Annotated in this window: 53 protein-coding genes and 1 pseudogene (1 of these 54 only partly in view); 29 read left to right on the forward strand and 25 right to left on the reverse strand. The window is 73.2% G+C overall.

The window, feature by feature from the left end; all coding sequences use genetic code 11:
• Nucleotides 1-663 precede the first annotated feature (663 nt).
• The 4 genes and pseudogenes from HLB15_RS01510 to HLB15_RS01525 all read left to right on the forward strand — a co-directional run.
• Nucleotides 664-957: pseudogene (locus HLB15_RS01510) on the forward strand (transposase); the annotation flags it as partial.
• 193 nt (nt 958-1,150) lie between these two features.
• Nucleotides 1,151-1,732, forward strand: coding sequence for a hypothetical protein (locus HLB15_RS01515; protein ID WP_171103000.1), 582 nt, complete (start codon nt 1,151-1,153; stop codon nt 1,730-1,732).
• Nucleotides 1,713-2,810: a fatty acid desaturase family protein gene (locus HLB15_RS01520; protein WP_373291132.1), complete on the forward strand. Its 1,098-nt coding sequence runs from the start codon at nt 1,713-1,715 to the stop codon at nt 2,808-2,810. The genes HLB15_RS01515 and HLB15_RS01520 overlap by 20 nt, the downstream gene beginning before the upstream one ends.
• A 103-nt stretch (nt 2,811-2,913) precedes the next feature.
• Entirely contained in the window at nt 2,914-3,294 is a 381-nt protein-coding gene (locus tag HLB15_RS01525) for a LapA family protein (RefSeq protein ID WP_171103002.1), read from the forward strand.
• 30 nt (nt 3,295-3,324) lie between these two features.
• Here HLB15_RS01525 and HLB15_RS01530 read toward each other — a convergent pair whose 3' ends face one another.
• From HLB15_RS01530 to HLB15_RS01560, 7 genes are all read right to left on the reverse strand, one after another.
• Entirely contained in the window at nt 3,325-4,485 is a 1,161-nt protein-coding gene (locus HLB15_RS01530; protein ID WP_311979549.1) for a diacylglycerol/lipid kinase family protein, read from the reverse strand.
• Between the two features lie 438 nt (nt 4,486-4,923).
• Nucleotides 4,924-5,298: a DUF6112 family protein gene (locus HLB15_RS01535; protein ID WP_373291130.1), complete on the reverse strand. Its 375-nt coding sequence runs from the start codon at nt 5,296-5,298 to the stop codon at nt 4,924-4,926.
• 132 nt (nt 5,299-5,430) lie between these two features.
• Nucleotides 5,431-5,739, reverse strand: coding sequence for a DUF6112 family protein (locus HLB15_RS01540; protein ID WP_229785718.1), 309 nt, complete (start codon nt 5,737-5,739; stop codon nt 5,431-5,433).
• A complete protein-coding gene (locus HLB15_RS01545) occupies nt 5,736-6,650 on the reverse strand; it encodes a M23 family metallopeptidase (RefSeq protein ID WP_229785717.1) in 915 nt (304 codons plus the stop codon). The genes HLB15_RS01540 and HLB15_RS01545 overlap by 4 nt, the downstream gene beginning before the upstream one ends.
• A gap of 176 nt (nt 6,651-6,826) precedes the next feature.
• On the reverse strand, nt 6,827-7,114 hold the full coding sequence (locus tag HLB15_RS01550; protein ID WP_171103006.1) for a hypothetical protein: 288 nt from the start codon (nt 7,112-7,114) through the stop codon (nt 6,827-6,829).
• A gap of 19 nt (nt 7,115-7,133) precedes the next feature.
• On the reverse strand, nt 7,134-8,039 hold the full coding sequence (locus HLB15_RS01555) for an IS5 family transposase (RefSeq protein ID WP_171103008.1): 906 nt from the start codon (nt 8,037-8,039) through the stop codon (nt 7,134-7,136).
• A 403-nt stretch (nt 8,040-8,442) separates the two neighbouring features.
• Nucleotides 8,443-9,462: an aldo/keto reductase gene (locus tag HLB15_RS01560; RefSeq protein WP_171103010.1), complete on the reverse strand. Its 1,020-nt coding sequence runs from the start codon at nt 9,460-9,462 to the stop codon at nt 8,443-8,445.
• Nucleotides 9,463-9,613: 151 nt separating this feature from the next.
• Here HLB15_RS01560 and HLB15_RS01565 point away from each other — a divergent pair, with 151 nt between their 5' ends.
• Together HLB15_RS01565 and HLB15_RS01570 are read left to right on the forward strand one after the other, a co-directional pair.
• Nucleotides 9,614-10,453, forward strand: coding sequence for a helix-turn-helix domain-containing protein (locus HLB15_RS01565; RefSeq protein ID WP_171103012.1), 840 nt, complete (start codon nt 9,614-9,616; stop codon nt 10,451-10,453).
• A gap of 77 nt (nt 10,454-10,530) precedes the next feature.
• Nucleotides 10,531-10,965: an ester cyclase gene (locus tag HLB15_RS01570; RefSeq protein WP_171103014.1), complete on the forward strand. Its 435-nt coding sequence runs from the start codon at nt 10,531-10,533 to the stop codon at nt 10,963-10,965.
• On the opposite strand, the gene HLB15_RS01575 is transcribed toward HLB15_RS01570, so the two are convergent.
• Together HLB15_RS01575 and HLB15_RS01580 are read right to left on the reverse strand one after the other, a co-directional pair.
• On the reverse strand, nt 10,919-11,719 hold the full coding sequence (locus HLB15_RS01575; protein WP_171103016.1) for a hypothetical protein: 801 nt from the start codon (nt 11,717-11,719) through the stop codon (nt 10,919-10,921). The two genes, HLB15_RS01570 and HLB15_RS01575, sit on opposite strands and share 47 nt — an antisense overlap.
• Nucleotides 11,720-11,753: 34 nt before the next feature.
• Nucleotides 11,754-12,128 carry a nuclear transport factor 2 family protein gene (locus HLB15_RS01580; protein ID WP_212759375.1) on the reverse strand — a complete coding sequence of 125 codons (375 nt, stop codon included), beginning with the start codon at nt 12,126-12,128 and terminating at the stop codon, nt 11,754-11,756.
• Between the two features lie 119 nt (nt 12,129-12,247).
• On the opposite strand from HLB15_RS01580, the gene treY reads away from it, so the two are divergent.
• From treY to HLB15_RS01600, 4 genes are read left to right on the forward strand one after another with little or no spacing between them, the layout of a single operon-like run.
• Entirely contained in the window at nt 12,248-14,740 is a 2,493-nt protein-coding gene (gene treY, locus HLB15_RS01585; RefSeq protein WP_171103018.1) for a malto-oligosyltrehalose synthase, read from the forward strand.
• Nucleotides 14,737-16,533, forward strand: a complete 1,797-nt coding sequence (gene treZ / locus HLB15_RS01590) for a malto-oligosyltrehalose trehalohydrolase (RefSeq protein WP_171103021.1) — start codon at nt 14,737-14,739, stop codon at nt 16,531-16,533. Before treY ends, treZ begins: the two co-directional genes overlap by 4 nt.
• A 49-nt stretch (nt 16,534-16,582) precedes the next feature.
• Nucleotides 16,583-17,551 carry a phosphotransferase family protein gene (locus HLB15_RS01595; protein ID WP_171103023.1) on the forward strand — a complete coding sequence of 323 codons (969 nt, stop codon included), beginning with the start codon at nt 16,583-16,585 and terminating at the stop codon, nt 17,549-17,551.
• Entirely contained in the window at nt 17,548-17,955 is a 408-nt protein-coding gene (locus tag HLB15_RS01600) for a GNAT family N-acetyltransferase (RefSeq protein ID WP_171103025.1), read from the forward strand. The genes HLB15_RS01595 and HLB15_RS01600 overlap by 4 nt, the downstream gene beginning before the upstream one ends.
• A 164-nt stretch (nt 17,956-18,119) precedes the next feature.
• On the opposite strand, the gene HLB15_RS01605 is transcribed toward HLB15_RS01600, so the two are convergent.
• Nucleotides 18,120-19,142, reverse strand: a complete 1,023-nt coding sequence (locus HLB15_RS01605) for an LLM class flavin-dependent oxidoreductase (RefSeq protein WP_171103027.1) — start codon at nt 19,140-19,142, stop codon at nt 18,120-18,122.
• A gap of 111 nt (nt 19,143-19,253) precedes the next feature.
• Here HLB15_RS01605 and HLB15_RS01610 point away from each other — a divergent pair, with 111 nt between their 5' ends.
• Complete coding sequence (locus tag HLB15_RS01610) at nt 19,254-19,610, forward strand: ArsR/SmtB family transcription factor (RefSeq protein WP_229785716.1); 357 nt, start codon at nt 19,254-19,256, stop codon at nt 19,608-19,610.
• Nucleotides 19,594-20,094, forward strand: a complete 501-nt coding sequence (locus tag HLB15_RS01615) for a flavin reductase family protein (RefSeq protein ID WP_171103030.1) — start codon at nt 19,594-19,596, stop codon at nt 20,092-20,094. Before HLB15_RS01610 ends, HLB15_RS01615 begins: the two co-directional genes overlap by 17 nt.
• Here HLB15_RS01615 and HLB15_RS01620 read toward each other — a convergent pair.
• The gene (locus tag HLB15_RS01620) at nt 20,066-21,001 is read right to left on the reverse strand and encodes an aminoglycoside phosphotransferase family protein (protein ID WP_171103032.1); all 936 of its coding nucleotides are present in this window, start codon (nt 20,999-21,001) and stop codon (nt 20,066-20,068) included. The two genes, HLB15_RS01615 and HLB15_RS01620, sit on opposite strands and share 29 nt — an antisense overlap.
• A 4-nt stretch (nt 21,002-21,005) precedes the next feature.
• A complete protein-coding gene (locus HLB15_RS01625) occupies nt 21,006-22,199 on the reverse strand; it encodes an MFS transporter (RefSeq protein ID WP_171103034.1) in 1,194 nt (397 codons plus the stop codon).
• A gap of 128 nt (nt 22,200-22,327) precedes the next feature.
• Between HLB15_RS01625 and HLB15_RS01630 the strand changes: the two genes are divergently transcribed.
• The 7 genes from HLB15_RS01630 to HLB15_RS01660 all read left to right on the forward strand — a co-directional run bounded on the left by HLB15_RS01630 (nt 22,328) and on the right by HLB15_RS01660 (nt 29,528).
• Entirely contained in the window at nt 22,328-22,966 is a 639-nt protein-coding gene (locus tag HLB15_RS01630; protein ID WP_171103036.1) for a helix-turn-helix domain-containing protein, read from the forward strand.
• Nucleotides 22,967-22,976: 10 nt separating this feature from the next.
• On the forward strand, nt 22,977-23,531 hold the full coding sequence (locus HLB15_RS01635; protein WP_171103038.1) for a DUF1697 domain-containing protein: 555 nt from the start codon (nt 22,977-22,979) through the stop codon (nt 23,529-23,531).
• A 121-nt stretch (nt 23,532-23,652) separates the two neighbouring features.
• On the forward strand, nt 23,653-24,483 hold the full coding sequence (locus tag HLB15_RS01640) for a DeoR/GlpR family DNA-binding transcription regulator (RefSeq protein ID WP_229785714.1): 831 nt from the start codon (nt 23,653-23,655) through the stop codon (nt 24,481-24,483).
• A gap of 371 nt (nt 24,484-24,854) precedes the next feature.
• Nucleotides 24,855-26,225, forward strand: a complete 1,371-nt coding sequence (locus tag HLB15_RS01645; RefSeq protein WP_229785713.1) for an ABC transporter substrate-binding protein — start codon at nt 24,855-24,857, stop codon at nt 26,223-26,225.
• Between the two features lie 62 nt (nt 26,226-26,287).
• Nucleotides 26,288-27,229: a carbohydrate ABC transporter permease gene (locus HLB15_RS01650; protein WP_171103041.1), complete on the forward strand. Its 942-nt coding sequence runs from the start codon at nt 26,288-26,290 to the stop codon at nt 27,227-27,229.
• The gene (locus HLB15_RS01655) at nt 27,226-28,044 is read left to right on the forward strand and encodes a carbohydrate ABC transporter permease (protein ID WP_171103043.1); all 819 of its coding nucleotides are present in this window, start codon (nt 27,226-27,228) and stop codon (nt 28,042-28,044) included. The genes HLB15_RS01650 and HLB15_RS01655 overlap by 4 nt, the downstream gene beginning before the upstream one ends.
• Entirely contained in the window at nt 28,041-29,528 is a 1,488-nt protein-coding gene (locus HLB15_RS01660) for a mannitol dehydrogenase family protein (RefSeq protein WP_171103045.1), read from the forward strand. Before HLB15_RS01655 ends, HLB15_RS01660 begins: the two co-directional genes overlap by 4 nt.
• A 3-nt stretch (nt 29,529-29,531) precedes the next feature.
• Here the strand turns inward: HLB15_RS01660 and HLB15_RS01665 are convergent, their stop codons facing one another.
• From HLB15_RS01665 to HLB15_RS01675, 3 genes are read right to left on the reverse strand one after another with little or no spacing between them, the layout of a single operon-like run.
• Entirely contained in the window at nt 29,532-30,179 is a 648-nt protein-coding gene (locus HLB15_RS01665; RefSeq protein ID WP_171103047.1) for a response regulator, read from the reverse strand.
• A complete protein-coding gene (locus tag HLB15_RS01670) occupies nt 30,176-31,393 on the reverse strand; it encodes a sensor histidine kinase (protein ID WP_229785712.1) in 1,218 nt (405 codons plus the stop codon). Before HLB15_RS01670 ends, HLB15_RS01665 begins: the two co-directional genes overlap by 4 nt.
• The gene (locus tag HLB15_RS01675; protein WP_171103049.1) at nt 31,390-32,226 is read right to left on the reverse strand and encodes a CPBP family intramembrane glutamic endopeptidase; all 837 of its coding nucleotides are present in this window, start codon (nt 32,224-32,226) and stop codon (nt 31,390-31,392) included. Before HLB15_RS01675 ends, HLB15_RS01670 begins: the two co-directional genes overlap by 4 nt.
• Nucleotides 32,227-32,357: 131 nt before the next feature.
• Between HLB15_RS01675 and HLB15_RS01680 the strand changes: the two genes are divergently transcribed.
• Nucleotides 32,358-32,948: a uracil-DNA glycosylase family protein gene (locus tag HLB15_RS01680; RefSeq protein ID WP_171103051.1), complete on the forward strand. Its 591-nt coding sequence runs from the start codon at nt 32,358-32,360 to the stop codon at nt 32,946-32,948.
• 3 nt (nt 32,949-32,951) lie between these two features.
• Here the strand turns inward: HLB15_RS01680 and HLB15_RS01685 are convergent, their stop codons facing one another.
• Nucleotides 32,952-33,587, reverse strand: coding sequence for a VOC family protein (locus HLB15_RS01685; protein WP_171103053.1), 636 nt, complete (start codon nt 33,585-33,587; stop codon nt 32,952-32,954).
• 133 nt (nt 33,588-33,720) lie between these two features.
• Between HLB15_RS01685 and HLB15_RS01690 the strand changes: the two genes are divergently transcribed.
• The 4 genes from HLB15_RS01690 to HLB15_RS01705 are packed head-to-tail and all read left to right on the forward strand — an operon-like array spanning nt 33,721 to nt 39,224.
• On the forward strand, nt 33,721-35,004 hold the full coding sequence (locus tag HLB15_RS01690) for an ABC transporter substrate-binding protein (protein ID WP_308424954.1): 1,284 nt from the start codon (nt 33,721-33,723) through the stop codon (nt 35,002-35,004).
• The gene (locus tag HLB15_RS01695; RefSeq protein ID WP_171103055.1) at nt 35,001-35,936 is read left to right on the forward strand and encodes a carbohydrate ABC transporter permease; all 936 of its coding nucleotides are present in this window, start codon (nt 35,001-35,003) and stop codon (nt 35,934-35,936) included. The genes HLB15_RS01690 and HLB15_RS01695 overlap by 4 nt, the downstream gene beginning before the upstream one ends.
• The gene (locus HLB15_RS01700) at nt 35,933-36,793 is read left to right on the forward strand and encodes a carbohydrate ABC transporter permease (protein ID WP_373291129.1); all 861 of its coding nucleotides are present in this window, start codon (nt 35,933-35,935) and stop codon (nt 36,791-36,793) included. Before HLB15_RS01695 ends, HLB15_RS01700 begins: the two co-directional genes overlap by 4 nt.
• Before the next feature lie 43 nt (nt 36,794-36,836).
• Nucleotides 36,837-39,224 (forward strand): TIM-barrel domain-containing protein, encoded by a 2,388-nt coding sequence (locus HLB15_RS01705; protein ID WP_171103057.1) that lies wholly within the window; start codon nt 36,837-36,839, stop codon nt 39,222-39,224.
• A gap of 32 nt (nt 39,225-39,256) precedes the next feature.
• Here HLB15_RS01705 and HLB15_RS01710 read toward each other — a convergent pair whose 3' ends face one another.
• From HLB15_RS01710 to HLB15_RS01730, 5 genes are read right to left on the reverse strand one after another with little or no spacing between them, the layout of a single operon-like run.
• Nucleotides 39,257-40,276: a LacI family DNA-binding transcriptional regulator gene (locus HLB15_RS01710; RefSeq protein ID WP_171103060.1), complete on the reverse strand. Its 1,020-nt coding sequence runs from the start codon at nt 40,274-40,276 to the stop codon at nt 39,257-39,259.
• A 9-nt stretch (nt 40,277-40,285) separates the two neighbouring features.
• Nucleotides 40,286-42,316 carry a glycogen debranching N-terminal domain-containing protein gene (locus HLB15_RS01715; protein ID WP_171103062.1) on the reverse strand — a complete coding sequence of 677 codons (2,031 nt, stop codon included), beginning with the start codon at nt 42,314-42,316 and terminating at the stop codon, nt 40,286-40,288.
• Nucleotides 42,313-43,152 (reverse strand): carbohydrate ABC transporter permease, encoded by an 840-nt coding sequence (locus HLB15_RS01720; RefSeq protein WP_229785711.1) that lies wholly within the window; start codon nt 43,150-43,152, stop codon nt 42,313-42,315. Before HLB15_RS01720 ends, HLB15_RS01715 begins: the two co-directional genes overlap by 4 nt.
• The gene (locus tag HLB15_RS01725; RefSeq protein WP_171103066.1) at nt 43,149-44,210 is read right to left on the reverse strand and encodes a carbohydrate ABC transporter permease; all 1,062 of its coding nucleotides are present in this window, start codon (nt 44,208-44,210) and stop codon (nt 43,149-43,151) included. Before HLB15_RS01725 ends, HLB15_RS01720 begins: the two co-directional genes overlap by 4 nt.
• 2 nt (nt 44,211-44,212) lie before the next feature.
• On the reverse strand, nt 44,213-45,472 hold the full coding sequence (locus tag HLB15_RS01730; RefSeq protein ID WP_171103068.1) for a sugar ABC transporter substrate-binding protein: 1,260 nt from the start codon (nt 45,470-45,472) through the stop codon (nt 44,213-44,215).
• 159 nt (nt 45,473-45,631) lie between these two features.
• Between HLB15_RS01730 and HLB15_RS01735 the strand changes: the two genes are divergently transcribed.
• Nucleotides 45,632-46,663, forward strand: a complete 1,032-nt coding sequence (locus HLB15_RS01735) for a LacI family DNA-binding transcriptional regulator (protein ID WP_171103070.1) — start codon at nt 45,632-45,634, stop codon at nt 46,661-46,663.
• Between the two features lie 14 nt (nt 46,664-46,677).
• On the opposite strand, the gene gdhA is transcribed toward HLB15_RS01735, so the two are convergent.
• The 3 genes from gdhA to HLB15_RS01750 form a co-directional block, all read right to left on the reverse strand.
• Nucleotides 46,678-48,015: an NADP-specific glutamate dehydrogenase gene (gdhA, locus tag HLB15_RS01740; RefSeq protein ID WP_212759386.1), complete on the reverse strand. Its 1,338-nt coding sequence runs from the start codon at nt 48,013-48,015 to the stop codon at nt 46,678-46,680.
• Between the two features lie 146 nt (nt 48,016-48,161).
• Entirely contained in the window at nt 48,162-49,892 is a 1,731-nt protein-coding gene (locus HLB15_RS01745; protein WP_171103075.1) for an L-aspartate oxidase, read from the reverse strand.
• A 70-nt stretch (nt 49,893-49,962) separates the two neighbouring features.
• A complete protein-coding gene (locus HLB15_RS01750; RefSeq protein ID WP_229785710.1) occupies nt 49,963-50,637 on the reverse strand; it encodes a biliverdin-producing heme oxygenase in 675 nt (224 codons plus the stop codon).
• A 211-nt stretch (nt 50,638-50,848) separates the two neighbouring features.
• On the opposite strand from HLB15_RS01750, the gene HLB15_RS01755 reads away from it, so the two are divergent.
• From HLB15_RS01755 to aspS, 3 genes are all read left to right on the forward strand, one after another.
• The gene (locus HLB15_RS01755) at nt 50,849-51,712 is read left to right on the forward strand and encodes an alpha/beta fold hydrolase (RefSeq protein WP_171103080.1); all 864 of its coding nucleotides are present in this window, start codon (nt 50,849-50,851) and stop codon (nt 51,710-51,712) included.
• 139 nt (nt 51,713-51,851) lie between these two features.
• Complete coding sequence (locus tag HLB15_RS01760) at nt 51,852-52,397, forward strand: hypothetical protein (RefSeq protein WP_171103082.1); 546 nt, start codon at nt 51,852-51,854, stop codon at nt 52,395-52,397.
• A 584-nt stretch (nt 52,398-52,981) separates the two neighbouring features.
• Nucleotides 52,982-54,331 (forward strand): aspartate--tRNA(Asn) ligase, encoded by a 1,350-nt coding sequence (gene aspS / locus HLB15_RS01765; protein ID WP_171103084.1) that lies wholly within the window; start codon nt 52,982-52,984, stop codon nt 54,329-54,331.
• Nucleotides 54,332-54,412: 81 nt separating this feature from the next.
• On the opposite strand, the gene HLB15_RS01770 is transcribed toward aspS, so the two are convergent.
• The gene (locus HLB15_RS01770; protein WP_171103086.1) at nt 54,413-55,939 is read right to left on the reverse strand and encodes an HNH endonuclease signature motif containing protein; all 1,527 of its coding nucleotides are present in this window, start codon (nt 55,937-55,939) and stop codon (nt 54,413-54,415) included.
• 148 nt (nt 55,940-56,087) lie between these two features.
• Between HLB15_RS01770 and HLB15_RS01775 the strand changes: the two genes are divergently transcribed.
• Nucleotides 56,088-56,286: the 5' end (the start) of a bifunctional 3'-5' exonuclease/DNA polymerase gene (locus HLB15_RS01775; RefSeq protein ID WP_171103088.1), read on the forward strand. It continues 1,769 nt past the right edge of the window; 199 of the gene's 1,968 nt are visible here — the first part of the coding sequence; it begins with the start codon at nt 56,088-56,090; its stop codon lies beyond the right edge, outside the window.

A 56,286-nucleotide genomic window follows, 5' to 3' on the forward strand; every position in this document is an offset into this window, starting at 1 on the left:
CCAGAAGGATGTCGGATGAGACGGGCTTGGACACCATGGCGGTGGCGCGAGACGATGACATGAGCGCGGGTGTGTTCCTGCAGGTAGGCAGCGGCTGGCGTAGGAACCTCCGATCCAACCTGTCTCGCGACGCACCCGCGCATCCCGTCTCACCAGCAAAGACGCAGGTCAGGCCACCCCAACCGCGCTCCTGTAGACCAGACTTTGCCGCGGCCCTGGGGGCCTGACCAGGTGATCACGTCGCGGGCTGGCGGGATGCCTGGACCCGGTTCTCCAGGTCGGCGGCGCTTGAGGATCAGGACGTCGGTGGGGTCTTCGGCGTGGCTGTCGGGCCGCATGGTTGCGCTCGGGAGGCGCACTGCACCGACGAGGTCGGCCCTGTCGGCCACGGCTTGTCGCAGGGTCTGATCGGGATGGTCCAGGAGCACGGGCGAAGCGAGCGCGACAATGATCCCCCCCGGGTGCGGTCTGATCCAGTGCGCTGGTGATCAGGTCGCGGTGGTAGGTGCCCAGGCGGGTGCGCCGGCCGGGGTTGAGCAGGGCTGCGTCGTGGTAGGGCAGGTTGAGCAGTACAAGGTCGTACTGGTCCGGGTCGGTCTGGGTTCCGAGCTCGTGCCGGGGTGAACCGCCCCGGGTTTGGTGGAGGGTTCCTTCCTTGGGAGGATCCTGATCGTGTCAACGAGGCGTTACCCGGATGAGCTCAAGGCCCGTGCTGTGCGCATGGTCCTGGACCACCGGTCGGAGTACCCGACGCAGTACGCGGCTGTGAAGGCTGTGGCTGCGCGGCTGGATGTCGGGGTGGAGTCGCTGCGGACGTGGGTCAAGCAGGCCCAGGTCGATGCCGGGCAGGCGCCCGGGGTGACCAGCGAGGAGTCCGCGCGGATCAAGGAGCTGGAGCGGGAGAACCGTGAGCTACGCAGGGCGAACCAGATCTTGAAGTCCGCAGCGAGTTTCTTCGCGTCGGTTCCGGGTCGTCTCATGTCGTCGGGAGGCTGGTGAGATCCCGAGCTGGTTTTGGGCTTGGCGCCAGCGGTCCTGTCCGATAGGTGTGAGCCGTTCGACGGGAAGGAACTCGGGGTGCCGGTGGAGTTGGCCTGCGGGCTGCCATCTCGTCGACCCGGCCGACGCCTACCCGGAGTAGGGTGAAGGTATGGGTGACAGCGGCGTTGGCCCGCACGAGGTCGAGCGAGACGTCTCGTCGGCGCGGGGTGCTGCAGATTCAGCCGTCGACGAGGAGACCTCCCGGGCGCAGTGGGACGACGACGGCGGGTTCGAGCCGGAGCCCCTCGGCAGCGCCGAGAGCCCTGGCGCCGAGCCTGCCGCACGAGGTGGGCTGTTCCTGCGTGGGGTGCTGGACTCCGCTCTTCCGCACGAGCTCGGCACGGATGACGAGCCGGAGCGGTACCTGGTCACAGCCGTCTTCTCCCGGCGGGTGTCCGCCGAGGAACGCGCGCTGATCGAGGCTCCGGCCGCCCAGGCGATGCTCGCCGAGCGTGGCTACCCAGGGGTGTCTCTGAAGGTCGCGGACCGCCGCCTGGAGATCGCGGGGACGAACCTGGCGACACTGGCCGGTGGACTGGCCGCTGAGATCGCCAGGGTGCTGCGGGAGGCCGAGCAGCAGGTGCTCGCGGATCGTGAGCGGCGCGACGACGAGCGTCTTCGATGGAGCCAGGCGGAAGCTGCGCGCGCGGCCAGGGTGAAGGCCGAGGCGGATCGTGTCCGCTTCGAGTGAGCGGCCAGGCCCAGCGAGCACGACGGAGGTCCACCGGCCCGCCCGGGCGGTGACCAGGGACTACTCGGTCCTGGCGAAGGCGGTGCGCGAGTCGGGGCTCCTCCGACGCCGGTACGGGTACTACTGGACGCGTCTGATCGGTACTGTCGTCGCCTTCGGGCTGGTCTGGACCGCGGTCGTGCTCGTCGGCGACTCGTGGTGGCAGCTCCTGCTCGCCGCGGCACTGGCCGTCGTGCTGGCCCAGCTCGCGTTCCTCGGCCACGACAGCTCCCACCGCCAGATCTTCCGGTCCCGGGCGTGGAACGACTGGACCGGCCGCATCCTGGCGAACGTGTTCGTCGGGCTGAGCCACGTATGGTGGACCACGAAGCACGACGCCCACCACTCCGGCCCGAACCACGAGGACCACGATCCGGACATCTCGCCCGGAGTCATCGCGTTCACGCCGTCGATCCTGGCCGGCCGCCGCGGCTGGCGGCGCTGGTTCGCCCGCCGGCAGGGCTGGTTCTTCTTCCCGCTGCTGACGCTCGAAGGGCTGAACCTGCACGTGGCGAGCGTGCGTACCGTGCTCGGCCCAGGACACGTGGTGCACCGCCGGGTGGAGGTCCCCGTGCTGCTGACCCGCCTGACCCTGAACGTCGCCGTGCTCCTGATCCTGCTGCCGCCGGCGATCGCTGCCGCCTTCCTGGCCGTGCAGCTCGGCTTGTTCGGCGTGCTGCTAGGCGGCGCGTTCGCTCCCAACCACAAGGGGATGCCGATCGTCCCGGCGGACGCCGAGATCGACTTCTTGCGCCGTCAGGTGCTCATGTCGCGCAACATCAGGGGCAGCGCGCTGGTCGACTTCTTCATGGGCGGGCTCAACCGGCAGATCGAGCACCACCTCTTCCCGAGCATGCCCCGGCCCAACCTGCGGCGCGTCCAGCCGCTCGTCCGGGAGTTCTGCTCGACCCTCGGGGTGACGTACACCGAGGTCGGCTTCTTCCGCTCCTACCGGATCGTCGTGGGATATCTGAACGACGTTGAGCACCGCGCGCGCGACCCTTTCTCCTGCCCTCTGGCAGCCCAGCTCGGCCGCTGAGGCACTGCGCCCACGCCCGGCGACGAGGGGCGTAGAGTGGGAGGGATCCGGGCGAACATGCCCCACCCGAGGTGCGCGGGCCCGGAATCGCAGGGAGGCCGTCATGGCCACCGTTCCCGCCCCCAATCCCCCGCTGCCGTCCGCGGTCAACGGCAAGCCCAGCAGGCCGGGCCCCGACACGCACGGGTCGAGCCACGTCCGACGTACCAGCACGCGTCCCGTCAAGGCCCGCCGGAGTCGCGCTGGTGCCGCCTGGGTCGGCATCTGCGTCGCGGCGCTCCTTCTGGTCGCACTGATCATCTTCATGCTGCAGAACACCCAGCCGGTGCTGGTCTCGTTCCTGGGCATGGAAGGGTCGGTCCCGCTCGCCGTCGCCCTGCTGATCGCGGGAGTCGGGGTCGGCATCATCGCCCTCGTGATCGGCACCATCCGCATCACCCAGTTACGACGTCGCCAGCACGGCGGTAGCAGCCGAACGCCCTGACCGGGCCCACGCGCCCTGGGACTCGACGCCCTAGGGCGCCGGGCCGTCGCCCGGCGTCTCTCCACCCCTCCCGACGGACGGTTGCCCCGGTACGCGGACCGTCAGCGCCCTGGGACGGACCTGGATCCTGGCGGCGGTCACCTCACCGAAGCTGTCCCCGTCGAGCTCGACGTGCTGTCGCGACTCGAACCGCGCGGACAGGCTCCGGCCCTGCACGTACTCCATGGCACGCAGCCGTGGTGCGGACCTCAGCACCACACGGCCCGCCCGCGAGCGGTTGAGGACACCGCCGACCATGAGGCGCCACCCGACACGCACCCATTGCCAGAACCCCTTGGGACGCAGGAGGACGACGTCGAGCAGACCGTCGTCCACCTCCGCGTCAGGCAGCAGCAGGATGCCGGCGGTCAGGGTGCCGCAGTTGCCGACGATCACGGTGTGCGCACCCACGGACCGCTCCCGCGCACGGTCGACGCGGTAGTGCATCGGGAACCGCTCGTTGCCCACCACCGACCGGCTGATGGGGTCCGCGTAGGCGAGCCAGCCGATGCGCTGCTTCAGAGCGGCGTTGGTGCCTGTCGCCATGCGCGCGTCCAGACCGATGCCCGCCATCACGAGGAACACGTGCGTGGATGCGGGGCCGTTCTCGCGCTCGAGCTCGGCCAAGCCCACATCGATCGTGCGGTCCGAGCCGCTGAACGCCACGCGGACCGCCTCCTCCAAGCCGACCCGCAGCCCGAGCTCACGCGCCAGGAGGTTCCCGGTCCCTGCCGCCACGACCGCCACCGGTATCCCGCTCGAAACCAGCTCTTCGGCAACGGCGCGCACTGTGCCGTCGCCGCCGACCACGATGACGAGCGCCGGATCATGACCCAGCGCACTTCTCGCCGCCTGCCCGCCCGGGTCCTCGGGCGTCGTCTCGAACCACAGGTGCGGTCGCCACCCCTGGCGCCGTTCCTCGGCGACAAGTGCCGCGCGAAGGCGGGCCGCATCCACCCGGACCGGGTTCACGATCACCGCGGCCCGATTCCTCGACGAGGAACGTGCGCCGTGCGCCGTCAACCGGCCGGCGGTGTCGGCCGCGCTCCTTCGGCCCTCCACCATGGCATTCTCCCTTGGTCGCCCTTCTTCTACCGCCCTCGTGTCGAGGTTCTCACGTCGCACGACACAAGCTTGCGCAGGGAGCAGCACGTGCAACCCGTCGGGGCCAGCAGGCTGACTACTGACCGACCTGCTCCCCGATGCCGCCCGCGCGATTGGAAGCTCCGGCCTCCGACGACGCTTCGAAGGCACAAGCGGACCTCTGCGGACTGGGGCGCGGACCGCAGAGAGGTCAGTGCTGGGCATGCTGGCTCGGTGTCTCGCCGACCATATCTGCTCGTTTCCCTCAGCGTTTGACCGAGTGCACGCGATGTCGGGTAGCGGCTTTTCTGTCCGTCGGGCCGTCGCCGGAGTTGGCCTTGAAACCGACCGATCTGCCGGCACACACAGTCAGCCCTTCCGCCGAGAAGCCGCCAGTACGGTAGGAAAGCCGCGCGGAGAACCGACAATCCGGCCAACCGGCATCTGGCTGGCAACTACAACGGTCGGACCGGCATCTTCGATGGATCGCTACAGAGCAGATGTCCATCAGATCTGCTGCCCGAGGTCCCAGCCGAAGTTCACCAGGGCCACGGCCGCGCCGCAGAGCACGCCGGCGGCGGCGGCGACCAGGATCCCGGTCTTGCCCCGGCCGGCGAGGTGGGGGTTGGAGGAGTTGGCGCCAAACGCCCAGACGATCGCGGCGATGATCAGGGCGACCACGGCCAGGATCAGGCCGATGCTCATGATCGCCCCGACGATCTCCTTCAGCTGCGGGATCCCGGGCACGCCGTTGGTGTTCGGGCGGATGTCCGGGACCCCTGGATCGCTGTGGGCTATCCCGGTCGCGATCAGGGTGGCCTGCTCGGTGGCGTGGGTGACGGCCGTCGAGACGGCGTGGGCGGCGGTCTGGAGGTGCAGCATGGTGGTTCTCCCTCAGCGCGGTGACATCTGCGCTGGGCAGGTGCACCGCCCGCCCCGGGGCCACCATGGGTCGCTGCTGGCGGGCGTGACCGGCGGCCGGGTCCGGCTGGAGGTCTGGCTGGAAGGGTCTGGCTAGAAGGTGTGGCCGAGGTCGATCAGCCAGTTCGTCCAGGCCAAGGCACCGCCGCTGATGACCCCGCCGATGAGGGAGCCGAGGAGGCCGGTGCGGGCCTTGCTGGTGGCCTGCCAGTTCCCCGTCGCGGACGCGATGGGCCAGACGAACGCGCAGATCACGAACATCGCCACCGCGATCAGCACGGTGATCGTCAGCAGGGCGCCGATGATCGGGAGCAGGCGCGTCCCCGCGACCGCGCTGAAGTCGGGGCCGATCCCCACGGCCAGCACTGCAGGGACCCTCAGGGAGAGTGGAGAGATCGTCATGACGTCGCTCCCGTCGGGCAGGTCCCGGTGGCCGGCAGGACGGCTGAGCCGTCGAGGGCGGTGGGGGAGTGGGTCGCGAGCCAGGGTTCGGGGTCGACCGGGGCGGCGTCGAACCCGCCGGGGTGGATCTGCAGGTGCAGGTGCGGGCCGGTGGACTGCCCGGTGGACCCGACCTGCGCGACCTGGGACCCGGCTGTCACGACGTCTCCCTCGGCCACGGTCGTGGACCCGTCGCTCAGGTGCGCGTACGCGGAGGCCATCCGCTGCGGGCCGTCGGAGCCCGTGAGGGTGTGGTCGATGACGAGCAGGTTGCCCGCGCGGGGGTCCGGGCCCGCGTAGGAGACGACTCCGTCGGCCAGCGCGAGCATCGGGGTGCCGGCGGGGGCGGCGTAATCGACACCCGCGTGCAGGGTCCGCACCCCGGTCACGGGGTGGGTCCGCGTCCCGAACCTGGAGGCGCGTGTCCAGGTGCCGGCCGGCAGCGGGAACACCACACGCGACGACACCGGTGTGCCACTCCCACCGTCGGGTGTGCCCGGGCCGGGTGACGTGGTGAGCCGTTCGAGGATGGCGCGGGCGACGGGTTCGTGCTGGGCGTACCGGTCCGGGAACGCCGAGACCTCGACTGCTTGTGCGGCGGCGCCCTTGGGCAGTTGCTGCCAGTCGGGGATGTCGAGCAGGCCGCGGGGTGAGCCGTGGTTGGGGCCGGTGGGTCCGCCCAAGAACGCTGCTACCTGGTAGGTGGGGTCCATGAGCTGGGCGACGGTTCCCCACCCGGCCGCCGGGCGCATCTGGAACAGGCCGAGGCTGTCGTGGTCCTGACCGGTCCCGTCGTGCGGGTAGGTCGTGGAGTCGGGGTAAGCGCCCGGGTTGGCCAGCATCCGCAGGTGCGACTCGGTCAGCGCCGCCATCAGTGCGACCAGGACCCCGTCCCGCCCCACACCGGTGGTGCGTGACCCGGTTGTGATGATCGTGGCGGCGTGCCCGAGCTGGACCCGGTCCAGCCGGACGACGTCGCCACCGGTCGTGGTCGCCGTGAGCTCGGCGGGCAGCGACCCGACCGCACTAGGGCGTGTTTGAGATTGGGTCAGCGTTGGTGGGTCCAGGCTAGGACGTCGTCGGCGATGGTGGTCGGGGTCGCCGCGGTGGTCGTTGTGCGTTCTGCGGTCCGGGGGTCGTGCCAATCCAGTTCGTAGCCGCCGAATGTGCCGATGTTCTTGGAGACTGAGATGAACCACTCGGCGTCGTCAACGGGTGGATGGACGACGATGAAGGTGTTGTCGGCGTCGTTGAGCCCGTCGATCAGGTCGAGCAGGTCGTTGCGTGTCGGGTCCTGGAGCCGGATGCCGCTCTCGGTGTCGGCGTAGAACGTCACGACCCCAGGATGCCAGCACTCAGGCGGCCCTCACGAGCGCTTTGACCCAGTCGTCGATCACTGCGACCGTCACGCTCGCTTCGTAGCGGACCTGCAACTTGTCGAACCGGGTGGCGATTGCTCGCCAGCGCTTGAGGCGGTTGAACATGCACTCCACCGCGTGCCGCTTCTTGTAGTCCTCGTAGTCGACCTTCGGTGGGCGCCCACCAGCCGAGCCCTTCGCCTGCCGGTGGGCGGCGTGGTCCTTCTTGTCAGGGATCGTCGCGCGGATACCGCGCCGGCGCAGCAAGGCCCGGTTGCCTGCCGAGGCGTAGGCCTTGTCTGCCCGGACCCGTTCCGGTCTCGTGCGCGGCCGCCCGACCTTCGAAGGACGTTTGACGCTGACCTGCTCGAGCACCGGGCCGAACTGCGGGCTGTCTCCACGCTGCCCGGCCGTGACGACCATGCCCATCAGCTTCTGGCCCTGTTCGACCGCGGCGTGGATCTTGGTGCTCAGCCCACCACGTGACCTGCCCAGCCCGTGATCGGCCGGCTCTGATCGGACGGGCCCGTGCGGGGGCTCAGCCTGCGCGTCCGGGTCCCGGCGAGCCCCGGCGGCATGCTGGTGCGCACGGGTGATCGTGGAGTCCAGGTTCAGTTCCCATTCGATCAGGCCCGCACCGTCGGCGGCGGTGCGCAGCCGGTCAGCGATCAGGTCCCAGGACCCGTCCAGCTGCCAGTCCCGGAACCGGGAGTAGACGCTCTGCCACGGTCCGTACTCGCTCGGCACGTCCCGCCACGGGCAACCGGTCCGGGTCCGGAACCGGATCCCGTCGATCTGTCGACGTAACGCCCGCGGCCTGCGGCCGCGGGCCTTGACCGGCAGCAACGGCTCGAGCACTGCCCAGGCCACATCGCTCAGATCATGCCGCTCCGCGTCACCCACGACCCCGGATCATGCCGAAACACCAGGTCACGACCACAATCTCAAACAGGCCCTAGGTGTGTTGTCCAGCGAGGTTGTCTTGGATCTGGGCGACACGCGAGCACAGCCGTTGCGGAACCGGCAGAACGCTGCGTCCGCATGGGAGCCTGACACCATGCATCAGCACATGAACCCCGGATGCCCGTGGGATGCCCACGAGCAGGTTTCCGAGGGGTGTCTGTGCAGGTCAGGGCAACTTCCACGGTTTACACCGTGGATGTCGGGGGTTCGAATCCCTCCGGGCCCACCGATTGCCCGTGTGATCCTGCGGCCGTGGCGCATCAGCCGCGGCGGAGGAGCTCCAGCGCGGACCGCGCGCCGCCGCGGAGCTCCCCGCCCGCTCGACGAGCTCGAACGACCCGGCTCAGACCGCGGCGCGGTCCCCGGCCGGTCGACGGCGCAGGCGTGCGTCGAGCAGGGCCGGCGGCTTGTACTCCTGGTCGAGGCGGGTGACGTCGGTGCCCGGCGGGACGATCTCGTCGATGCGGTCGAGGATGTCGTCCGACAGCTCCACGTCGGCCCCGGCCAGCAGGTCGTCGAGGTGCTCCATGGTGCGCGGGCCGAGCAGGGCGGAGGTGACGCCCGGGTGGGCGACGGCGAACGCCATGGCGAGGTGCGTCATCGGCAGGCCGGCCTCCGCGGCGAGCGGGACGAGCTGCTCGACGACGTCGATGCGGCGCTCGTCGGTGAGGTGGCGCGAGAACCGGGCACGCCGCAGGTCGTTGTCGCCGCCCTTGCGCACGCGGCCGGTGAGCATCCCCTGGCCGAACGGACCCCACACGAGCACCCCCATGCCGTACTGCTGCGCGGTCGGCAGCACGTCGCGCTCGATGCCGCGGTTGAGGATGGAGTAGGGCGGCTGCTCGGTGCGGAAGCGCTGCAGACCCGCACGCTCAGCGACCCACTGGGCCTCGACCATCATCTCGGCGGGCGTGGTCGAGGAGCCGATCGCGCGGACCTTGCCCGCCCGGACGAGGTCGGACAGGACGGAGAGCGTCTCCTCGAGGTCGGTACGCGGGTCGGGGCGCTGGAGCTGGTAGATGTCGATGTGGTCGGTGCCGAGGCGGCGCAACGAGCTCTCGACGGCGCGGGTGATCCAGCGGCGGGAGCCGCCCTGCTGGTTCGGCCCCTCGCCCATCGGCAGGCCGACCTTGGTGGCGAGGACCACCTCGTCGCGTCGGCCCTTGAGCGCTCGCCCGACGATCTCCTCGGAGTCTCCGTAGCGGTCCGCGGTGTCGACGAGGTTGATCCCTGCGTCGAGCGCCTTGTGGATGATCCGGACCGACTCGTCCGGGTCGTTGCCCATCTGGCCGGCGAACATGAGCGTGCCGAGTGCGTAGGGGCTGACCTCGATGCCGGTCCGCCCGAGCGTGCGGTACTTCACAAGCGTGCTCCTTCGGTGCGCGGCGGCGGGCTGGTCCCGGCGCCGGTCCGTCCAGCCTGCGCGGCGCGCCGACGGGCGAGCCAGAGCACGCCGCAGCAGGTGGACCGGCAGTACCAGGCTGCGGAGCGCGCCGACGTCGATACTGGGGGGGATGACCGGGACCACGGACCTCGGCAGGGCCCTGCACGCGTGGCGTGACCGCACGACGCCCGCGGACGTCGGGCTGTCCGTCGACGGCGTCCGCAGGGCGCCGGGCCTGCGACGCGAGGAGCTCTCCCGGCTCGCCGGGCTGTCCGTCGACTACATCGTGCGGCTCGAGCAGGGCCGGGCGACCAACCCGTCCCCGCAGGTGCTGTCGGCGTTGGCTCGCGCGCTGCGGCTGACGACGGCGGAGCGGGAGCACCTCTTCGTGCTCGCCGGTCAGGCGGTGCCCGGCCCCGGTCAGGTCTCCGACCACGTGCCCGCGGGCGTCCAGCGGCTGCTCGACCGTCTTACCGGCACGCCGCTGAGCGTGTACGACGCCGCCTGGAACCTCATCACGTGGAACCCGCTGTGGGCCGCGCTGTTCGGCGACCCGCCGTCGCCCCGCGGCTTCGGGCGGAACGCGGTGTGGTGGTCGTTCGTCGAGCCGCCGGCCGGGTACCCCCAGGCGGTGAGCCGCGAGACGGGGCACCGTGCGGCCTTCGTGTCCGACCTGCGGGCGGCGTCGGCCCGCTACCCGAAGGACGCCGGGCTGGCGGCGCTGGTCGCCGCACTCCGCGACCGGAGCGCCGACTTCGCGCGGCTCTGGGACTCCGGGGTGGTCGGCACCCACGAGCCCCTGACCAAGACGGTCCGGCACGCGAGCGTCGGCGAGCTCACCCTCGACTGCGACGTCCTCGCCGCGCTCGGGGCGGACCTGCGGATCATGGCGTTCAGCGTCGCGGAGGGCAGCGAGACGGCCGACCGGCTGCGGCTGCTGGAGGTGGTGGGCAACCAGGCGCTGGCGTGATCCGGGGACGCCGCCGGGATGTCACCGGCGGCCCGTACAGTGGCGCACGACGACGCAGACGACGCGGGGGTGGCGTGATGACGCAGGACGGGACGGACCTCGAGGCGCGGTACCGCGCCTACCTGACGGTGCTCGACGAGCGCCGGTTCGACGACCTCGTGCACCACGTGCACGACGAGCTCACGTACAACGATGAGACCCTGACGCGGCAGCAGTACGCCGACCTCGTCGCCGCCGACGTCGCCGCGGCGCCCGACCTGCGGTACGTGCCCGAGCTCCTGGTCGCGGCGGGTGACCAGGTGGCGTGCCGGCTCGTGTTCGACACGGCGCCGCCGGGGGAGTTCCTCGGGATCGCCGTCGGCGGGGTACGGGTCCGCTTCGCCGAGCACGTGTTCTACCGCTACCGGGAGGGGCGCATCGCCGCGGTACGGTCGATGATCGACCGGGCGGCCGTCGCCGAGCAGGTCAGTCGATCCTCGACCGACGGCGCAGCTCCCTCGGCTGGTTCCTGAGGAAGACGACGTTCTCCGGCCCCAGCACGTCGGTCTCCCGTGGGTCGTCCACCGCCAGCCCGAGCGTCTGGATCGGCAGCACCGACCCCTTCGACCAGATCCACACGCCGCGCATCGGTTCGCCGAAGACGTCGGCGCCGTGCACGGGCGCGTCCCACGCGAACTCCGTCGGCAGGCTCTCGCCGGAGCGGGCGACGGCGTCGAGCCATGCGGCCGCCACGCGGTGCTGGAGCGCGAGCGTCCCGCGGGGGACCCGCAGGTCGAACACGAGCTGCAGGTCGTAGACGGTGTCCCCGCTCCCGGACACACGGACGCGGTTCTCGAGCACCGCCCAGACGGGGATCGCGCGCTCGCGCAGCAGCGCGGTCACGCGGCGCAGCTCGGCGCCGCGCGTGCGGCGGTGGCGGACCTCGAGCACGACGCCGACGGCGACCGCGACGACGATCCCGGCGCCGAGGAGGCCGGCGAGCACGGCGGCGACCGGCCGGACGGGGGTCCCGTCGTCCGGCAGCACGTCCGGCAGGGCTGACGCGACGGCGATGCCGGCGACGACGGTGTAGAGGATCACCAGGAGCCAGCGCTGCCACCAGGCCGGCAGCGGAGCGTAGTGGGCGTCGACCGCCTCCGGGGTGTCCCAGGGCGCCAGGTCCTCGGGCGCGGGCAGCCACACGTCGTCAGCCGGGGCGTCCCGCGCGGCCTCCCGCTGCCACACGCCCCGGGGGTCGCCGGGCAGCTCGGTCTGTTCGTCGGTCATGGCGGCACGGTAGGCCGCCTCCCGGCGCTCCCGGTCACAGGTTCGCGATGTCCTCCCGCACCGACCGGCCCCAGGCCACGCCGTCCTCGTCCGTGGCCGCGAAGTCCGGGTCCACGTAGATGTGCAGGCGCGTGATGAGCTCGCCCTCGAACTCGAACACGTTGCAGAACAGGCCGTACGTGGACTCGCCGTCGGGGAAGGTGACGCCGGACGTCGTCGTCCCGCGCTCCACGCCCTCGACGATCACGTGGTCGCCGGACGAGAGCACGGTGAACCCGTCGATCTCGTGCCCGAGCTCGGCGATGCCCCGGGCCAGGCCTCGGGCGAAGACCGCGATCTGCGCGGGCCCCCGGGCGTAGCCGAACTTCGGGTAGAACATCACCGCGTCCGGCGTGAAGAGGTCGGTCACCGACGGGTCGCCCACGTCGACCTTGCGCGGGGGCCGGTCAACCGGGTGCCTCTTCCCGGGCGAGCGACCCGGCGCCCGCCTACCGTGAAGGCCGACACCCGCCGAGCGACGGAGGCACCGTGCACACCCACCTTCCCGGACCCGGCCGCAGGACCCCGGTCAGCACCTACCGGCTGCAGCTCGGGCCCGACCTGACGTTCGCCGACGCCGAGAAGGCGCTGCCCTACCTCGACGCGCTCGGCGTCACCGACCTGTACCTCTCGCCCGTGCTGCAGGCCGCGCCGGGCTCGACCCACGGCTACGACGTCGTCGACCACACCCGGATCAGCGACGTGCTCGGCGGGCGGTCCGGGCTCGAGCGGCTCGCGGCGGCGGCGCACGCGCGGGGGATGGGCGTCGTCGTCGACGTCGTGCCGAACCACATGGCCGTGCCCACGCCCGCGTGGCACAACCGCGCGCTGTGGTCGGTGCTCGAGCACGGACCGGCCTCGCCCTACGCGCGCTGGTTCGACGTCGACCTGGCCGAGGGCGAGGGCCTGCTCATGCCCGTGCTCGGCGCACGGATCGGGACGGTGCTCGCGGCGGGCGAGCTCGTCCTGGACCGCGCCGTCGTGCCGGGCGACGACACCGAGCGGCCCGTGCTGCGCTACCACGAGCACGTGTTCCCGGTGCGACCCGAGACCGAGGACCTGCCGCTCGCCGAGCTCGTCGGCCGCCAGCACTACCGGCTCGCGTACTGGCGCGTCGCGGACGAGGAGCTCAACTACCGCCGGTTCTTCGACGTCGGCACGCTCGCGGGCATCCGGGTCGAGGACCGCGAGGTCTTCGACGCCACGCACGCCCTGCTGCTCGAGCTGTTCCACGCGGGCGTGGTCGACGCGTTCCGCATCGACCACCCCGACGGGCTGGCCGACCCCCGCGGCTACCTGCGCCGGCTGCACGAGGCGACCGGCGGCGCGTGGGTCGTCGCCGAGAAGATCCTCGAGGGCGACGAGGAGCTGCCCGACGACTGGCCCGTCGCGGGCACCACCGGCTACGACACCGCCTGGCGCCTGCACGCCCTGCAGGTCGACCCGCACGGCGCCGCGCCGCTGGCCGCCCTCCAGCACGAGGTGACCGGTGAGCGCGCGAGCCTCGACGACGTCGTCGAGGAGGCCAAGCGGCAGATCGTCGCGACCTCCCTGTACGCGGAGGCGCACCTGCTCACCACGATGCTCGCCGACATCTGCCGCCAGGACGTTCGGCTGCGCGACCACACGTTCCGGTCGCTGCACGACTGCGTCGTCGAGCTCGTCGTCGCCTTCGCCCGGTACCGCGCCTACGTCGTGCCGGGGGAGCAGCCCCCGCCCGAGGCCGAGCGGGTCGTGCGCGAGGCGGCCGACGTCGCCCGCACGCGCCTCGACCCCGACCGGCACGACACGCTCGACCTCGTGGTCGACCTCGTGCTCGGGCGTGAGGCCGGGTCCGCCGGCCGGCAGGGCGACCAGCGGCGGGCCGAGCTCGTCGTCCGTTTCCCGCAGGTGTGCGGCGCCGTCATGGCCAAGGGTGTCGAGGACACCGCCTACTACCGCTGGACCCACCTCGTGAGCCTGTGCGAGGTGGGCGCGCCCGCCGACCGCTTCGGTGTCGGGGCCGACGAGCTGCACGAGCACGCGCGCCGCACCGTCGCGTCGTGGCCCGCGACGATGACCGCCGGCGCGACCCACGACAGCAAGCGCGGCGAGGACGTGCGCGCCCGCATCGGGGCGATCAGCGCGCACGCGGACGAGTGGGTCGCGCTCGTCCGGCACCTGCGCGCCGCGACGGCGGACCTGCGCCCCGTCGACCTCGACGGACGCACCGAGAACCTGCTCTGGCAGACGCTCGCGGGCACCTGGACGCCCGACGGCCCCATCGACGTCGAGCGGCTCACCGCCTACCTGCTCAAGGCGGCGCGCGAGCAGAAGGCCTGGACCACCTGGACCGGCCCCGACGAGGCGCGCGAGGACGAGCTCCTCGCGTACGCGACCGCGCTGCTCACCCACCCCGAGGTCGTCACGGCGCTCACCGGTTGGGTCGAGCGCGTCACGCCGACCGTGCGGCGCTCGGTGCTCGCGACCAAGCTGCTCCAGCTCACCGTCCCCGGCGTCGCCGACGTCTACCAGGGCACGGAGGTCACCGGCACGTCGCTCGTCGACCCCGACAACCGGCGGCCCGTCGACCTCGAGGCGCTCGCGGGCACGCTCGGCGCCCTCGACGACGGGCGGGACCCGGCCGGTCTCGCGGAGGAGAAACTCGCCCTCACCGCCGCCGTGCTGCGGCTGCGGCGCACCCACCCGGACGCGTTCGTCGGCGAGCACGCCGGGTACGAGCCGCTGCCCGTGACGACCGGACGGGCCGTCGGGTTCGTCCGGACCGACGCGGGCGGCCCGCGCGTGGCCGTCGTCGCGACGCGGCTCGCGGACCCGCCCGGCGCCGAGGCGGCCGTCGTGCTCCCGGACCCGCCGCCCGGCACGGCCTGGAGATCGGTGCTCACGGGATCGCCGGCAGCGCCGGGCACGACGGCGGTGGCGGACCTGCTCGGGGACTCACCCGTCGCGCTGCTGGTGGCCGAGCCCGGGGCCGGGGCATGACCCGGGTCTGGGCGCCGCGCGCCGCGCGGGTCGACCTGGTGCTCCCCGGGTCCGGCACGGCCGAGCCGCTGGCCGCCGTCGGCGACGGGTGGTGGGAGGCCGGGCGCGCCCTGCCGCCCGGTACGGACTACGCCTTCTCCCTCGACGGCGGCCCGGCGCGACCCGACCCGCGCAGCCCGTGGCAGCCCGCAGGCGTGCACGGACTGTCCCGCACCTTCGACGCCACGGCCCACGCCTGGTCCGACGCCGACTGGCGCGGCCGCGACGTGCGCGGCGCCGTCGTCTACGAGCTGCACGTCGGCACGTTCACGCCCGAGGGCACCCTCGACGCCGCGGCCGGCCGCCTCGACCACCTCGCCGACCTCGGCGTCGACATGGTCGAGCTCATGCCGCTCGCCGCGTTCGGCGGGCGGCACGGCTGGGGCTACGACGGCGTCGCGCTGTGGGCCGTGCACGGGCCGTACGGCGGCCCGGCCGCGCTGCAGCGGTTCGTCGACGCCGCGCACGTCCGCGGGATCGCCGTCTGCCTCGACGTCGTCGACAACCACCTCGGGCCGTCCGGCAACTACCTCGCCGAGTTCGGCCCCTACTTCACCGACCGGCACCAGACGCCCTGGGGCGCGGCAGTCAACCTCGACGGCGAGGGGTCCGAGCAGGTGCGGGCCTTCGTCGTCGAGAAGGCGCTGCGCTGGTTCCGCGACTTCCACGTCGACGCGCTGCGGCTCGACGCCGTGCACGCCCTCGTCGACGACTCGCCCCGGCACCTGCTCGCCGAGCTGTCCGACGCCGTCGCCGCGCTCGCCGCCGACGTCGGCCGCCCCCTGTCGCTCGTCGCCGAGTCGGACGCCAACGACCCGCGGACCGTCACGCCCACCGCGTCCTCGGTCGACGGCCGCCCCGGCTACGGCATGACCGCGCAGTGGGCAGACGACGTGCACCATGCCCTCCACGCGCTGGTCACGGGCGAGCGACAGGGGTACTACGTCGACTTCGGCGCGCCGGAGACGCTCGCCACGGCCCTCACCGACGTCTTCGTGCACGACGGCTCGTGGTCCACCTTCCGCGACCGGCCCTGGGGCCATCCGGTGCCCGACGACCTCGACGGGCGGCGCTTCGTCGTCTTCTCCCAGAACCACGACCAGGTCGGCAACCGCGCGCTGGGCGACCGGCCCTCGCGCGTGCTGGCGCCGGGGGCGCTCGCCGTCAGCGCCGCCGTCGTGCTGCTCGGCCCGGGCACGCCGATGCTGTTCATGGGCGAGGAGTGGGGCGCGACCACGCCGTTCCTGTACTTCTCCGACCACGAGGAGCCCGAGCTCGCCGAGGCGGTCTCGCGGGGCCGGGCCGCGGAGTTCGGCGGCCACGGCTGGGCCGACCTGTACGGGGCCGACGTCGAGGTGCCCGACCCGCAGGCGCCGTCGACCGTCGAGGCGTCCCGCCTGGACTGGTCCGAGGCTGACACCGGCCCCGGCCGCCAGATGCTCGAGCTGTACCGCGCGCTGATCAGCCTGCGGCGCGGCGAGGCGGCCGTCGCGTCGGGCGACCGGCGCGCCACGACCGCCGCCGTGCACGACGGCGCGCTCGTCATGACCCGTGGCGCCGTCGCGGGCGGCGGGCGGGTCGCCGTCGTGCTGGTGCCGGGGGAGGGCACCGTGTCCGTGCCGGTGGAGCGCGCGGGGGCGCGCGTCGTGCTCGACTCGAACGCGGTGCTCGGCGGCCGGCGGGCCCGCGTGGGCCGGGCGGGCGACGGGACGACGGTCACGGTGCACGGGCCGGGTGTGGTGGTGCTGGCGTAGGTGCCGAAAAGACCTTGCCGCCGCGTCGTCGTCCCCGGAGGGTGACGGGATGGAGACCGAGACCCCGGCCGGTGCCGGACCCCTCCCGCCGCGGACGCGGGCCTGGGTCCACGGCCACCTCGCCGCCGGCGAGCACGTCACCGCCGTCGAGCCCCTGCACGGCGGGTTCACGGCCCGGGTGCTCCGGCTGACGGTGTCCGCGGCCGACGGCGCGACGCGCGCGCTGGTGCTGCGCAGCTTCGTCGCGCCGGACCGGCTGGTCACCGCGCGCGACGCGCTCGAGCGGGAGGCGCACGCGCTGACCGAGCTCGCGGACGGCGCCGTCACCGCGCCGGGCCTCCTCGGCGTCGACGCGGCCGCCGCGCACTGCGAGCACCCGTCGCTCCTCATGGCGCACCTGCCCGGCCGGCCGGTCTTCACCGACGACGGCGTCGCCGCCCGCGTCCCGCCGCTGGCCCGGCAGCTCGTGCGGATCCACGCCGTGCGGCCCGCGCGGCGTCCGCGGGAGGCCGTGACACTGACGACGGCGGACACGGTCGTCACCCCGCCCGGCGCCGACGAGGCCGCGTGGGCGGCGGCGCGGGAGGTGATCCGTCGTCCGTGGCCCGCGTTCGAGAGCCGGTTCCTGCACCGCGACTTCCAGCCGGGGAACGTGCTCTTCGCGGGCTCGGGCGCGGCTGACATCGCCGGCGTCGTCGACTGGGCGACCGCGTCGTGGGGGCCGGCCGACCTCGACGTCGCGCACTGCGCCGTGAACCTCGCGCTGCTGCACGGGCCGTCGTGGGGCCTGCGGTTCGTCGAGGAGTACGAGCGCGCGGGCGGCGTGCTCGCGGCGAACCCGGCCGACCGGCGGTACTGGCTGGTGCGGGACGCGATGGCGTCGTCGGAGGAGGTGGCCGAGGTGTCGGCCCAGTGGCGCGGCGTGGGCCGTCCGGACCTGACGGCGCGGGTGGTGGGCGCGCGGCTGGACGCGTACGTCCGGATCCTGCTGGGCTCTGCCCCGGAGGTGGCGGCATGACGGACGACCTGGTGATCCGGTGGCGCGACGAGGTGACCGACGACGAGGCCGCCGAGCTCGTCGCCTCCTCCGGCGGGACCCCGGAGCCCGGCTGGTGGGACAGGGTGCGGCCGCACTCGCTCGGCTGGGTCACCGCCCGGGCGGCCGACGGTGGGCTCGTCGGCTTCGTGAACGTGGCCTGGGACGGCGCCCGCCACGCCTTCCTCGTCGACACCGCGACGCACCCGAACCGGCAGCGGCAGGGGATCGGCACCGCCGTCGTGCGCTGCGCGGCCGAGGGTGCGAGGGCCGCCGGGTGCGAGTGGCTGCACGTCGACTTCGAGCCGCACCTCGAGCGGTTCTACCTCGAGTCCTGCGGCTTCCGCACCACGGCGGCGGGTCTGATCCGGCTGACGGGCGGCTGAGCGCCGCGGCGGGTCGGTGCTCGTCCGGCCAGATCACGGCGGGAGAGGTGGTCGCGAACGATGTCCTTCGTGCGGCTCGTCCTCGAAGCCGACGTTTCTCGGCTTTGACGGGCCGCAAAGCCGAGAAACGTCGGCCTCGAGAGCGAGTGGGCACAGTGCAACGGTCACACCTCCGGGGCGATCTGCTGCACGACGGTCTCCAGCAGCCGCAGGTTGGTGTCGACGCCCAGCAGGTTCGGGATCGCGAGCAGCAGCGTGTCGGCGTCCTGCACCGCCTCGTCGGCGCGCAGGTCCGCCACGATCCGGTCCGGCTCGCCGACGTAGCTGCGGCCGAACCGCGAGACGGCTCCGCCCAGCACGCCGACCTGCTCGACCGCGCCGTAGCGGGACCGGCCGAAGAGCGCCTCGTCCTGCGCGGTGACGATCGGCAGCACCGTGCGCACGACGGCGACGCGCGGCGCGCCCGGGTGCCCGGCCTCGTCCCAGGCCGCGCGGAACAGCCGGATCTGCTGCGCCTGGAGCTGCGTGAACGGCACGCCCGTGTCCTCGCTGAGCAGCGTGCTGCTGAGCAGGTGGTAGCCGTGCTCGCCCGCCCACCGCGCGCTGTCCCGCGTGGCCGAGCCCCACCACAGGCGCTGCGCGAGCCCCGCCGCGTGCGGGGTGAGGGGCAGCGGTGCCCGGACACCGGTCTCCGCCGGGTCCGTGACGGCGAGCGGCTCGCCCGCGACGGCGGCCCGGAACAGGCGCGTGTGCTCCCGGGCCATGTCGCCGGGATGCTCCCCGCCGGCCGGGTGGTACCCGAAGGCCTCGTACCCGCGCAGCGCCGGCTCCTGCGAGCCACGGCTCAGACCGAGCTGGAGCCTGCCGTCGCTCAGGAGGTCGGCGGCGGCAGCGAGCTCGGCCGCCTGGAGCGGGTTCTCGTAGCGCATGTCGATCACGGCCGTGCCGAGCTCGATCCCGCTGGTCCGCGCGGCGAGGGCGCCGAGCAGCGCCCACGGGCTCGCGAACTGGTGCTGGAAGTGGTGCACGCGGCTCCAGGCCCCGTCGAGACCGAGCTCCTCCGCGCCGACGGCGATCTCGACGGCCTGGACGAGCGCCTCCCGGGCGGTGCGGGCCTGCGAGCCGGGTACGTCCTGGTGGTGGCCGAACGACAGGAAGCCCCAGCGGCGGGGGTGGCTGGTGGGCACGGATCTCTCTTTGCGTGGCAGGTACGAAAATGATGGGACCTAACGGGTAGCATGAGCGCGAGGTACGATGCAAGTCGTACTTGACAGTCGTCCCTGACACAGGAGGTGGACGTGACAGCGCAGGAGACCCTGGTCGCCACGGACGTGCGGCTCGACCTCGGCGCCGTGCTCCGGGCGCTCGCGGACGAGCACCGGCGCGCGGTGATGATGGAGCTGGCGGCCGACCGGTCCGACCCCGAACGGACCTGCACCTCGTTCGACCTGCCGATCAGCAAGCAGACGCGGACCCACCACTTCCGCACGCTGCGCGACGTCGGCCTGGTCGAGGAGGTCAACTACGGCAACCGCAAGGGGATCAGCCTCCGGCGTGCCGCCGTGGACGCCCGGTTCCCCGGCCTGCTCGACCTGCTGGCCGCTGAGCACGAACGGGCCGAGCACGAGCGGGACGGCGGTGTCCGTGCCGACTGACGACCCGCGCTCCATCCGCGACACGTTCGCGCGCTACCCCAGCGGGATCGCGGCGCTGGCCGCCGTGGTCGACGGCGCTCCGACGGTGCTGGTCGCCTCGTCGTTCACCGTCGGTGTCTCCGAGGACCCGCCGCTCGTGCTCTTCGCCGTGCAGCGCAGCTCGACCACGTGGCCGACGCTCGCGACCGCGCCGTCCATCGGCGTCTCGGTGCTCGGCGAGCGGCATGCCGCGGTCGTGCGCCGGCTCGCGTGCCGGGACAGGGCGCGCCGGTTCGAGGGCGTCGGCACGCGCGTGCTGCCCAGCGGCGCCCTGTTCCTCGACGGCGCGCCGGTCGCCCTGGAGTGCACCACCGAGGACGTCTACCCCGCGGGCGACCACGACATCGTCGTGCTGCGCGTCGGGTCGGTCGAGTCCGACGCCGGCCAGGACCCCCTGCTCTGGTACCGGTCGCGCGTCATGACGCTGGCGGGGGGCGCCGCCTAGCCTGACGGCGCCCCCCGAGCGCCTCCGACACCCGCGCGCACCGGGCCGGGTCCAGGGTCAGGCCGTGCTCGAGGCCCCACAGCCGGTACTCCGTCACCCGCCACAGCGCCCACGCACGCGCCAGGTCCGGGTCGAGCTCCGCCGCCTCGACGAGCACGTCGAACCAGGACGGGATCTCGCGGTCGGTCATCTCGTCCACCCGGTGCCAAAGGACCTCGACCGCCGTCCGTTCGGCATCGCCCCGCCGCAGGACGGGGTCGACGACGCACCAGCGCCCGTCTGCGTCCCGCAGCACCTGGCCGAAGTGCAGGTCCGTGTCGACGGCCACCGGGTCGCGTCGTCCGGCCAGGACGACCGTCGCCGCGTCCGCGGCCGTGTCGATCACCGTGCGGTCGAACGGGCGGCCCAGCCGCTCCCAGGCGCCGATCAGGTCGTCGGCCCGTGCGGCCACCTCGTCGGTGGCACTGTCGAGGCCCGGTGCGACGTCGTCGCCCGCCGGGACGGCCAGCCGGCGCGCGATCCGGCCGATCGCGGGAAACGCCACCCCCAGCGGCTCCGCGGTGAGCGGCCGGTCGGCATCGAGGCGTTCGAGCAACAGGGCGCCCTGCCCGGCGTCGGCGGCGAGCTCGGTCACGACGCCGTGACCGCGCCAGAAGCGGAGCGCGGCGGAGAGGGCCGCCGTGTCGTCGCCCGGGGGAGCGAGGCGCAGGGCGGCACGTCCGTCCGCGTGCAGCACCGGGACGACCAGGGCGTTCGAGCCGTGCCGGGCCGGCCCGTCGACCGTCAGTTCCCAGCGCGCGCACCAGGTGGCGACCCGGTGCGGGAGCCCGGCGAGCCACTCCCGCTCTTCGGGGGATGCCGCCCACCAGCGCGGCATCGCGCGGAACGTCTCCGGAACCTCGATCACGGGGTCACGCTACGCGCGTCTCCCGCGCCGCCCGTACCACCATCACGGCGAGCGACACCACGAGCAGGGCCAGCGTGCCGACCAGCGCGGCGCGCAGGCCGAGGGCGGCCAGGAGGGCGCTCGCCACGACGATGCCGAGCGACGTCGCGGTGCGCAGCAGCGCGAACAGCTCCGCGCGGCGCCCGGGCGGGGCGATCCGGTCGAGCTCGAGCGAGTAGAACGTGCCGAGCTGGGGCAGGAAGAACCCGATGACCGCCGCCCCCGTCAGCGCGACGGCGAGGTGGCCGCCGAGCAGCACGAGCGACGAGCCGGCCGCCGTCGCGGCCAGGAAGGCGACGACCTGCCACGGCCCGGGCACCCGGTTGCGGACGCTCACGACGACGCCGCCCGTCACCGACCCGAGGCACAGCACGAGCGCGAAGAGGAAGGCCCACTGCGCGCCGAGGCCGAACCGGAGCGCGAACGAGACGGCGCCGATCTCGACCGACGCGACCGCCCCCGCACCGGCCAGCGCCCCCAGCAGCCAGACGTAGGCGGCCCCGGGGATGCGCCCGCCCGCGCGACGGGAGGCGTCGTCGTCCGGGCTCGCGCCCCGGGCCTCCGGAACGGACGGCATGAGCAGCAGCGGGGCGACGCCGAGCGCGGTGACCAGCGCCATCGCCCCGACCGGCGAGACCGCGCCGAGCACGGACGCCAGCACGGGGGACAGGGCGAACGTCGCCTCGTTGAGCGTCGCGGCGACGCCCAGCGCGCGGGGGAGCCCGCGCGGCTCCACGAGGTGGTTGAGCAGCGTGCGCTGGTACCCGTACGCCGCGCCGTTGACCACGCCCGCCGCGACGACGGCGGCGACCAGCAGCGGGTACGGGGCGCCCGCACCGGCCAGCGCGGTGAACACGGCCAGCGCGACCGCGCGGACGGCGACCAGCAGGCGCAGGTAGTGCACGGCGTTCAGCCGGCGGCCCAGGCGGGACACGGGCACGGCGGCGACGATCTGGGCCGCCGTCATCGCCGTGACGAGCCCGGCGCCGGCCTCCGCCGAGCCGGTGACCGGCAGGGCGAGCAGCGCGAAGGCGATGGGCGCGGCGGCCTGCGGCACGCCGAGCGTGGCGTACCCCGCCTGCCAGCGGAGCACGGCCCAGCGGCCGTGCGCCTGCGCCTGAGGAGTTCGGGCCGGCGAGGACGCCGGGGTCACCGCCATGAGAGATGCCGCCCTGTCTCCGTAGGATGCCCGCACGGTCGGCTGCCGGCCGGCCGTCGAGGCGAAGGACTGATGTGAGCACTATAGTGCTCATCCCTCGGTGAGGTCGACGCGATATCGGAGGACGCATGGCGGAACGGATCCGGCCCGAGGTGGCGGTCGCCGTCGGCAGGCGCATCCGCGCGCTGCGGTCGGAGGGCGGGCTGAGCGTGGCGCAGCTCGGCGAGCTGAGCGACGTGAGCCGGCGCATGCTCACCCAGATCGAGCTCGGCCAGGCCAACCCCAGCCTCGCCACGGTCGACCGGATCGCCTCCGCGCTCGGCACCACGTTCGCCGCCCTCGTCGGCGTGACCGGTGAGGACGCGCCGGAGGGTGCCTCGCCCGACGGCGTGCTCGTCTGGTCGACCCCGGCCGGGAGCTGGGCGTACCTGCTCACGGCGGTGGAGATCGAGCCGTACGCCGTCGAGATGTGGAAGTGGCACCTCGTCGCCGGGGACACCTACCGGACGTCGCCGGACCCCGGCACGCCCGACACGATGGTGCACGTGCTGCGCGGCACCCTGCGCATCCGGCCCGACGCCGAGGGCGCCGCACCGGTCGAGGTCGCCGCGTCGGCGTCGACGCGCGTCACGGACCGGTCGGCCTACCTGCTCGAGGCCGTGCCCGGCGAGGGAGCGGACGGGACGTCGGGCGAGACCGACTTCATGTTCGTCGTGATGGTGCCGCGCGGGAGTGTGCGCCGACCCGTCGGGCCCGGGGCGGGGTAGCGTCGCCCGCATGTCGAGGTGGGTGGTTCTGCCGGGCGCCGTCGGTGCCGGGGCGCAGCAGGAGACGCTGGTGGCGGCGCTGAGCGGGGCGCTCGGCGAGGAGCCGGCGCTCGCGGGCGGCACGTGGACCGTGCTCGGGTCCGGTGACGTCGTCGTCGACGGCGAGGTCGACCCCGGCACCGTCGCGCGCTCGGTCGACGCCGTCGTGCTGCGCGCGCTCGGCGCGGAGGCGGCCGCGTCGCCCGCGCTGGTGCGGACCTCCGCCCAGTGGCGCGAGGTGATGCGCAACAGCCCGTTCGCGCCGGGCGCCACCGGCACGCAGCAGGTGCTCTTCGTGCGCGACCTGCCCGAGCCGCGTCTGCGCCGCGCGCTCGTCGGCCGTGACTGGGGCGGTGACCAGGTGGTGGTCCGCGGCCGCGAGGTCTACCTCCGCTACGCCGGCTCGGTCGAGGGCAGCCTCGCCCGGCACGCGACCGTGCTGCGCTACCTCGACGCCGTCGGCACGGCGCGCGGCTGGGCGGACGTCCGCGCGACGGCCGAGGTGCTCGCGGGCGCGCTGGTCTGAGTCCACCGGGCCGCGGCTCGCCCGTCCGGGCTTCCCTCCCCGGCCCGTGCACGGCAGACTCAGCACCAGACTCAGCACCAGGCCCAGCACCAGCACGACACCGACGACGGGAGGCCCGGCGATGGCGCGGGACGCGTCCCTGTCGACCCTGCCCGAGCCCGGCGCCGCCGACGAGAGCGGACTGCCGGTGGGCAGCGGGCGGCAGCGCGCCATGGAGCTGCTCGCGGCCGTACGGCGGCAGGGGCGCATCGAGGTCAGCCAGGCGGCGCGCATGCTCGGCGTCTCGCAGGAGACCGTGCGGCGCGAGCTGCGCCGGCTCGAGGCACAAGGGCTGGTGCGGCGCAGCTACGGGCTCGCGTTCCCCGTCGAGACGAGCTCGTTCGAGACCGCGCTCTCGCAGCGCCAGGAGAGCTTCCCCGAGGAGAAGGCCCGCATCGCGGCCGAGGCCGCGCGGCGCATCGGCGAGGCGCAGACCATCTTCGTCGACGAGGGGTTCCAGCCGCTCCTGGCGGCCCGCGCGCTGCCGCAGGACCGGCCGCTCACGGTCGTCACGTCGTCGCTGCCCGTGGCCACGGAGCTCTCCGCACGACCGAACGTGCAGGTGATCATCATCGGCGGCCGGGTGCGCGGCAAGACGCTCGGCGTCGTCGACGGGTCGGCGGTCGACATGCTGCGCACCTACCGCCTCGACCTGGGGCTGATCGGGGCCAACGGCGTCACGGTCGAGGACGGCCTCACCACGCCGGACCCGGTCGTCGCGAGCGTCAAGGCCGCGGCGGTCGAGGTGTGCCGGCGACGCATCTTCCTCGGCGCGCACCACAAGTTCGGTGTCACGAGCTTCGTGCGGTTCGCCGGCCTCGACGACTTCGAGGCGATGATCACCGGCACCCAGCTCGGCGCGGCGCGGGCGCGGGCGTTCCACGCGGCCGGGGCCGAGATCGTCCAGGTCTGAGGGCGGTCGGGCCCCGCGGACGGCTGACCGTTCGGCCCTGCGGCACGAGCAGTTCGTGCCCGGTCCGGCACGCGGTTTCCCGCCGTCGGCGCGGTCGAAAGGCCTCGAACCGCGCCGGTGAGCCCTGGTCCGCCGCCGCCCGGTGTGCACGGGCGCGGGCCCGGTGTGCCCGCACCTGTGCGATACCACAGCGGTCCTGACCGTTTCGATTTCACCCTCGTTGACCCCGTTCCGGGGCAGGAACACGATGTGGCGATCCCGTGGCCCACCCGGACCGTTCCCCAGGTCAGGGCGGGCGCCACACGACACGACACGCCTCACGACGACGTGACACGAACGATCGCAACGTGACCGAAAGGGTCGAAGCAATGATGCTCACGAAGACTGCGCGCCGGAAGGCGGCGCCCGCCGGAGCCGCGGCCGCGGTGCTGGCGCTCACGCTCACCGCCTGTGCCGGTGCCGGCGGCGGCAACAGCGGCACCTCGGGCGAGGACGGCGGCCCGGTCGAGCTGACGCTCGCCACCGTCAACAACCCCCAGATGAAGGACATGGAGGAGCTCAAGTCCGCGTTCGAGGAGGAGCACCCCGACATCACGGTCAACTTCATCCAGATGGAGGAGAACGACCTGCGTGACGCCGTCACCAAGGACGTCGCGACCGACGGCGGCCAGTACGACATCGTCACCGTCGGCTCCTACGAGGTGCCGATCTGGGCGCAGAACGGCTGGCTCGCCGACCTCACGCAGGACCTCGAGTCGGACGCCGACTACGACGTCGACGACCTGTTCCAGCCGGTCAAGGACGCGCTCACGGTGGACGGCTCGCTGTACGCCGTCCCGTTCTACGGCGAGTCCTCGATGCTCATGTACAACAAGGAGATCCTCGACGAGGCCGGCCTCACCGTGCCGGAGCACCCGACCTGGCAGGAGGTCGCGGACATCGCCCGCGAGGTCGACTCCGACGAGGTCGACGGCATCTGCCTGCGCGGCAAGCCGGGCTGGGGCGAGGTCTTCGCGCCCCTGACCACGGTGGTGCAGACCTTCGGCGGCACCTGGTTCGACGAGAACTGGGACGCGCAGGTCAGCTCGCCCGAGTTCACCGAGGCCGTGCAGTTCTACGTCGACCTGGTCGAGGACGCCGGCGAGTCCGACCCGGTGTCCACCGGGTTCACCGAGTGCCTCAACAACGTGAGCCAGGGCCGCTCGGCGATGTGGGTCGACGCGACCGTCGCGGCCGGCCTGCTCGAGGACCCCGAGTCGTCCCAGGTCGCGGGCAAGATGGGCTACGCCCACGCGCCCGTCGTCGAGACCGAGGAGTCCGGCTGGCTCTGGTCGTGGAACCTCGCGATCCCCGAGACCACGCAGCACCGCGCCGAGGCTCTGGAGTTCATGAAGTGGGCCACGAGCAAGGAGTACCACCAGCTCGTCGGTGAGGAGCTCGGCTGGAGCCGCGTGCCGCCGGGGGCCCGCACCTCGACCTACGAGATCCCCGAGTACCAGGAGGCGGCCGCCGCCTTCGCGCCCATCACGCGCGACATCATGCTCGCGGTGAACCCGGAGCAGCCCGGCGTCGCGCCCCAGCCGTGGACCGGCATCCAGTACGTCACGATCCCGGAGTTCCAGGACCTCGGGAACCAGGTCTCGCAGGACCTGGCCGACGTCTTCGCCGGGCGCAGCGAGCTCGGCCCCGTGCTCGACAACGCCCAGGAGCTCGCCCAGCAGGCGGGCGACGCCCAGAAGTAGCCGCACCGCGGGCGCGGGGAGCACGGCTCCCCGCGCCCGCAGGCCGAGCCCCAGGAGCTCTCATGACCACCCTCGTGTCCCCGCCGGCGGCGAGACCGGCCCCGCAGCCCGTGCGCAGCACCGGCGGCAGGCGGCGGCAGCTCGCCGTCTCCCGCGCCCTGCTGTGGCCCGCACTGGCCACCTCGATCGTCCTGACCCAGATCCCGTTCGTCGTGACGATCTACTACTCCCTGCAGCGCTGGAACATGCTGCGCCCCGGCGACCGCGGCTTCACCGGGTTCGACAACTACGCCCGCGTGCTGAGCAACGGCTCGTTCCTCTCCTCGCTCGGCTCCACCGTCGCCGTCACCGGCACGTCGGTGGTGCTGTCCACGCTGCTCGGCCTGCTGTTCGCCGTGCTGCTCGACCGGAAGTTCGTCGGCCGCGGCGTCGCCCGCACGCTCATGATCACGCCCTTCCTCGTCATGCCCGCCGCGGCGGCGCTCGTGTGGAAGTGGTCGATCCTCGACGCCGCCACCGGCATGGCCAACTGGGGCCTGTCCCTCGTCGGGCTGCCGCCCGTCGCGTGGAACACCGAGGTGCCGATCGTCACGATCATCTTCGTGCTGACCTGGCAGTACACGCCGTTCGCCATGCTCATCCTGCTCGCGGGCCTGCAGGCCCAGAACAAGGACGTGCTTGAGGCGGCCGCCGTGGACGGCGCGGGCGTGTTCCGCACCTTCACCGCCATCACGCTGCCCCACCTGCGGCAGTACGTCGAGATCGCCGTGCTGCTCGCCTCGATCATGCTGCTGCAGGTCTTCGACCCCATCGCGATCATGACGCGCGGCACCGGCGGCACCAAGACGCTCTCCTACCTGCTCTACGAGCGGGCGTTCGTCGGCCTCGAGGTCGGCGAGGCCGCGGCGTACGGCGTCATGACCGTGCTGGTCACGATCCTCGTCGCGTCCGTGGCGCTGCGCACGCTCTTCAAGGTCTTCTCGAAGGAAGGGATCGACCGATGATCACCTCACGTCTGCGCGGCACGCTCGTCACCGTGCTCACCTGGGTGCTCGTGCTCGGGTTCTTCTTCCCGGTCGCCTGGATGGTGTTCACCGCCTTCAAGCCCGAGCACCAGGCCGCCACCGTGCCGCCGACGTTCGCGCCCGAGCTCACGCTCGACGGGTTCCAGGCCGTGTTCGACCGCGGCATGCTGCCGTACCTGATCAACTCGTTCAGCGCGAGCGTCGGGTCCACGCTGCTGGTGCTCGCGCTCGCCGTCCCCGCGGCGTACGCGCTGAGCATCCGGCCCATCGAGAACGTGCGCGATGCGCTGTTCTTCTTCATCTCGACCCGCTTCATGCCCGTCGCGGCGTCGATCATCCCCGTCTACCTGCTCCTGCAGTCGGTCGGCGGGCTCGACAACATCACGTGGCTGACCGTCCTGTACGTCGGCGTCAACCTGCCGATCGCCGTCTGGATGATGCGGTCCTTCCTCGCCGAGGTGCCGCGCGAGATCATCGAGGCCGCCCAGCTCGACGGCGCCCGCCTCGGCACCGAGATCTTCCGCGTCGTGCTGCCGATCGTGCTGCCCGGCGTCGCCGCGGCCGGCCTCATCTGCTTCATCTTCGCGTGGAACGAGTACTTCCTCGCCAACCTGCTCACGGCCCAGGTCGCGCGCACCACCCCGCCGTTCCTCACCAGCTTCGTCGACGGGCGCGGGCAGTTCCTCGCCGTGCTGTCCGCCGCCGCGACGGTCGCCATCGTGCCCGTCGTGCTGGCCGGCTGGGTCGCGCAGAAGCAGCTCGTCCGTGGCCTGGCGATGGGGGCGATCAAGTGACGCTCGATCTCGCCGGTACGACGGCGGCGCAGGCCCCCGCCCGGGACGGCGCCGTCGGGCTGCCGCCGTACGACCGCACGGGGCTGCGCCCCGGCATCGTGCACCTCGGCGTCGGCGGGTTCCACCGCGCGCACCAGGCGCTCGCCGTCGACGAGCTGCTGCGCCGCGGCGAGGCCCGCGACTGGGCGATCTGCGGCGTCGGCCTGCTGCCGGGCGACGCCGCGATGCGCGACGCGCTCGTGCCGCAGGACGGGCGCTACACGCTCGTCACCAAGCACCCGGACGGCGCGCTCGAGGCCCGGGTCGTCGGCAGTCTCGTGGAGTACCTCTACGCGCCAGACGACCCGGAGGCGGTGCTCGAGCGGCTCGCCGACCCGGCCACCCGGATCGTGTCGCTGACGATCACCGAGGGCGGGTACAACTTCGACCAGGTGACGGGCGAGTTCGACGCGACGGCGCCCGCCGTCGTCGCCGACGCCCGCCCCGGCGCCGTGCCCACCACCGTGTTCGGCTACGTGGTCGAGGCCCTGGCCCGACGCCGGGCGCGCGGCGTGCCGCCGTTCACCGTCATGTCCTGCGACAACGTGCAGGGCAACGGCGACAAGGCCCGCGCCGTCTTCTCGGCGTTCGCGGCGCTGCGCGACCCGGGGCTCGGCGCCTGGGTGCGCGACACCGTCGCGTTCCCCAGCTCGATGGTGGACCGGATCACGCCCGTCACCACCGACGAGGACCGGGCGCTCGTGCGCGAGTGGTTCGGCGTCGTCGACCGGTGGCCCGTGGTCGCGGAGCCGTTCTTCCAGTGGGTGCTGGAGGACGACTTCCCGCTCGGCCGACCGCCCCTGCAGGACGCGGGCGTGCAGCTCGTGGACGACGTGGAGCCGTACGAGCTCATGAAGCTGCGGCTGCTCAACGTGGGCCACCAGGCGCTGGCCTATCTGGGGTGGCTGAGCGGCTACCGGTACGCGCACGAGGCCGTGGCGGACCCGCTGCTGGCCCGGTTCGTGCGCGACTACATGGACGAGGCGACGCCGACGCTGCGTCCCGTGCCCGGCGTCGACCTCGAGGAGTACAAGACGACGCTGCTGGAGCGGTTCGGCAACCCGGCCGTGCGCGACACGCTCGCGCGGCTGTGCGCCGAGACCTCCGACCGCATCCCGAAGTGGCTCGTGCCGGTCGTGCGCGAGCGGCTGCGCACCGGGGGCGACGTGACGCGGGCCGCCGCGATCGTCGCGAGCTGGGCGCGCTACGCCGAGGGCACCGACGAGCAGGGCGCGCCGATCGAGGTGGTCGACCGGCTCGCCGACACGCTCGGGGAACGTGCCCGCGCGCAGCGCGACGGCGACCCGCTCGCGTTCCTGCGCGACCCGGCGCTGTTCGGCGACCTGGTCGACGAGCCCCGCTTCACCGGCCCGTACCTCGAGGCGCTCGGGACGCTGCACCGGGCGGGTGCCCAGGCGACGCTCAAGCAGCTCGTGGAGGGCTGAGGCTCAGCTCGCCAGGCCCGTGCGGAAGGCGTGCACCACGGCCTGCACGCGGTCGCGCAGCCCGAGCTTGGTCAGGATGCGCGACACGTACGTCTTGACCGTCTCCTGGCTGATGACGAGCCGCTCGGCGATCTCGGCGTTCGACAGGCCGTCGGCGATGAGCCGGAGCACCTCGAGCTCACGCGGGGTCAGGCCGGAGTCGTCAGGGGCGCCAGGGGGCCGGATCCGCTCGGCGTACCGGCCCACCAGCCGGCGGGTCACCTCGGGGGCCAGCAGCGCGGCCCCCGAGGCGACCGTGCGGACGCCCTGCAGGATCTGCGCCGCCGGGGCGTCCTTGAGCAGGAAGCCGCTCGCCCCGGCGCGCAGCGCCTCGTAGACGTACTCGTCGAGGTTGAACGTCGTCACCACGAGCACCTTGACCGGCTGCTCGACGCCCGCCCCGGCGAGCAGCCGGGTCGCCTCGATGCCGTCGAGCACGGGCATGCGCACGTCCATCACGACGAGGTCCGGCCGCAGCCTGCGCGCGAGGTCGACGGCGGCGCGCCCGTCGCCGCACTCGCCGACCACCTCGATGTCGGGCTGCGCGTCGAGGATCGTCGCGAACCCGGTACGGATCAGCACCTGGTCGTCGCACACCAGCACCCGGATCATGCGCGACCCGCCGCGGCCGGGGGCACCGGGGCGCCCGTCGGGATCGTGGCGCTCACGGCGAAGCCGCCGCCGGCCGTGGGGCCCGCGGCGAGCGCTCCGCCCACGGCGTCCACGCGCTCCCGCAGGCCAGCCAGACCGCGCCCGCTCCCGCGCGGCGCGCGGCGGCGCAGGTCGGCGGCTGCCGCCGTCGTCACCTCCACGGAGATCTCCCGCTCGTCGTGCCGGACGCGTACGGCGGTCGCGGCGCCGGGCGCGTGCTTGAGGGCGTTGGTCAGGGCCTCCTGGACCACGCGGTAGGCCACGAGCTCGGCGCTGCCGGAGTCGTGGGCCGGCGTGCCCTCCCGCACGAGCTCGACGGGCTGGCCCGCCTGCCGGGTGTGCTCGACGAGCGTGTCCAGCTCGCCCGTCGACGGCGTCCGGGCGGGGCCCGGCGCTGTGTCCTCGTGCCCCGGGTCGAGCACGTCGAGCAGGTGGCGCAGGTCGGTGATCGCGCGGCGGCCGGTCCCGGTCACGGCGTCGAGCGTCTGCTCGAGACGGTCCGGGGCCGCCGTCAGGTACCGCGCCGCCTCCGCCTGCACCACCATCGCCGTGACGTGGTGGGTCACCACGTCGTGCAGCTCGCGCGCGATGCGGGAGCGCTCGGCCGTGCGCGTCTCCTCGGCCACGCGGAGCCGGCGCTCGGCGTCGGCCGCCCGGGTCGACCGCAGCCAGGCGCCCGCGGCCCAGATGACGGCCAGCGCGACGAAGAACGTCACGTACTCGTCCGGCCGCTCGTCGGCGCCGAGCCGGTCGAGGGTCACCGCGAGCGCGACGTACGCCGCGGCGAGCAGCCCCGCCACGAGCGCCCGGCGCCGGGCGAGGTGGACACCCGTGCTCAGCAGCGCGACCGGGAAGGCGTTGCACGCGAACGACGGGTACGCCAGCAGCTGCGCGAGGGCGAACCCGCCGGAGACCAGCAGGACGCAGACGACGGGCCGGCGGCGCCGCACCGCCAGCGGCAGCGTCAGCAGCGCCATCGCCAGGAGCGCCCACCCGTCCAGCGGACGCGCGGGCAGGTCGCCGAGCCGCGTGCCGTACTCCCGCAGCACCGGCACGAAGCCGGCGCCGAGGTGCAGCAGGGCGAGGGGGAGGTCCCGGACGGTGACGTCGAGCCGGTGCCAGCGGTCGAGCGCACCGGACAGCCACCGTCCGGGGGAGGACGTCAGGTCGGTCACGCGGGGAGCCTAGCGGCGTCCCGCGCCGCGCGGGCCGAGCGCCGCAGCGGCACGATCTCGCCGCGCCGGTGCGCGACCACGAGGAAGACGACGGCGGTCGCCGCGCAGAGCAGCACCGAGAACACGCTGCCCTCCGGCCCGAACGCTCCGCCCGTGACGAGCACGTTCCCCGACGTCGCGGCGTCGAGCAGGCCCTGCGGCGTGTCGTTGCCCGACACCTCCGTCGAGAACAGCGCGCTGCCCGCGACGTTCCAGCCGAGGTGCAGGCCGATGGGCACCCACAGGCGGCGGGTCGCGACGTACGCAGCGGTCAGCATGCCGCCGGCCTCGATGGCGATGGCGATCGCGCCCCACAGGGTCGCGTGGGGGTTGAGCAGGTGCGCCAGCCCGAACAGCAGGCCGGTCAGGGCCAGGGCGGCCCAGGTGCCGAGCCATCCCTCGGCGAACCGGAAGAGGACGCCGCGCCACAGCAGCTCCTCCGTCACGGCGACGCCGGCCATGAAGCCGAGCAGCCCCAGCGCGCCCGGCACCGTGCCGAGCCCGTGCACCGTGTAGCCCCCGAAGGCCGCGATGATGCCGATGACGGCGGAGAACACGCCGAGGCCGAGCAGGGTACCGAGGCCCAGCGACCGGGCGGCGCCGTCGGCGGCGAGCTCGGTCACCGCACGGCGCTCGGTGCGCCGCACCACCCAGGCGTAGAGGGCGAGGCCCGCGACCGCGGTCGCCAGGCCGACGACGACCGTCAGCCACGGGTCGTCCTGCACGAGGACGAGGGCCTGCCCGCCCAGGAACGAGACGGCCACGACCGCCACCAGCTGCCACACCAGACGCACGACGACTCCTTCTTTCGGTTCCGACTTCCGTACCCCGAACGCTAGGGAGACCGGCCCCGCCGGGTCGTCACCGCGGGGTGGGCAATCGGGGTCGCTCGCACGGGGGACACGGACCGCGCGAGACTGGGGGCGTGCAGACCGTGCTGGACACCCTTCGCGCCGAGCTCGTCGCCCACCCGTCGAACGCGTGGGCCCGCGAGCTCGGCTGGCAGCCCCTGTACGCCGCGGCTCCCGGCGCGCGCGTCGTCGTCGTCGGGCAGGCGCCCGGCCGCAAGGCGCAGGCCAGCGGCGTGCCGTGGGACGACGCGAGCGGCGTGCGCCTGCGCGCGTGGCTCGGCGTCCCGGACGAGGTGTTCTACGACCCCGCGCGGTTCGCGATCCTGCCCATGGACTTCTGGTACCCGGGCAAGGGCACCTCGGGCGACCTGCCGCCGCGCCCGGACTTCGCGCCGCTGTGGCACCACAGGATCCTCGCCGAGCTGCCGGACGTGCGGCTCATGGTGCTCGTCGGCGCCTACGCCCAGAGGTACTACCTCGGGGCGCGGGCGCGGGGCACCCTCACGGAGACGGTCAGGGCCTGGGCCGAGTACCTGCCCGACGCGCTCCCGCTGGTGCACCCGTCGCCGCTGAACTTCCGCTGGCTCACCCGCAACCCGTGGTTCGAGCAGGAGGTCGTGCCGGCCCTCCGGACGCGGGTCGCTGAGGCGCTGGGGGAGGGATGACGGTCAGCCCCGGTCAGCGCGGCTCGGCTCCCAGGCGAAGCCGTCGGGGTCGGTGACCTCGCCGAGGTCGCCCCGCAGCACGATCCGGTGCGAGCCCGACCCCTCGGGCGGCACGCCGGCGTCCTTGGCCAGGGCGCGGCGCTTGTAGAGGCCGAAGCCGATGGGGCTGTCGCCCATCGCGAAGTCGACGTACGAGCCGAAGCTCTTGCCGACCCGCAGGCCGTGCCCGGCGTAGAACGTCTTGCTCGCGCCGACGTCGGCCGCGCCGAGGAGCAGGACGACCTCGTCGATGCGGCGCTCGGCCGGGCGGGTGTCCTTCTTCGCGGACGTCGCGACCTTCCAGATCGCGCCGTCGGGCGCCTGGACGACGCCGCCGGTGCCCCACAGCGACTTCGCGACGGGGCGCAGCACGGTGGCGCCGGCGTCGACGGCGCCGTCGAACAGCGCCCTGACGTCGGCCGGCTGGCTCGCGATGACGGACAGGTGGTAGCCGCGGAACCCGCTGGTGGGGGCGTCGGACTCGCGCAGGTCCAGCCGGTCGCCGAGGTCGAAGGCCGTGTCGTAGAAGGTGCGGGCGGTGGTCAGGTCGGTCACCTCGAGCGTGACGGCGTGGATGTGCGGTGTGTCGGTGTGTGCCATGCCTCCGACGCTAGGTCCGAGCCCCGGGTCGGCGCTTCTCGATTCCTGACCGGCTGGTTGACTCCCGATTTACAGCGCTGTAAATTCCGGGCGGTCGCCGCGAGCAACGGAGTTCGAGCAGGGAGAAGCATCGGTGAGCAGTCACGTGAGACCCGGTCTGAGCCGCCGGTCCTTCCTGGCCGGGTCGGCCGCGCTCCTCGCGCTCGGGGCGGCGGGCTGCGCGCCGTCGTCCCGTGCCGCCGGGGGCGTGACCCTGCGGTTCTACGAGCAGAAGCAGGAGGTCGTCGCCTACTTCGACGAGCTGCTGCGGCGCTTCGAGCGCGAGCGGCCGGGCATCGCCGTCGTGCACGACAGCACCGTCGCCATCGCGCCACAGTTCGTCCGGAACGAGCCCGCCGACGTCGGCTGCTTCAACGACAACCTCGAGCTCGCCCGGTACGTCGAGCGCGGCGTGCTCGGCGACCTGTCCGACCTGCCGTCCGCGCGCACCGTGCGCACCGACATCGGCGAGCTCACCGACCAGTACGCGACCTACCCCGGCCGCACCAGCGTGTTGCCGTACTCGCTGGCCGCGGCCGGCGTCATCTACAACAAGCGGATCTTCGCCGACCACGACCTGCCCGTGCCCGCGACCTGGTCCCAGTTCGTCGACGTGTGCGAGGAGCTGCGGCGCGCCGGGATCACCCCGGTCTACGCGACCGACCGCGACACGTGGACGCTCTGGCAGGGTCTGTTCGACTACTCCGTCGGCAGCCTCGTGGCACCCGGCGAGTTCTTCCGCCGGCTCACGGAGCAGGGCACCGACGTCGGCCCCGACTCGCCGGTCTCGTTCGAGAAGGACTTCGCCGTGCCGATGGAGCGCGCGCGGACGATCTCGACCTACTTCAACGAGGACCACGCCGTGCGCGCGTACGCCGACGGCAACCTCGCGTTCGGCCGCGGCGAGGCGGCCATGTACCTCCAGGGCCCGTGGGCGCTGAGCCAGATCGCCCTCGTCGACCCCGACCTCGAGATCGGGACGTTCCCGCTGCCGGTCTCCGAGGACCCCGACGACCGGCAGGTGCGGGTCAACATCGACCTCGGCCTGTGGATCCCGACCGCGTCCACGCACCAGGAGGAGGCACGCGAGCTCGTGGAGTTCCTCATGCGGCCCGACGTCATCAACGCCTACAACGCCGACAACCTCGCGTACTCGACGCTCCAGGACGCCCCGCCCCAGCAGGACGAGCGGCTCGCGGGCCTGCAGGAGTACGTCGACCGCGCGGCCTTCTACCAGGGTGCCGGCACGTTCGTGCCGACGTCGATCCCGCTCGGCAACTACCTCCAGGAGGCGATCCGCAGCGGCGACTTCGAGAGCATGCTGCGCACGCTCGACGCCGACTGGCGCCGCCTCGCGGGACGGGAGGCCACGGTATGACCGCGCTGCCCACCCTCCCCGCGGCGCCGGACGCGCCCGCCGCCCAGGACGCGCCCGCGCGGCGGTCCCACGGTGGACGGGTCGAGCCCGTCCACTACCTGTTCCTCGTGCCCACCCTCGTGGTGTTCACCGCGTTCGTCGTCGTGCCGGCTCTCATCGGCATCTTCTACAGCCTCACCGACTACGTCGGGTTCGGCGAGTGGTCGTTCCTGGGCGTGCGCAACTACGCCGCGCTGTTCAGCGACCCGCGCATCCTCGAGTCCTACGGGTTCACGCTCGGGTTCGCGCTGGTCACCGTCGTCGTCGCGCAGGTGGTCGCGCTGGCGCTCGCCGTCGCCCTGACCCGGCGCATCCGGTTCGCCACGACGCTGCGCACGGTGTTCGTCATCCCCATGGTCGTCGCGGGCATCGTCGTGGCCTACGTGTTCAACTTCCTGTTCTCCAACTCGCTGCCCGCGCTCGCGACCGCGGTCGGGTTCGGGCCGCTCGAGGAGAGCATCCTCGGCAACCCCGACCTGGCCTGGTTGTCCATCGTGATCGTCTCCGCGTGGCAGACGATCCCCGGCGCCCTGCTCGTCTACACCGCGGGACTCACGTCCGTCCCCAACGAGCTCTACGAGGCGAGCGCGCTCGACGGCGCCTCGCCGTGGCGGCAGTTCCGGTCGATCACCCTCCCGCTCGTCGCGGGCTTCGTCCTCATCAACACGATCCTCGGCGTGAAGGGGTACCTCGGCGTGTACGACGTCATCGTCGGCCTCACCGGAGGCGGACCCGGCACGGCGACCAGCAGCGTCGCGATGACCATCTTCGGCGGCTTCACGGGCGGCGACTACGCCTACCAGATGGCCAACGCCACGGTGTTCCTCCTCGTGACGGCGCTCATCTCGGTCGCCCAGATCGTCGCCACCCGCGGACGGGCGGTCCGGCTGTGACCACTGTCGAGACGCCCCTGCGCCGGCGCAGGGGCCTGCACCGGACCAACCGGCTCCTGACCGTCCTGCTGGCCCTCGCCACCCTGACCGTCCTCGCCCCGCTGTACGTCACGGTGTCGATGGCGTTCAAGACGAGCGAGCAGTCCGCGGACGGCAACGCGTTCTCCCTGCCCGCGCCGCTCAACCCCGCGAGCTTCGCCGAGGCGTGGCAGCTCACCCGGTTCCCCGTGGCGTTCGGCGTCTCCGTGGGGGTCGCGGCGCTCGCCGTCCTGCTCACCCTGCTGCTCAGCTCGCTGGCCGCCTACGCGATCGCGCGGAACTGGGCGCACCGGTTCTTCCGGTGGTCGATGATCTACCTGCTCGTGGCCCTGTTCCTGCCGTTCCCGGTCGTCGCCCTGCCGCAGATCCAGCTCACGGCGCTCACCGGCCTCGACAACCCCGTCGGCGTCGGCATCCTGCACGCGATGTTCCAGCTCTCCTTCAGCGTGCTGCTGTACACCGCGTACCTGCGCTCGATCCCGATCGAGCTCGAGGAGAGCGCGCGGATCGACGGCGCGAGCACGCCGCAGATCTTCTGGCGCATCGTCCTGCCGCTGCTGGGCCCGATGAACGCGACGGTCGGCATCTTCGCGTTCCTCGCGTCGTGGAACGACTTCATGATGCCGTCGCTCATCACGTCCGACCCGGCCCTGCAGACGCTGCCCGTGGTGCAGAACATCTTCCAGAGCCAGTTCGGCACCGACTACAACGTCGCGTTCGCCTCGTACCTCATGGCGATGGCGCCGACGATCGTCGTGTACCTGCTCGCACAGCGCTGGGTCATCAGCGGCGTGACGCAGGGCGCGGTCAAGCACTGAGTGTGTGTTCTCCGTCCTCTGTTCTCTGTTCTCGAGGAGCCCTATGTCCCTGCCTGTCGTCCGGCCACTCCCCGGAGCCGCGCCGCACGCGCGGCCCGAGCAGCAGGTGCTCGGCGCCGGCTGGCGCGTCACCGTGCTGACCGACGGCGTGTTCCGCGTCGAGCGGTCGGCGGACGGCGGGTTCGAGGACCGCGCCTCCACGTTCGCGGTCCGGCGGGACCTGCCGCCCGTCGAGGCCACCGTCGAGCGCGTGGGGGACGGCGTCGTGGTCACCACGCGCCGCGCCCGCCTGCGGTACGACGGCGGCGAGCTCAGCGCGAGCGGTCTCGTCGTCGAGGTGCTGGGCCGCGACGCCGGCCGCTGGCGGTACGGCGAGCCGACCCACGACCTGGGCGGCACCGCCCGCACGCTCGACGACGTCGACGGGCGCACCGGCCTCGAGCCCGGCGTCGTCTCGCCCGCGGGGATCGCCGTCGTCGACGACTCGACGTCGTTCCTGTTCGAGGACGACGGCTGGGTGGGCTCGCGCGTCCCCGGCCGCCAGGACCTGTACGTGTTCGCGCACGGGCGGGACTTCGCCGACGCGGTCGCCGACCTGTACCGGGTCTCCGGGCCCGCGATGCGGCTGCCGCGCTGGGCCCTGGGCAACTGGTGGAGCCGGTACTTCCCGTACACCGAGGAGTCCTACCTCGCGCTGCTCGACCGGTTCGAGGACGAGGGTGTGCCGTTCTCGGTCGCGGTGATCGACATGGACTGGCACCGCGTCGGCTCCGTGCCGCCGGAGCACGGCTCCGGGTGGACCGGGTACTCGTGGGAGCGGACGCTGTTCCCCGACCCGGAGCGGTTCCTGCGCACGCTGCACGAGCGCGGGCTGCGCACCACGCTCAACCTGCACCCCGCCGACGGCGTGCGCGCCTTCGAGGACGCGTACCCCGCGATGGCGCGCGCGGTCGGCGCCGACCCGGACGGCGGGCGGCCGATCGCGTTCGACCCGACCGACCCGGTGTTCCTGCGTGCGTACTTCCGCGAGCTGCACCATCCGCTGGAGGAGCAGGGCGTCGACTTCTGGTGGATCGACTGGCAGCAGGGCCGCACGTCGGACCTGCCGGGCGTCGACCCGCTGTGGGTGCTCAACCACTACCACCACCTCGACGCCGCGCGTGACGGGAGGCCGGGTATGACCTTCTCGCGGTACGCGGGCCCGGGCAGCCACCGGTACGCGGTCGGGTTCTCGGGCGACACCGTGGTCTCGTGGGCGTCGCTGGACTTCCAGCCGGAGTTCACCGCGACCGCGGCGAACATCGGCTACGCCTGGTGGAGCCACGACATCGGCGGCCACACGCGCGGCGTCCGCGACGACGAGCTGGCCACCCGGTGGGTGCAGTACGGCGTGTTCTCGCCGATCATGCGGCTGCACTCCGCGAACAACCCGTTCATCCGCAAGGAGCCGTGGCAGTTCCCGCCCGAGCACCGCGCCGCGATGGGCGACGCGCTCCGGCTGCGGCACCGGCTCGTGCCCTACCTGCACACGATGAACCACCGGGCCGCCGCCGGGGTGCCGCTCGTGCGGCCGATGTACCACCTGGAGCCGCGCCGGGCCGAGGCGTACGAGGTGCCGAACGAGTACGCGTTCGGCAGCGAGCTGCTCGTCGCGCCCGTCACGTCGCCCCGTGACCCGGCGTCGTTGCGCGGGCGGGTGCGGGTGTGGCTGCCCGCCGGGCTCTGGACCGACGTCTTCACCGGGGCGGTCTACCGGGGCGACCGCACGCTGGAGATGCACAGGGACCTCGCGTCCGTGCCCGTGCTGCTGCGGGCCGGCGGCATCCTCCCGCTGGACGCGTCGGCCCGGCTCGACGCGGCCCGGAACCCGGCCGAGCTCGAGGTGCTCGTGGCGCCGGGGGCGTCGGGCCGGTTCGTGCTGGGGGAGGACCGGGAGGACGACGTGGTGGACGGCGCGGGCGGTGCCGACGGCGCCGGGCCCGCGGCGCGCACGGTGATCGGCTGGGACCGCGAGCAGGGCGAGCTGCGCATCGCCCCCGTCGAGGGCGACGCCGGCGTGCTGCCCGCGCAGCGCGCGTGGACGCTGACGTTCCTGGCCGCGCTGCCCGCCGGTCCTGTCACGGTCGACGGTGCCGAGGTCCAGGTCAGCGGGGCGGACGGGCGCTGGAGCGTGTCGGTGTCCGCGGCGCCGGGGGACGGCGTCGTCCTCCGGGTCGGTGGCGGGCCGCTGCGGGTCGGGAGCGACCGGACCGCCGCCGCGCGCGCGATCCTCGAGTCCGCGCAGACCCGGAACGCGGAGAAGCTGCGGGCGTGGGAGGTGGTCAACAGCGACCGGGCGCCGACGGAGAAGATCGCGGAACTGGCTGCCGTGGACCTCCCCGAGCCGGTCCGCGCCGCGCTGGTGGAGGAGCTGGCGACGGTGGTGGGCTGAGGGGGCTCGCTCCGGCGGCTCGGTCCGGCAGCTCAGTCCGGCAGGGCCGGGGCGCTCTCGCGGAGCGCCAGGGTATGGCCCACCGTGACGTGCCTGCCCGGTCCGGCGTAGCCGTCGAGCCGGTCCAGCAGCAGGTCGAGGGCGCGCTCGGCGAGCGCGCGCGTGTCGGGTGCCACGGAGGTGAGGCTCGGCGCCGTGCTGGCGCCGAGCTCGATCGCGTCCCAGCCGACGACCGCGACGTCGCCGGGTACGTCGAGCCCGTGCCGCCGCAGGGCCCGGAGGGCGCCGATCGCGGCGAGGTCGTCGCGGCACAGCAGCCCGTCGAGCTCCAGGCCGGCGGACAGCGCGGCGTCGAGGGCCTCCTCGGCGTCGCGGGCGTCGCCGTCCTGCCGCCGCTCGACGAGCCGCCGCGGGTCCGCCTCCAGGCCGGCCTGTTCCAGCGCGGTCCGGTAGCCCTCGATCCGCAGGCGTGACGTCCACGACACCCGCTCGGTCTCGTGGCCGAGGAACCCGATGCGGCGTCGGCCCAGGCGGACCAGGTGCTCGACCGCCTCGCGGGCCGCCGCGACGTTGTCGATCGCGACCTGGTCGGCGTCGTCGGGCGGGGGGTCCTCGCCGAGGAAGACGATCGGCATGCCGTGCCGCTCGACGTCCAGCTCGCGCGCGGCCAGCATCTGCGGCTGCAGCACCATGCCGTCGAGGATCCCGGCCTCCTGGTCGCGCAGGACCGACCGCTCGCCCTCGACCGTCGCGCCGGTCTCGGCGAGCAGGAGGTGGTAGCCGCGTGCCTGCGCGACGCGGGCGAAGACGTGCGCGAGCTCCGCGAAGTAGGGGCGCCGGAGGTCCGGGAACGCGAGCCCGATCATGCTCGACCGCCCCGTGGCGAGGCTGCGGCCGGTGCGGTTGGGGCGGTAGCCGAGCTCGTCGATCGCGGCCTGGACCCGTGCCCGCATCCCGGGGCTGACGTGCTGGTACCCGCGCACCACGTTCGACACCGTCTTCATCGAGACCCCCGCGCGGTCGGCCACGTCCTGGAGGGTCACGCGTCTCATGGCTGCAGGTTACCCGCGGGTCGACACCTCCAGGCAGGTGATCGCCGCAGCTGCCGACCACGCCTGCGGACGGCAGGCCGCCGGATAGGGCGTCGGCACTCCCGCGCGGGTGGCGGCATCCCCGCCGTGCAGCTCCGGCACGCGGTACGCGAAGCCCTCGGCCGCCGCGAGCAGCCCGTCCACGGCGCGACGCGCCTGGTCGTCGAGCCCGGCGCGGTGCATGCCGTGCACGACGATGGCGGTGTCGTGCGTCCACACGCTGCCCCCGTGGTACGAGAGCGGCCAGTAGCCCGCCGCGCCCGTCGACATGGTCCGGATGCCGTACCCGCTGGACATGGACGGGCCGAGCAGGAGGTCGGCGACGTGCTGCTCCTCGGTCGCGTCGAGGATCCCTGTGCCCAGCAGGTGGCCGATGTTGCTGGTCAGCGTGTCGACCGGACGCTTGTGCCGGTCCAGCGCGACGGCCGGGTAGCGGCCCTCGGGCGTCTGCACCCAGTACGCCTCGGCGAACCGGGCACGCAGGTCGGCGGCCCAGCGGCGGAGGGCGGCGGGGTCCAGCCGGTCCGACGCCGGGGCGCCGTCGCGGCCGGTGTGCGCGAACGCCTCCAGGAGATCGGCGCCGGCGAGGGCCGCCTCGTACGCGTACCCCTGGACCTCGCAGAGCGCGATCGGTCCCTCGGCGAGGCTGCCGTCCCGCCACTGGATCGAGTCGCCGGAGTCCTTCCAGCCCTGGTTGGCCAGGCCACGACCGGTGCGGTCGATGTAGTCGAGGAACCCGTCGCCGTCGCTGTCGCCGTACTCGGTCAGCCAGGTCAGGGCGTCGCGGAGCGCGGGCAGCAGCGCGGCGACCTCGTCGTCGGGCAGGCCGGCGCGCCAGGCGTCGGCGAGGAGGCAGACCCACAGCGGCGTCGAATCGACGCTGCCGTAGTACAGCGGCGGCAGGACGACGCCCTCGCCCGGGATCTCGAGCGGCGCAGAGCGCAGCTCGTGCAGGATCTTGCCGGGCTCCTGGGCGGTGTCGGCGTCGTCCGCTGTTCCCTGCAGCCTGGCGAGAACCCGCAGGGTCGACGCCGCGACGCCCACGTCGAGCGGGAGCGCGAGCCGGGCAGCCCAGATCGCGTCCCGGCCGAACAGGGTGAAGAACCAGGGTGCGCCGGCGGCGAAGAAGTCGTCGCCGGGATGGTCGGGCAGGGTCAGCCGCAGGGCGTCGAGGTCGTCGAGCGCGGTGTCGAGCCACCGGGACAGCCGAGGGTCGGCGTCGTCGGGGACGCGCACGACCCCCCGCTCACCCGGGGTCGCTGCCGGCCAGGTGCCCTGGGCGCCGCGGACCACGAGGGCCTCGTCGTGCAGAGCGAGCGTCCACGCCGCCTCGGCCCGACCGCGGGCCGGCACGTCGAGCGACCAGGTGGCCTCGATCGCACCGTCCGGGGTCGTGCTCACGGCACCGTCGGCGGCGGTCAGCGTGAGGTGCGCGGAGCCCGAGGCTGCCGTGGCGGACCCTGGCCGCGTCGTGATCGCCACGCGGGCCGCGTCCTGGCGGGCTCCCGCGGCGGTGGTCGTTTCGGCGGCGGTCGGGTGGCCCCGTCCGTCGGCGAGACCGGCCTTGACGTCGTGCATGCTCGCGAAGTCCGGGCGGAGCCGGAGCCGGAGGGTCACGCGCGTGGGCTCGGCGAGGTGCGAGGTCACGGTCCAGGTCTCGGCGAGCGCGCCGTCGCCGACACGACGGTCCCGCACCAGGCGCACCGTCGGGTCCGGCCGGGCATCGTCCACCCCGCGCAGGAGCGCGCCGAACACGACGTGCGACGCGCTCTCCGGCGCGAGCGACACGTACTCGACCGCCGACTCGGCGCACTCGAGCACCAGGTCGCGCACGTGCCGCACGTCGCCGTGGTAGATCCCGTCGATCGGCGCGGCGCCGAGGTCGCCGTCGCGCCCGGACCAGACCTGCGTCGGGGCGCGCAGCGCGATGACGGCGTCGCTGAGCAGCGGCTGCACGGGGTGCTGCGGGACCTGCTGCGGGGCGGTGGGGGACGGCGTCATTCCTTGACGGCTCCTTCGCTGGTGTTCATGATCCGCCGCTGGAACACGAAGAACACGACCGCGACGGGAATGGTCATGATCGCCGCGGCGGCGAGCTTGAGCGGGTACTGGCTGCCCTGGCTGAGCTGTCCGCTCGCCAGGGACGCGACGCCCTTGGTCAGGGTCGTCAGCTCGGGCGACTGCGCCGAGACGATGAAGTGGCTCAGCTCGTTCCACGAACCCTGGAAGGACAGGATCACGATGGTGACGAGGGCCGGCCGGGCCATCGGGAGCACGACGGACCAGAAGATCCGGAACGTGCCCGCCCCGTCGATCCGTGCCTGCTCCTCGACGGAGGCCGGGATCGACTCGAAGAAGTTCTTCATGATGAACACGCCGGCTGCGTCGACCAGGAGCGGCAGCACCATGCCCGCGTACGAGTCGTAGATGCCGAGCTGGTTGATCACGAGGAACTTCGGGATCAGCAGCACGACCGTCGGCACGGCCATGACGGCCACCAGCGCCGCGTACACCACGCCGCGCCCGCGGAACCGCAGCCGCGCCAGCGCGTAGCCCGCCAGCGAGTCGAAGAACACGCGGCCCGCCGTCACGAGCACCGTCACGACGGCCGAGTTCGCGAACCAGACGGGGAAGTCCGAGCGCAGGAAGAGCCGGGCGTAGGCGGACCAGGTCAGCGGGTCGGGGACCAGCGAGACCGGGTCGGCCGCCGCGGCGGCCTCCGTCTTGACGGACGTCGCGAGCTGGACGAGGAACGGGTAGACGTAGACGAGCGCCAGCAGGGCGAGCAGGGCGTACAGCCCGGCCTGCCAGACGACGGACCTGCGCGCGGCCCTCATCGGACACCGTCCGCGGGCCGGAGGATCCATCGCTGCAGGACGGTCAGCAGCACGATGATGACGAACAGGACGAACGCGATCGCGGCGCCCTGCCCCCACTCCTGCGACAGGAACGCCGACTGGTAGCTGAGGTATGCGGGCGTGAGCGTCGTCTTGCCCGGGCCGCCCTGCGTGCCGGTGTAGATCTGGTCGAACACCTGCCAGCAGCCGATGAGGCCGAGCGTCAGCACCGTGAAGAGGGTCGGCCGGAGCTGGGGGAGCGTGATGCGCCAGAAACGCTGCCACGCGTTCGCGCCGTCGACCATCGCGGCCTCCTCGACCTCCGGCGTGATGTTCTGCAGCCCGGCGAGGAACAGGAGCATGAACGTGCCGCTGGTGGTGAAGACCGCCATGAGCACGAACGCCGACATGGCGACCGACGGCCCGGCGAGCCAGTCCCACCACGTGAGGCCGAGGAACCCGTGGCCGGTCAGGAGTTGGGGCCCGGTGTCCACGCCGAGCGTGCGCAGGAGGTTGTGCAGCACGCCGCTCGGCTCGTTGAACCAGTTGGGCCCCGCGATGCCGAGGCGCGCCAGGACCGTGTTGACCACGCCCGAGGTCGAGAAGAGGAACAGCCACAGCACCGTGATGGCCACGGAGCTCGTGACCGAGGGGAAGTAGAACGCCGTGCGGAAGATGCCGCGCCCCCGCAGCACCGCGCGGTTCACCAGCACCGCCAGGAACAGGGCGAGGGCCGTCTGCAGCGGGACCACGAGCAGCACGTACCAGGCGTTGTTCCGCAGTGCGACGCCGAAGTCACGCTCGGCCAGCCCGCCGCCCGTGGTGACGGCGACGTAGTTGTCGAACCCCACGAACCCGACCTCCGACGAGAGCGGGCTGCCGCGCCCCGACCAGTCCGAGAAGCTGACCCACAGCGCCATGAGCACCGGGACGAGCAGGAACACGCCGAGGATCACCAGCACGGGCAGGGTGAAGATCCAGCCCGCCACGGCCTCGCCGCGACGCAGACCTGGCCTGCGGCCCCGGCCGGCGCCACGAGCCGAGGCGAGAGCGGACATGCTCATTCCGCGATGGCCTCGAGGTTCGACTGGGCGGTGCCCAGGATCGCCGCGACATCGCCCGACTCGAGCGACTCGAGCTGCGCGTTGAGATCGGTGACGACGTCCGTGGCACCGGCCCAGGTGGGCGGGAACTGCGCGTACTGTGCGCCGTCGAGGAAGGCCGTGAGGTCCGGGTTGGCCTCGGTCCAGTCGGCCGCGGCCGACTCGATGGACGGCATGGGGCCGAACGCCTCGGAGAACGCGAGCTGCTGCTCCGTGCTGGTGAGGTGCTCCACGAGGCTCAGCGCTGCCTGCTGGTTCGGGCTGTCGGCCGCCATGCCCCAGCAGTTCGTGAACTGGAGCGTGCCGGGCCCGGCCGGGCCGGCGGGCAGCTCGGCGACGGTGAACTCCACGTCGGGGAAGTCGTTGTCCAGCGCGCCGGTGACCCAGTTGCCCTCGATCACCATGGCCGCCAGTCCCTTGCCGAGCGCCTCGCCGCCCCAGCCGGCGCCGAGGTCCGCGGCGTAGGCGAAGGTGCCGTCCTGCAGGTGGCCCTGGACGTACTCGAGACCCTCGACGCTGCCGTCGCTGTCGGCAACGGGCTCGCCGTCGACGACCAGCCCGCCGCCCGCCTGTGCCATGAAGGTGCCGACCCGCTGGTACTCGGCACCGAAGGCCAGACCGGCCCGGTCGTCGGTGGTGAGCTCCTGCGCGACCTGGGACAGCTCGTCCCAGGTCGTAGGCACGTCGTCGTCCGTCAGACCGGCGGCCGCCCAGAGCTCGTCGTTGATGACGAGGGCGAGGGTCGAGAAGTCCTTGGGTGCGCAGTAGAACGTGTCGTCGACCGTGAAGTTCTCCACGAGGGACGCGTAGAAGTCGTCCTTGTTCTCCAGCAGGTCGCCGTACGCCTGGAGGGAGCCGTTGTCGGCGTACCCGGCGAGCGCCTCGGGTGCGAGGTAGAACAGGTCGGGCGGCGACCCGGCGGCGAAGCCCTGCGAGAGCTGTTGCGGCAGGTCGTTCGCGACCTGGACCTCTGCCTCGACGCCGGACTCCTGCGACCACGCGTCCACCGCCGCGGTGACCGCGTCCGTCTCCGCGTCGCCGGACGAACCGATGAGCACCGTGAGCGCGTCGTCGGAGCTCGTGAGCTCCGTGCCGCCCGAGGAGGCGCCGCCGGCCGGCTCGTCGAAGCCGGTGCCGCCGCACGCGGTGAGGGCCAGCGCGCCGGCAGCCAGGAGCGCGCCGGCGCCGGCGAGCCTGTGGTGGGAGGGCCGTGTCATGTCTCTTCTCCTTTGACGAGCCACGGGGTGGGCGAACCGATTTTGAACGATCAAATTCTGTGCCACGAGCGTAAGGAGCGTGCGACGGTGGTGTCAAGACGAACGGCGCGCGGCGGCGCGGACCTAGGATGACGTGCCGGGACGGACGGGAGGAGCACGATGGCGAAGGCCCCGACGGTACAGGACGTCGCTCGAGCGGCCGGTGTGTCCCGGCAGACGGTGTCGAACGTGCTGAACGCCCCCGACATCGTGCGTGAGCCCACCCGCGAGCGCGTGCAGGCCGCCATCGTCGAGCTGGGCTACCGCCCGCACGCCGCCGCACGCAGGCTGCGCACACGGCGCAGCTCCACGATCGGCGTCCGCCTGGACCCGTACGCGGGCGGGATCTCCGGGGTGGTGCTGGACCGCTTCGTCCACGCGCTCACCGAGCGCGCGGGCGACCGCGGCATGCGCGTGCTCCTGTACGCCGCGCGCACGCCCGGCGAGGAGATCGACCGCATCGGCGACCTCGTCGACGGCGGCGAGATCGACGCCGTCGTCCTGACAGGCACCTCCCACGAGGACACGCGCACCGCCTGGCTTCAGGACCGCGCCGTGCCCTTCGTCGCCTTCGGCCGCCCCTGGCGCTCCGGTGACGGTGCGCGACCGGCCCACGCGTGGGCCGACGTCGACGGTGCGGCCGGCACGCGCGCGGCCACACGGCACCTGCTCGGCACGGCAGGGTCGAGGATCGCGTTCCTCGGCTGGCCGACGGGCTCCGGGACGGGCGACGACCGCGCCCGCGGCTGGCTCGAGGCGATGGCCGACGCCGGAGCGGAGGGACCGCGCTGGCACACCGAGGAGAGCCTCGGCCTGGCGAGGGAGCTGACCGCTGCCGCGCTGGCCGAGGACCCGGGCGTCGACGGGATCGTCTGCGTGAGCGACTCCCTCGCGATCGGCGCGCACCTCGCGGCGACCGGGCTGGGCCGCCCGGAGCTGCCCGTCGTCGGGTTCGACAACACCCCCGCTGCCGAGGCGCTCGGGCTGAGCAGCGTCGAGCAGCTCCCGGAGCAGGTGGCGGCGGGGGTGCTGGACCTCCTCATGGGTCCGACGGGCAGCGCCGTCGTGCACCGGAGCCCGCAGGACGATCCCGCGTACGTGCTCGTCGAGCCGCGCCTGGTCGTGCGTGCGCCCGCGGATCCCGTGGGCTGACCGTCAGCCGGTCGTCAGATGAGCCCCAGCGCCAGGGTCGCGTCCGCGACGCGCGTGAAGCCCGCGATGTTCGCGCCCGCCACGTAGTCGCCCGGCACGCCGTACTCGTCGGCGGTCTCCAGGGTCCTGTCGTGGATGGACCGCATGATGTCGGCGAGCCGCTCCTGCGTGTGCTCGAACGTCCACGAGTCCCGCGACGCGTTCTGCTGCATCTCCAGCGCGCTGGTCGCGACGCCGCCCGCGTTGACGGCCTTGCCGGGTGCGAACCGCACGCCGGCGTCGCGCAGGAACCGGATCGCCTCGGGCATGGTCGGCATGTTGGCGCCCTCGGCGACGATGCGGCAGCCGTTCTCGACCAGCGCCTTGGCGTCCGTGCCGTTGAGCTCGTTCTGGGTGGCGCAGGGCAGCGCGATGTCGCACGGGACCTGCCAGACCGACCCGCCGGCGACGTAGCGAGCGCCCGCGCGCCGCTCCGCGTAGTCGGACACGCGGCCGCGCTGCTCGTTCTTGATCTCCTTGAGCAGGTCGAGGTCGATCCCGGCGTCGTCCACCACGTACCCGCCCGAGTCGGAGCACGCGACCACGCGGGCGCCCAGCTCGTGCAGCTTCTCGATCGCGTGGATGGCGACGTTCCCCGAGCCCGAGACGACCACGCGCAGTCCGTCGAAGGACTCGCCGGTGGCCGCGAGCATCTCCTGGACGAAGAACACCGTGCCGTAGCCCGTGGCCTCGGTGCGCACCTGGGAGCCGCCCCAGCTCAGCCCCTTGCCGGTGAGGACACCGGACTCGTAGCGGTTGGTGATGCGCTTGTACTGGCCGAACAGGTAGCCCAGCTCGCGCCCGCCGACGCCGATGTCGCCGGCCGGCACGTCGGTGTGCTCGCCGAGGTGCCGGTACAGCTCCGTCATGAACGACTGGCAGAACCGCATCACCTCGGCGTCGCTGCGGCCCTTCGGGTCGAAGTCGCTGCCGCCCTTCGCCCCGCCGATCGGCAGGCCGGTGAGGGAGTTCTTGAAGATCTGCTCGAACCCGAGGAACTTCACGATCCCGAGGTACACCGACGGGTGGAACCGCAGCCCGCCCTTGTACGGGCCGAGCGCCGAGCTGAACTCCACGCGGAAGCCGCGGTTGAGCTGCACGCGCCCGGCGTCGTCGGTCCACGGTACCCGGAAGATGATCTGCCGCTCCGGCTCGCACAGGCGTCTGATCACCTCGGCGTCGGCGTACTGGGGGTGCTTCGCCACGACCGGGCCAAGGCTCTCCAGCACCTCGCGCACGGCCTGGTGGAACTCGGTCTCGCCAGGGTTGCGGGTGATGACCTCGTCGAAGACCGGGATGAGGCGATCGTCCAGGAGGGGCACGCGATGTCTCCGTTCAGGTGGTGCTCGGACGCCCGGCTGGTGCGGGCAGCGCCACCCTAGGCGGCGGGCCGGGGGCGTGCGACGCCGTCCCGTGGTGTGGTCGTGCCACCGCGCGGGACGGCGCCGCCGCACCGGCTTCACTCGACGAGCTTGCCCACCTGGTCGACGTCGCGGATCAGGGTCGCGATCTCGTCCGGGACGGCAGGGATCTCCTCGCGCTCCACCCCGCCGTCGGGCGACCAGACGAGGTTGACCTGCAGCGACGGGTCCAGGTCGGGGTAGTCGCTGCGGTTGTGGCAGCCGCGCGTCTCGCGGCGCTCGCGGGCGGCCTCGAGCGTCGCGCGGGCCGCCAGCAGGGACGCCTTGAGGTCGAAGGCGTGGGCAAGGTCACCGAACCCGGCGATGTCGGGGTGCACCCCGACGCGCTCGCTGCGCGCCTCGATCTCGGCCAGCTCGCCCAGGCCCGCGGTCAGTCCCTCCTCGTCGCGCACGACGCCGGCGTGCTCGGTCATCGTGGTCCGGACCGCGCGCTGCAGGGCACGCACGTTCTCCGGGCCGTCGGCCGCGAGCAGGTCGGTCACCTCGGCGCGGGCGCGGGCCTCGGCGTCGTGCGAGCGGTACTGGGTCTCGAGGCCCGCGGCGTAGGCCGCGGCCGCCCGCCCGACGATGCGGCCGAAGACCAGCAGCTCGATGAGGGAGTTGCCGCCCAGCCGGTTGGCGCCGTGCAGGCCGCTGGAGGCCTCGCCGATCGCGTACAGGCCCGCCACGTCCGTGCCGTGGTCCTCGGGCCGCACCCAGACGCCGCCCATCGAGTAGTGCGCGGTCGGGGCGATCTCGATCGGGTCGGTGGTGATGTCGAGCATCTGCAGCTCGAGCATCGTCTGGTAGACGCGCGGCAGGCGGGTCATGATCGTCTCGCGCGGCAGGTGCGAGACGTCGAGCCAGACGCCGCCCTTGTCGGTGCCCCGACCCTCCTTGATCTCCGTGTACGCGGCCAGCGCCACCCGGTCGCGCGTGGACAGCTCCATGCGCTCCGGGTCGTACCGCTCCATGAACCGCTCGCCCCGGGCGTTGCGCAGGATGCCGCCCTCGCCGCGCGCCGCCTCCGAGACCAGCGTGCCCGCCGCGTTCTCCGGCTCGAGGATGCCCGACGGGTGGAACTGCACCAGCTCCGGGTCGCGCAACCGGGCTCCCGCCTCGACGGCGAGGCGGAACGAGTCGCCCGTGTTCTCGTCCCGGCGCGAGGAGGTGCGCCGCCAGATCCGGTTGTGCCCGCCCGCCGCGAGGATCACGGCGTCGGCGTGGATCAGGTAGCGCGTGCCGTCGCCGACGTCGAAGCCGTACGCGCCGAACACCGCGCCGTCACGCGTCAGGATCCGGGTGACGTACACGGAGTCGAGCACCGGGATCTCGAGCCGGGCCGCCCGGTCGACGAGTGCCCGCTGGATCTCCAGGCCCGTGTAGTCGCCGGCGAACGCCGTGCGACGGTACGTGTGCGCGCCGAAGAACCGCTGCGAGATGCGGCCGTCGTCCTCCCGCGCGAAGGCCATGCCGTACCGCTCCAGGTCGGCGATGCCCTGCGCCGCCCCCTGCGCCACGATCTGCGCCGTGTGCGGGTTGGCGAGGAAGTAGCTCTCCTTGATGGTGTCGGCGGCGTGCTGCTGCCAGGAGTCCTCGGCGTCCATCGTGCCGAGGGCCGCGTTGATGCCGCCCGCGGCGAGCGAGGTGTGGGCGTCCATGCGGGGCCGCTTGCCCAGCACGAGGACGTCCACGCCCTGCTCCGCGAGCTCGATGGCGGCCCGCAGGCCGGAACCGCCCGTACCGATGACGAGCACTGTGGTGGAGATGCGGCGTTCGGTGGTGTCCATGCTCCATCTGACACCGCAGCACGCCTCGTTGTGACTGGTCAGAGCTGTGACAAGTCAGACGTGTGAGATGTCAGACGGCCTGTGCGTTCCCGCAGTGGATCGCGGCGAGCTCGCCGAACACCGCGCGGTTCAGCCGGAACGCGAGGTGCACCTCGTCCAGCGTCGTCGCCACCTCGGTCTCGTCGAGCCCCAGGCCGTCCAGCGCCGCCCGGTAGGCGTCCTTGAACACCTTCACCTTGGGGATGTCGGGGAACGTGTAGAACGCCACGCCCTCCTCGCCCAGGCCGTAGTGCTGCTTCATCATGCGCTTGACGATCTGCCCGCCCGACAGGTCACCCAGGTACCGCGTGTACGAGTGCGCGGCGTAGTGGGGCAGGCTGCTGCCGACCTCCCGCACGTGGTCGGCGTACGCGCGCGTCGCGGGCAGGATCCGGATCTCCGCACGCCAGCCCGGGCCGTACAGGTAGGCCAGGTCGCGCTCGATCGCCGGCACGCGGGTCAGCTCCTCGAAGACGAGAGACGTGGCGCGGTCGTCGCCCGCCAGGGCGGCGCTCGCGGCCTCCAGCGCCTCGTAGACGACGAGGAGCTGGGCGGACAGGTCGGCGTAGGCGGCGCGGTCGAGCGCCCCGGACAGGAGCTCCTCGACGAACTGCTCGGAGTTGGCCTCGCCGTGCGCGGCGCGGGTGCCCTCGCGCAGCACGACGGACAAGGGGGCGGGGGCGAGGTCCTCGGCAGGCAGGCTCACGTGTTCTCCTCCGGCGTTGCTGTTCCGGTGCTGTGTGTTCGGGCGGTGTGCGTCCGTGTCTTCCTGCATCGTGCTGACGCGGTGTCATCACGTCAGGAGCGTACCAAGGTCAGGTTAGGTCCACCTAAGTTCTTCACCTGATCTTCTCGCGCGAGGTGCACGCAGGCCCGGCGGCGCCGGGATGTCAGAGGCGGTCGTTAGCGTCGGTGCCATGGTTGATGTGCGTCCCGAGCCTGTGATCGATCTGCCCGAGCCCGTCCTCGTCGACCTCCCGGGTCCGGCGCGGGCGGCGACGTACGTGCTGGGTCCCGACGACGGCGACGCCGTCGTGCTCTGCCACGGCACGCCGTGGTCGGCGCGGGTGTGGGCGCCGGTGGCGTACGCCCTGAGCCGGACGTACCGCGTGTTCCTGTGGGACATGCCGGGCTACGGCGCCTCGCCGCAGGACGCCGCCGTCCCCGTCGACCTCGTCGCGCAGCGTGAGCGGTTCGCCGCGCTCCTGCGGCACTGGTCGCTCGAGCGGCCGCACGTCGTCGCCCACGACGTCGGTGGCGCCGTGGCGCTCGGCGCGCACCTCTTCGAGGGCGTCGACGTCGCAAGCCTGTTCCTCCTCGACGTCGTGACCCTGGACCCGTGGGGGTCGCCGTTCTTCCGGCTCGTCGCCGAGCACGAGCAGGTGTTCGCCGCCCTGCCCGACGCGCTGCACACGGCGCTCGTGCGCGAGTACATCGCCGGTGCGGCGAACGGGCGGCTCGACGCTGCGACGGTCGACCGGCTCGTCGGGCCGTGGACGGGCGACGCGGGGCGGGCGGCCTTCTACCGGCAGATCGCCCAGCTCTCGCCCGAGCACACCCGGCCGATCGTGCGCCGCCTCGAGCAGGTGCGGTGCCCCGTGCGGGTCGGGTGGGGCACCGACGACCCGTGGATCCCGGCCGAGCAGGCCGAGCGCCTGCGCGATGCCCTCCCCGGCGAGGCCGAGGTCGTGCGCTTCGGGGGGTCGGGTCACCTCGTCCCGGTGGAGGACGCCGACGCGGTGGCCGGCGCCCTGCACGCGTGGCTCGCCGGGTCGCGCTGAGGTGACACCAGTGTAGTTCGTTGGTGCTGTGGCGGGTCGTTTGATGCATGGGTACGTTGCTTGAGGCCGGGAAATTTCACCCGGTCCGCGCAGGGGGCGGCATCACGGCACGCCTCCGCGTGCAGACGGGGAGCGAGCCATGACTGAGAACTACGGGCAGTCTGAGCAGTTCGAGGGGTCTGAGCAGGCTGAGCAGGAGGAGGACCGGTACGGGCAGGAGCCGACGACGCAGTCCGGCTCCGGCACGAACGCCGTCGAGGGGGACGGTGGGGGCGGGTTCGGGCAGTCCGAGTCGTCGGGCGGTTTCTCGTCCAGCCAGGGGAGTGCGTCGAGTGAGGGTGGCTCGTCCGGCGGGGGTGGCGACTTGGGGCAGGGCGGTGCGTTCGAGGGTGCTTCGTCGAGGCAGGGTGCTTCGTCGGGTCAGGGTGATGCGTGGGGTCAGAGTGATGCGTCGGGGCAGGACGACCCGTACGGCACCCAGGGGTCCGCCGGCGGGGAGCAGTCCTACGGCCGGGGTGAGCCGGCCAGCGAGGGCGAGACGTACACGCAGGGGGCCGAGTCCGAGGGGCGGTCCTCCGGTGGCGAGTCCGCGGGCCGGTTCGGCGAGACGCCCGGCGGTGACGGTTCGCAGGACGAGGGCGCCGAGCAGGGGTCCGGGAATCAGTCCGAGCAGGGGTGGGGCTGAGCCGCACCGGCGGTTCGACGTCCGACCCGGCGGGGTCTCGGCCAGAGGGCCGGGACCCCGCCGGTGCGTGGTGGGTCGAGGCTCTTGCTGGGTGCTGGGTGCTGGGTGCTGGGTGCTGGGTGCTGGGTGCTGGGGGGCTGTGATGGCGTGCTGCGTGCTGCGTGCTGCGTGCTGCGTGCTGCGTGCTGTGGTGGCGTGGTGGCGCGCTGCGGGCTGCGGGCTGCGAGCTGCGTGCTGGCGTGTCGAGGTGTCGAGGTGTCGAGGGTGCGGCACGCGCTTGGCGGACGTGCCAGGCGCGCGTCGAGCGGCAGCGGCGTCGTCCGGCCGTGACGCGGAAGCCGTGGCTCGGAAGCCGTGGCGCGGAAGCCGTGGCGCGGAAAGTGGTGGCGGTCGGCTCAGGCCGGGCATAGCGTGGTGCGCGGCGAGCGCGAGGCGTGACGACCCTCGGCCCGAAGAAGCGGGCGAGCGCTGCGCCCGCGCGTGCGGCGTACCGACGAGAGGCCGGGTCTCCCGGCGAAGGAGTGGTGGCACAGCGACCTGGCCCCCGCCCGCTCCTCCAGGGCTTCCGCTCTGCAGGAGGAATGATGAGACCACCCTTGGAGACCCCGCCCCCGTCGTCGGGCCCGCTCGCGGGCAGCACGCTCGTACGTACGCTCGCCGCCGACCTGCCCGCCGTCCCGCCCGGCAGCGCCGTGCGGTTGCAGGGCTGGGTGCACCGCCGCCGTGAGCTGGCGACCGTGACCTTCCTCGTGCTGCGGGACCGGACCGGGATGGCGCAGGTCGTGGTGCGCGCCGCCGACGGATCGCAGCAGGTGCCACCGGAGGAGACCACGGTCGAGGTGATCGGCACGGTCGTGCCGAACCCGCACGCACCGAGCGGCGTCGAGGTCGTGGGCCGGCAGGACGCCGGGCTGCGGATCGAGCCGCTCACGGACGCGGCCGAGACACCACCCGTCGAGCTGTGGCGCCCGACGTTGGCCGCGTCCCTGCCCACGCAGCTCGACCACGCCGCGGTCGCCTGGCGTCACCCGGTCCGCAAGGCCCACGGGGAGATCGCAGCGGCCAGCTTGCGGGGGTTCCGCGACACGCTCGACGCCGCAGGGTTCACCGAGGTCTGCACGCCCAAGCTGGTCGGGACGGCCACCGAGTCCGGGGCGAACGTGTTCGCCGTCGACTACTTCGGCCGGTCCGCGTACCTGGCGCAGTCGCCGCAGTTCTACAAGCAGCAGCTGGTGGGCGTCTTCGAGCGCGTCTACGAGGTCGGCCCGGTGTTCCGCGCCGAGCCGCACGACACCGTGCGGCATCTCGCCGAGTACCGGTCGCTCGACGTCGAGCTCGGCTTCGTGCGCGACCACCGCGACGTGCTGGCGGTGCTGCGCGACGTGCTGGCCGGGATGGCGGAGGCCGTGCGCGGGTCGGCCGGTGCCGTTCGACTCGGCGCGCGCGTGCCCGACGTGCCCGCGCAGATTCCGGTGATCCACTTCGCCGAGGCGCTCGAGCTGGTCGGCGCACCGGCGGACGAACCGGATCTCGCTCCGGAGCACGAGCGGGCTCTCGGGGAGTGGGCTCTGGCGGAGCACGGCTCCGACTTCCTGGCGGTCGAGGGCTACCCGCTGGCGAAGCGTCCGTTCTACACCCACCCGGAGCCCGGCAGCGCGCGCTGGAGCAACAGCTTCGACCTGCTCTTCCGCGGCCTCGAGCTCGTCACCGGTGGACAGCGTTTGCACCGGTACGGCGACTACGTCGCGGCGATCCGGGCACGCGGCGAGGACCCGGCGTCGTACGACGCGTACCTCGCGGCCTTCCGGCACGGCATGCCTCCGCACGGTGGTTTCGCGATCGGTCTGGAGCGCTGGGTCGCACGCCTCGTGGAGGCGGCCAACATCCGCGAGGTGACTCCGTTCCCGCGAGACCTGCACCGACTCACTCCGTGAGCTGGGCGCGCGCCCTGGACCGGGGCGGGGCTGGTCCAGGGCGCCGCGCCGCCCGGTAGTCGTTGCCTGGTAGCCACGCAGTCACGCGGCGTGTCGACCGAGGCTCGGCGGCGCCCCGGCGAACGGTGCGATCTCGTGCCCGTGGCGGTCGGCGAACGTCCAGCCGGAATGTCGTGCCCCGTCCGGGTTCCCTGTCCAGCGCATGGTGACGCCGGTGGTGTCGACCAGCTTGTGGTGGTGCCAGCAGAGCAGTGCGGAGTTGCGCACACTGGTGCTCCCGCCGTCTGCCCAGTGGCGTTCGGCGTGGTGCACCTCGCAGCGCGCCGGCGGCTGGGTGCAGTCGGGGTAGGTGCAGTGCTTGTCCCGGGCGACGACCGCCCGCCGCATCTGGCCGGTGACGGTCCGTTGCGCCCGCCCGACGTCGAGCACCTGACCATCGGGTCCGAAGACCACGCGCGTCACGGCGCAGTCGCAGAGGAGACGACGGAGCGTGGCCGTGGGCACCAGCGACGCCGAGATGCCGAAGCGGGCCGGTGCCGCCGTGACATCGGTCAGCCCGGCCGGGCCGCCGGCGGGGATGCCCTCGGTGGCGGAGGGGCGAACCCGCGCGAGGCGGGTGAGTTCCGTCCACGACACCGTCACGGTGACGTGCGGCCGCACCGCTGCGCCTGAGCCCGTGCTGCCGGTGTCGAGCACGGTCCGCGCCAGGTCGGCGAGCGCCTGGGCGCGTCGCTGTGCCGGGGTGCGGTCGTCGCCAGGCGTCGGCGCGCCCATCACCGAGTCCATGGCGGTGCGTAGCGCCTCGCCGTGCTCGTCGGTGAGGAACCCGGCCACGTGGTACCCGCCGAACGTCTTGGCCAGGTCGAGGTGTTCGCGCTCGGATGCCTTCTTGTAGCCGCGCTCGTCGGACTCGGGGTCCGCGACCCGGGCGAACCGGTCGACGAGCCGCCGGAACGCGAGCGGACCGTGGCGGCCGGCGAGGTCGAGGAGCACCTCCTCGCCGGTGGGCTCTCCGTCGGGGTGGGTGCCGGGTGTCCCGCTGTCCCGTGCGCCCTCCCCGCCGGGGCTGGTCCCGTCCGTGGCGGCACCGCCGGAGGGCTCGTCCGTGTCGGCGCCGGGCTGCTCGGTGGCGACCGGGGCGAGGAGCGCCTTGCGCCGGTCCTCCGACGTGGGTCCGGCGTCGACCATGGCGCGTACCTGGTCCATCCCGAGCCGCCCCTCGAGCGCTGCGGCGAGGGTGGCGGGCAGGTGGTCCAGGAGGCGCTCGCCGGTCAGCACGTCGCGGCTCGCCGTCCGCAGGGTCACCTGTTCCCGACGTGCGAGCCATGTGCGGAACGTCCGCGAGCCGTCGAGCGCCCAGCGGCCGTCCACCTCGATGCGGGGCAGCCAGGTCATCCGGAGCACGTCGAGCTGGGTGCTGACGGCCCGCAGGAGCGGCGAGGCGGACGCGAGGCGGGCCCCGAGGCCCTGGTCGCCCGCCGCAGCCGTGTCCAGCGCCTCGGGACCGGCGACGGCAGCGAGCTCGTGCGTGAGAGCCCGCAGGTCGGCGACGACCGCCTCCAGCGGGCGAGCGGCGGCTGCCCTCGTCGCCGGCTGTGCCATCACCATCTGTCGCCCCCTCCTCGTCCGTCCGGTCGTGAGGCAAGAATATCGAACAAGCGTGCGTGCTGCAGGTGCTGGATGACATCTGTGGGCAACCTCGTGAGCGTGATCGTCCCGCGCGTCGGGTGTCAGTGGCTCAGGGCACACTGATCGCATGCACACGGTGGTCACGGGGGAGAGCTCGGGCGTCGGCCTACGGCCGGTGTCCGACGCCGGCGCGCCCGACGGCCCCGCACACGTCGTCGAAGAAGCGGCTCTGCCGCTGGAGGTGGCGTCCACCGCCGACGGCTCCGTCCGCTGGACCTGGGACGACACCAACAACTGGTATCCCTCCCTCCTCGCGGCGGGGGTGC

The sequence above is a fragment of the Promicromonospora citrea genome, from assembly GCF_013004695.1.
Classification (GTDB): domain Bacteria; phylum Actinomycetota; class Actinomycetes; order Actinomycetales; family Cellulomonadaceae; genus Promicromonospora; species Promicromonospora citrea.

Coding starts and splice junctions, on each gene's coding strand:
- HLB15_RS01515 (WP_171103000.1), top strand. CDS start 1,151: ATGGGTGACAGCGGCGTTGGCCCGCACGAGGTCGAGCGAGACGTCTCG.
- HLB15_RS01525 (WP_171103002.1), top strand. CDS start 2,914: ATGGCCACCGTTCCCGCCCCCAATCCCCCGCTGCCGTCCGCGGTCAAC.
- HLB15_RS01535 (WP_373291130.1), bottom strand. CDS start 5,298: ATGCTGCACCTCCAGACCGCCGCCCACGCCGTCTCGACGGCCGTCACC.
- HLB15_RS01540 (WP_229785718.1), bottom strand. CDS start 5,739: ATGACGATCTCTCCACTCTCCCTGAGGGTCCCTGCAGTGCTGGCCGTG.
- HLB15_RS01545 (WP_229785717.1), bottom strand. CDS start 6,650: ATGGCGGCGCTGACCGAGTCGCACCTGCGGATGCTGGCCAACCCGGGC.
- HLB15_RS01565 (WP_171103012.1), top strand. CDS start 9,614: ATGACCGGGACCACGGACCTCGGCAGGGCCCTGCACGCGTGGCGTGAC.
- HLB15_RS01570 (WP_171103014.1), top strand. CDS start 10,531: ATGACGCAGGACGGGACGGACCTCGAGGCGCGGTACCGCGCCTACCTG.
- HLB15_RS01575 (WP_171103016.1), bottom strand. CDS start 11,719: ATGACCGACGAACAGACCGAGCTGCCCGGCGACCCCCGGGGCGTGTGG.
- treZ (WP_171103021.1), top strand. CDS start 14,737: ATGACCCGGGTCTGGGCGCCGCGCGCCGCGCGGGTCGACCTGGTGCTC.
- HLB15_RS01595 (WP_171103023.1), top strand. CDS start 16,583: ATGGAGACCGAGACCCCGGCCGGTGCCGGACCCCTCCCGCCGCGGACG.
- HLB15_RS01600 (WP_171103025.1), top strand. CDS start 17,548: ATGACGGACGACCTGGTGATCCGGTGGCGCGACGAGGTGACCGACGAC.
- HLB15_RS01625 (WP_171103034.1), bottom strand. CDS start 22,199: ATGGCGGTGACCCCGGCGTCCTCGCCGGCCCGAACTCCTCAGGCGCAG.
- HLB15_RS01630 (WP_171103036.1), top strand. CDS start 22,328: ATGGCGGAACGGATCCGGCCCGAGGTGGCGGTCGCCGTCGGCAGGCGC.
- HLB15_RS01635 (WP_171103038.1), top strand. CDS start 22,977: ATGTCGAGGTGGGTGGTTCTGCCGGGCGCCGTCGGTGCCGGGGCGCAG.
- HLB15_RS01640 (WP_229785714.1), top strand. CDS start 23,653: ATGGCGCGGGACGCGTCCCTGTCGACCCTGCCCGAGCCCGGCGCCGCC.
- HLB15_RS01645 (WP_229785713.1), top strand. CDS start 24,855: ATGCTCACGAAGACTGCGCGCCGGAAGGCGGCGCCCGCCGGAGCCGCG.
- HLB15_RS01650 (WP_171103041.1), top strand. CDS start 26,288: ATGACCACCCTCGTGTCCCCGCCGGCGGCGAGACCGGCCCCGCAGCCC.
- HLB15_RS01655 (WP_171103043.1), top strand. CDS start 27,226: ATGATCACCTCACGTCTGCGCGGCACGCTCGTCACCGTGCTCACCTGG.
- HLB15_RS01665 (WP_171103047.1), bottom strand. CDS start 30,179: ATGATCCGGGTGCTGGTGTGCGACGACCAGGTGCTGATCCGTACCGGG.
- HLB15_RS01685 (WP_171103053.1), bottom strand. CDS start 33,587: ATGGCACACACCGACACACCGCACATCCACGCCGTCACGCTCGAGGTG.
- HLB15_RS01695 (WP_171103055.1), top strand. CDS start 35,001: ATGACCGCGCTGCCCACCCTCCCCGCGGCGCCGGACGCGCCCGCCGCC.
- HLB15_RS01705 (WP_171103057.1), top strand. CDS start 36,837: ATGTCCCTGCCTGTCGTCCGGCCACTCCCCGGAGCCGCGCCGCACGCG.
- HLB15_RS01710 (WP_171103060.1), bottom strand. CDS start 40,276: ATGAGACGCGTGACCCTCCAGGACGTGGCCGACCGCGCGGGGGTCTCG.
- HLB15_RS01715 (WP_171103062.1), bottom strand. CDS start 42,316: ATGACGCCGTCCCCCACCGCCCCGCAGCAGGTCCCGCAGCACCCCGTG.
- HLB15_RS01720 (WP_229785711.1), bottom strand. CDS start 43,152: ATGAGGGCCGCGCGCAGGTCCGTCGTCTGGCAGGCCGGGCTGTACGCC.
- HLB15_RS01725 (WP_171103066.1), bottom strand. CDS start 44,210: ATGTCCGCTCTCGCCTCGGCTCGTGGCGCCGGCCGGGGCCGCAGGCCA.
- HLB15_RS01730 (WP_171103068.1), bottom strand. CDS start 45,472: ATGACACGGCCCTCCCACCACAGGCTCGCCGGCGCCGGCGCGCTCCTG.
- HLB15_RS01735 (WP_171103070.1), top strand. CDS start 45,632: ATGGCGAAGGCCCCGACGGTACAGGACGTCGCTCGAGCGGCCGGTGTG.
- HLB15_RS01745 (WP_171103075.1), bottom strand. CDS start 49,892: ATGGACACCACCGAACGCCGCATCTCCACCACAGTGCTCGTCATCGGT.
- HLB15_RS01755 (WP_171103080.1), top strand. CDS start 50,849: ATGGTTGATGTGCGTCCCGAGCCTGTGATCGATCTGCCCGAGCCCGTC.
- HLB15_RS01760 (WP_171103082.1), top strand. CDS start 51,852: ATGACTGAGAACTACGGGCAGTCTGAGCAGTTCGAGGGGTCTGAGCAG.
- aspS (WP_171103084.1), top strand. CDS start 52,982: ATGAGACCACCCTTGGAGACCCCGCCCCCGTCGTCGGGCCCGCTCGCG.
- HLB15_RS01770 (WP_171103086.1), bottom strand. CDS start 55,939: ATGGTGATGGCACAGCCGGCGACGAGGGCAGCCGCCGCTCGCCCGCTG.